This is a genomic window from Nocardia macrotermitis (assembly GCF_009604405.1).
Classification (GTDB): domain Bacteria; phylum Actinomycetota; class Actinomycetes; order Mycobacteriales; family Mycobacteriaceae; genus Nocardia; species Nocardia macrotermitis.
Window position 1 is genome coordinate 1 of record NZ_WEGK01000019.1, and the last position, 57,671, is coordinate 57,671.

Annotated in this window: 41 protein-coding genes and 1 pseudogene (1 of these 42 running past the window's edge); 23 read left to right on the forward strand and 19 right to left on the reverse strand. The window is 68.0% G+C overall.

Features of this window, described 5'->3' with window-relative positions:
- A pseudogene (locus NRB20_RS38600) lies at positions 1 to 128 on the forward strand (peptide chain release factor N(5)-glutamine methyltransferase); the annotation flags it as partial.
- On the opposite strand, the gene NRB20_RS31765 reads toward NRB20_RS38600, so the two are convergent.
- Positions 98 to 1,264, reverse strand: a complete 1,167-nt coding sequence (locus NRB20_RS31765; protein ID WP_153415111.1) for a D-alanyl-D-alanine carboxypeptidase family protein — start codon at positions 1,262 to 1,264, stop codon at positions 98 to 100. The pseudogene NRB20_RS38600 and the gene NRB20_RS31765 sit on opposite strands and share 31 nt — an antisense overlap.
- Positions 1,265 to 1,543: 279 nt before the next feature.
- On the opposite strand from NRB20_RS31765, the gene NRB20_RS31770 reads away from it, so the two are divergent.
- Both NRB20_RS31770 and NRB20_RS31775 read left to right on the forward strand, forming a co-directional pair.
- Entirely contained in the window at positions 1,544 to 3,004 is a 1,461-nt protein-coding gene (locus tag NRB20_RS31770) for an MFS transporter (protein WP_153415219.1), read from the forward strand.
- A 49-nt stretch (positions 3,005 to 3,053) separates the two neighbouring features.
- Positions 3,054 to 3,623 (forward strand): acyl-CoA-like ligand-binding transcription factor, encoded by a 570-nt coding sequence (locus NRB20_RS31775; RefSeq protein WP_153415220.1) that lies wholly within the window; start codon positions 3,054 to 3,056, stop codon positions 3,621 to 3,623.
- On the opposite strand, the gene NRB20_RS31780 is transcribed toward NRB20_RS31775, so the two are convergent.
- The 5 genes from NRB20_RS31780 to sdhC form a co-directional block, all read right to left on the reverse strand.
- Entirely contained in the window at positions 3,580 to 4,488 is a 909-nt protein-coding gene (locus tag NRB20_RS31780; protein ID WP_153415112.1) for a phenylalanine 4-monooxygenase, read from the reverse strand. The two genes, NRB20_RS31775 and NRB20_RS31780, sit on opposite strands and share 44 nt — an antisense overlap.
- Positions 4,489 to 4,872: 384 nt before the next feature.
- Positions 4,873 to 5,646, reverse strand: a complete 774-nt coding sequence (locus NRB20_RS31785; protein WP_153415113.1) for a succinate dehydrogenase iron-sulfur subunit — start codon at positions 5,644 to 5,646, stop codon at positions 4,873 to 4,875.
- A complete protein-coding gene (sdhA, locus tag NRB20_RS31790; RefSeq protein ID WP_153415114.1) occupies positions 5,646 to 7,427 on the reverse strand; it encodes a succinate dehydrogenase flavoprotein subunit in 1,782 nt (593 codons plus the stop codon). Before sdhA ends, NRB20_RS31785 begins: the two co-directional genes overlap by 1 nt.
- A 91-nt stretch (positions 7,428 to 7,518) precedes the next feature.
- A complete protein-coding gene (locus tag NRB20_RS31795; RefSeq protein WP_153415115.1) occupies positions 7,519 to 7,950 on the reverse strand; it encodes a succinate dehydrogenase hydrophobic membrane anchor subunit in 432 nt (143 codons plus the stop codon).
- A 1-nt stretch (position 7,951) separates the two neighbouring features.
- Positions 7,952 to 8,356, reverse strand: coding sequence for a succinate dehydrogenase, cytochrome b556 subunit (sdhC, locus tag NRB20_RS31800; protein ID WP_153415116.1), 405 nt, complete (start codon positions 8,354 to 8,356; stop codon positions 7,952 to 7,954).
- 335 nt (positions 8,357 to 8,691) lie between these two features.
- Between sdhC and NRB20_RS31805 the strand changes: the two genes are divergently transcribed.
- From NRB20_RS31805 to NRB20_RS31815, 3 genes are all read left to right on the forward strand, one after another.
- Positions 8,692 to 9,093 carry a cytidine deaminase gene (locus tag NRB20_RS31805; RefSeq protein ID WP_153415117.1) on the forward strand — a complete coding sequence of 134 codons (402 nt, stop codon included), beginning with the start codon at positions 8,692 to 8,694 and terminating at the stop codon, positions 9,091 to 9,093.
- A 450-nt stretch (positions 9,094 to 9,543) separates the two neighbouring features.
- Positions 9,544 to 10,926 carry a thymidine phosphorylase gene (locus tag NRB20_RS31810; protein ID WP_406603904.1) on the forward strand — a complete coding sequence of 461 codons (1,383 nt, stop codon included), beginning with the start codon at positions 9,544 to 9,546 and terminating at the stop codon, positions 10,924 to 10,926.
- Between the two features lie 385 nt (positions 10,927 to 11,311).
- Positions 11,312 to 12,403 carry an adenosine deaminase gene (locus tag NRB20_RS31815; RefSeq protein WP_153415119.1) on the forward strand — a complete coding sequence of 364 codons (1,092 nt, stop codon included), beginning with the start codon at positions 11,312 to 11,314 and terminating at the stop codon, positions 12,401 to 12,403.
- 12 nt (positions 12,404 to 12,415) lie between these two features.
- Here NRB20_RS31815 and NRB20_RS31820 read toward each other — a convergent pair whose 3' ends face one another.
- From NRB20_RS31820 to NRB20_RS31845, 6 genes are all read right to left on the reverse strand, one after another.
- Positions 12,416 to 21,937: a non-ribosomal peptide synthetase gene (locus tag NRB20_RS31820; RefSeq protein ID WP_194290085.1), complete on the reverse strand. Its 9,522-nt coding sequence runs from the start codon at positions 21,935 to 21,937 to the stop codon at positions 12,416 to 12,418.
- A 427-nt stretch (positions 21,938 to 22,364) separates the two neighbouring features.
- A complete protein-coding gene (locus NRB20_RS31825) occupies positions 22,365 to 23,618 on the reverse strand; it encodes a primosomal protein (RefSeq protein ID WP_153415121.1) in 1,254 nt (417 codons plus the stop codon).
- Between the two features lie 33 nt (positions 23,619 to 23,651).
- Positions 23,652 to 23,984, reverse strand: a complete 333-nt coding sequence (locus tag NRB20_RS31830; RefSeq protein WP_153415122.1) for a YbaB/EbfC family nucleoid-associated protein — start codon at positions 23,982 to 23,984, stop codon at positions 23,652 to 23,654.
- Between the two features lie 4 nt (positions 23,985 to 23,988).
- The gene (locus NRB20_RS31835) at positions 23,989 to 24,336 is read right to left on the reverse strand and encodes a hypothetical protein (protein WP_153415123.1); all 348 of its coding nucleotides are present in this window, start codon (positions 24,334 to 24,336) and stop codon (positions 23,989 to 23,991) included.
- Entirely contained in the window at positions 24,333 to 25,448 is a 1,116-nt protein-coding gene (locus NRB20_RS31840; protein WP_153415124.1) for an NlpC/P60 family protein, read from the reverse strand. The genes NRB20_RS31835 and NRB20_RS31840 overlap by 4 nt, the downstream gene beginning before the upstream one ends.
- Positions 25,445 to 25,768 (reverse strand): type VII secretion target, encoded by a 324-nt coding sequence (locus NRB20_RS31845; RefSeq protein WP_153415125.1) that lies wholly within the window; start codon positions 25,766 to 25,768, stop codon positions 25,445 to 25,447. Before NRB20_RS31845 ends, NRB20_RS31840 begins: the two co-directional genes overlap by 4 nt.
- A gap of 148 nt (positions 25,769 to 25,916) precedes the next feature.
- Between NRB20_RS31845 and upp the strand changes: the two genes are divergently transcribed.
- The gene (upp, locus tag NRB20_RS31850; protein ID WP_153415126.1) at positions 25,917 to 26,540 is read left to right on the forward strand and encodes a uracil phosphoribosyltransferase; all 624 of its coding nucleotides are present in this window, start codon (positions 25,917 to 25,919) and stop codon (positions 26,538 to 26,540) included.
- A 250-nt stretch (positions 26,541 to 26,790) separates the two neighbouring features.
- Here upp and NRB20_RS38605 read toward each other — a convergent pair whose 3' ends face one another.
- Both NRB20_RS38605 and NRB20_RS31865 read right to left on the reverse strand, forming a co-directional pair.
- A complete protein-coding gene (locus tag NRB20_RS38605) occupies positions 26,791 to 28,773 on the reverse strand; it encodes a hypothetical protein (protein WP_227834079.1) in 1,983 nt (660 codons plus the stop codon).
- Between the two features lie 102 nt (positions 28,774 to 28,875).
- Complete coding sequence (locus NRB20_RS31865; RefSeq protein ID WP_153415127.1) at positions 28,876 to 29,655, reverse strand: purine-nucleoside phosphorylase; 780 nt, start codon at positions 29,653 to 29,655, stop codon at positions 28,876 to 28,878.
- Positions 29,656 to 29,796: 141 nt separating this feature from the next.
- On the opposite strand from NRB20_RS31865, the gene NRB20_RS31870 reads away from it, so the two are divergent.
- The 4 genes from NRB20_RS31870 to NRB20_RS31885 all read left to right on the forward strand — a co-directional run bounded on the left by NRB20_RS31870 (position 29,797) and on the right by NRB20_RS31885 (position 34,030).
- The gene (locus NRB20_RS31870) at positions 29,797 to 30,711 is read left to right on the forward strand and encodes a ribonuclease Z (protein WP_319945656.1); all 915 of its coding nucleotides are present in this window, start codon (positions 29,797 to 29,799) and stop codon (positions 30,709 to 30,711) included.
- Positions 30,712 to 30,742: 31 nt separating this feature from the next.
- Positions 30,743 to 31,465: an enoyl-CoA hydratase-related protein gene (locus NRB20_RS31875; protein ID WP_153415129.1), complete on the forward strand. Its 723-nt coding sequence runs from the start codon at positions 30,743 to 30,745 to the stop codon at positions 31,463 to 31,465.
- 76 nt (positions 31,466 to 31,541) lie between these two features.
- Entirely contained in the window at positions 31,542 to 32,798 is a 1,257-nt protein-coding gene (locus tag NRB20_RS31880; RefSeq protein ID WP_153415130.1) for a M20 family metallopeptidase, read from the forward strand.
- Between the two features lie 86 nt (positions 32,799 to 32,884).
- A complete protein-coding gene (locus NRB20_RS31885; protein WP_319945679.1) occupies positions 32,885 to 34,030 on the forward strand; it encodes a M20 family metallopeptidase in 1,146 nt (381 codons plus the stop codon).
- A gap of 246 nt (positions 34,031 to 34,276) precedes the next feature.
- On the opposite strand, the gene NRB20_RS31890 is transcribed toward NRB20_RS31885, so the two are convergent.
- Positions 34,277 to 34,750: a gamma-glutamylcyclotransferase gene (locus tag NRB20_RS31890; protein ID WP_319945657.1), complete on the reverse strand. Its 474-nt coding sequence runs from the start codon at positions 34,748 to 34,750 to the stop codon at positions 34,277 to 34,279.
- Positions 34,751 to 34,923: 173 nt separating this feature from the next.
- On the opposite strand from NRB20_RS31890, the gene NRB20_RS31895 reads away from it, so the two are divergent.
- The 5 genes from NRB20_RS31895 to NRB20_RS31915 all read left to right on the forward strand — a co-directional run bounded on the left by NRB20_RS31895 (position 34,924) and on the right by NRB20_RS31915 (position 42,332).
- Positions 34,924 to 36,327 carry an NAD(P)H-quinone dehydrogenase gene (locus NRB20_RS31895; RefSeq protein ID WP_153415131.1) on the forward strand — a complete coding sequence of 468 codons (1,404 nt, stop codon included), beginning with the start codon at positions 34,924 to 34,926 and terminating at the stop codon, positions 36,325 to 36,327.
- 369 nt (positions 36,328 to 36,696) lie between these two features.
- Complete coding sequence (locus NRB20_RS31900) at positions 36,697 to 37,776, forward strand: hypothetical protein (RefSeq protein ID WP_319945658.1); 1,080 nt, start codon at positions 36,697 to 36,699, stop codon at positions 37,774 to 37,776.
- A gap of 100 nt (positions 37,777 to 37,876) precedes the next feature.
- Entirely contained in the window at positions 37,877 to 39,163 is a 1,287-nt protein-coding gene (locus NRB20_RS31905; protein ID WP_153415132.1) for a hypothetical protein, read from the forward strand.
- Positions 39,164 to 39,250: 87 nt separating this feature from the next.
- On the forward strand, positions 39,251 to 40,441 hold the full coding sequence (locus NRB20_RS31910) for an aminotransferase-like domain-containing protein (RefSeq protein ID WP_153415133.1): 1,191 nt from the start codon (positions 39,251 to 39,253) through the stop codon (positions 40,439 to 40,441).
- Positions 40,442 to 40,580: 139 nt separating this feature from the next.
- Positions 40,581 to 42,332, forward strand: a complete 1,752-nt coding sequence (locus tag NRB20_RS31915; RefSeq protein ID WP_153415134.1) for a glycerol-3-phosphate dehydrogenase/oxidase — start codon at positions 40,581 to 40,583, stop codon at positions 42,330 to 42,332.
- A 262-nt stretch (positions 42,333 to 42,594) separates the two neighbouring features.
- Here the strand turns inward: NRB20_RS31915 and NRB20_RS31920 are convergent, their stop codons facing one another.
- The 3 genes from NRB20_RS31920 to amaB form a co-directional block, all read right to left on the reverse strand.
- Positions 42,595 to 43,344: a DNA-formamidopyrimidine glycosylase family protein gene (locus tag NRB20_RS31920; protein WP_319945659.1), complete on the reverse strand. Its 750-nt coding sequence runs from the start codon at positions 43,342 to 43,344 to the stop codon at positions 42,595 to 42,597.
- Positions 43,345 to 43,404: 60 nt separating this feature from the next.
- Positions 43,405 to 48,240, reverse strand: coding sequence for an ATP-dependent helicase (locus NRB20_RS31925; protein ID WP_153415136.1), 4,836 nt, complete (start codon positions 48,238 to 48,240; stop codon positions 43,405 to 43,407).
- Positions 48,241 to 48,810: 570 nt separating this feature from the next.
- A complete protein-coding gene (gene amaB / locus NRB20_RS31930) occupies positions 48,811 to 50,346 on the reverse strand; it encodes an L-piperidine-6-carboxylate dehydrogenase (protein ID WP_153415137.1) in 1,536 nt (511 codons plus the stop codon).
- Between the two features lie 71 nt (positions 50,347 to 50,417).
- Here amaB and NRB20_RS31935 point away from each other — a divergent pair, with 71 nt between their 5' ends.
- The 5 genes from NRB20_RS31935 to NRB20_RS31955 all read left to right on the forward strand — a co-directional run bounded on the left by NRB20_RS31935 (position 50,418) and on the right by NRB20_RS31955 (position 55,486).
- On the forward strand, positions 50,418 to 50,870 hold the full coding sequence (locus NRB20_RS31935; RefSeq protein WP_153415138.1) for an Lrp/AsnC family transcriptional regulator: 453 nt from the start codon (positions 50,418 to 50,420) through the stop codon (positions 50,868 to 50,870).
- Positions 50,871 to 50,958: 88 nt separating this feature from the next.
- Positions 50,959 to 52,272 (forward strand): L-lysine 6-transaminase, encoded by a 1,314-nt coding sequence (gene lat, locus NRB20_RS31940; protein ID WP_406603905.1) that lies wholly within the window; start codon positions 50,959 to 50,961, stop codon positions 52,270 to 52,272.
- A gap of 318 nt (positions 52,273 to 52,590) precedes the next feature.
- Positions 52,591 to 54,231: an acyl-CoA carboxylase subunit beta gene (locus tag NRB20_RS31945; RefSeq protein ID WP_153415139.1), complete on the forward strand. Its 1,641-nt coding sequence runs from the start codon at positions 52,591 to 52,593 to the stop codon at positions 54,229 to 54,231.
- 211 nt (positions 54,232 to 54,442) lie between these two features.
- Positions 54,443 to 54,766, forward strand: a complete 324-nt coding sequence (locus NRB20_RS38610; RefSeq protein WP_319945662.1) for an acyl-CoA carboxylase subunit epsilon — start codon at positions 54,443 to 54,445, stop codon at positions 54,764 to 54,766.
- On the forward strand, positions 54,767 to 55,486 hold the full coding sequence (locus NRB20_RS31955; protein ID WP_153415141.1) for a Maf family protein: 720 nt from the start codon (positions 54,767 to 54,769) through the stop codon (positions 55,484 to 55,486).
- Here the strand turns inward: NRB20_RS31955 and NRB20_RS31960 are convergent.
- Complete coding sequence (locus NRB20_RS31960) at positions 55,391 to 56,203, reverse strand: helix-turn-helix transcriptional regulator (protein ID WP_153415142.1); 813 nt, start codon at positions 56,201 to 56,203, stop codon at positions 55,391 to 55,393. The two genes, NRB20_RS31955 and NRB20_RS31960, sit on opposite strands and share 96 nt — an antisense overlap.
- A 162-nt stretch (positions 56,204 to 56,365) precedes the next feature.
- Between NRB20_RS31960 and NRB20_RS31965 the strand changes: the two genes are divergently transcribed.
- Positions 56,366 to 57,286 carry a sulfurtransferase gene (locus NRB20_RS31965; protein WP_319945663.1) on the forward strand — a complete coding sequence of 307 codons (921 nt, stop codon included), beginning with the start codon at positions 56,366 to 56,368 and terminating at the stop codon, positions 57,284 to 57,286.
- A gap of 97 nt (positions 57,287 to 57,383) precedes the next feature.
- Positions 57,384 to 57,671 carry the 5' portion of an acetyl/propionyl/methylcrotonyl-CoA carboxylase subunit alpha gene (locus tag NRB20_RS31970; protein ID WP_319945664.1) on the forward strand. 1,512 nt of this gene lie beyond the right edge of the window, so the window shows 288 of its 1,800 coding nt (coding positions 1–288); the start codon lies at positions 57,384 to 57,386; its stop codon lies off the right edge, out of view.

The window sequence follows — 57,671 nt, forward strand, 5'->3', positions numbered from 1 at the left end:
GCGACACCCCGATCCATCTACACGCCGGTGACGTCACCGACCGGAATGTGTTGTCCCCCTTGAACGGTCGCGTCGACGTCCTGGTAGCCAACCCCCCTTACATCCCCGAGGACGCCGTCCTCGACCCATTGGCGCCGGCGGGGAGGGCGAAGCCGTAGTCGAGGAGGCGGGCGGCCTGTTCGGGTGGGCGGATGGGGAGGACGTCGGCTTTGAGCATGGTGACTACCAGGCGGTGGCCGTTGCGTTCGGCGGCGGTGACGAAGGTTTGGCGGGCGTCGTCGGTGTAGCCGGTCTTGCCGCCGAGGTCGCCGGGGTAGTCGTAGAGCAGGCGGTTGTCGTTGGCGATGGGGAAACCGGGGTGGTCCTTGTCGCCGGGGATCTTCGGGTTGGCTGGGAAGCCGGGGAAGTCGTATTGCTCGGTGTGCACGATGTCGGCGAACGCCGGAATCGTCATGTCGTGCCGGAAGATGGTGGCCAGATCGTAGGCCGACATGCTCATGCCGGGGCCGTCCAGCCCGGACGGGGTCGCGGCCCGGGTGTCCAGGGCGTGCAGTTCCTTCGCCTTCGCATTCATCTGTGCCACAGTGCTTTCCACGCCGCCCAGCTGGATGGCGATGGCGTGCGCGGCGTCGTTGCCCGAACACATCAGCAGGGCGTGGAAGATCTGGTCGTTGGTGTAGCGGCCGCCGGGGCCGATGCCGACGCGGGTGCCGTCGGCGTTCGCGTCGTCCTGGGTGCCGATGACGACCTTGTTCAGCTCGAGCTGCGGTAGCGCGACCGCGGCCAGCAGCGTCTTCATTGTCGAGGCGGGCCGGTAGCGGCCGTGCGGATCCTTCGCGGCCAGCACCTTGCCGGTGTCCAGATCGGCGATCGCCCAGGCCGTCGCGGAGATGTCCTTGGGCACCGCGGGCGCGCCGTCGGGCAGCAGCACACCGCAGCCGCCGAGCTTGCCGCCGCCGACCGGTGTCGCGGGGACGGGCAGCGGCTTGGGCACGGTCTGTCCCGGTTCGGGCACCTCGGACTCGTCGATCGCGGGCGGCGGGGAGGTGCGGTCCGGGCAGCTGTCGGTGTTCGGCGTGCTGAACGGAACCGAGGTGCCGGTCGGCTGCGCGCTCGCCGCGCCGGACAACGCGACGTCCACGCCGGTCAGCGCGGTCGCGGCGGCGAGCCCGGCGGTCAGGGCGACGGCGAGGGCGGCGAGCGGTCGTCGGCTCGCACGCGTGGTGCTGATCCGGCCGTGCGGCCGCGGTTCTCGAGTGCGCATCGCCGTCGAGCTTATGCCGAGCCGATCCCGGTACGACTGTGAGCCGACCCGGTATCGGGCCGCGCGGGTGGCGTACTCGGGACATCCCCGGCCGATCAGGTATTGACATCGACTAGAAAATGAGAGCTACTATCAAAATAAAGCAACATCCAAACGATTGGATCTGTCATGAAGGCAATGGATGTGCGCGACAGCGGCCTGGTCACCGGGTCGGCGGGGGTCGCGGCGCAGACGTCCGGCAGGACGCGCTGGCTGGCGCTGGGCGCGCTCGCGACCGCCATGCTCGCCATCGGTCTGGACACCACGGTGCTGGTGGTGGCGCTGCCCACCATCTCGGTGGATCTGCACGCCGGAACCTCCGCGTTGCAGTGGTTCACCACGGCGTACACGCTCGTGCTCGCCGCGCTCATGATGCCCGCGGGCGCACTCGGAGATCGCTACGGCCGCAAGCGATTCCTGCTCGCGGCGCTGGTGCTGTTCGGCGCGGCCTCGCTGTGGTGCGCGCTGGCGGCCTCGTCCGGTGAGCTGATCGCCGCGCGGGCGCTGCTGGGGCTGGCCGCCGCCGCGATGATGCCGCTGTCGATGTCGGTACTCCCGACCCTGTTCCCCGAGAAGGCCGATCTGCAACGGGCACTGACGGTTTGGGTCACCTCCACCGCGATCGGCATGCCGCTGGGGCCGATCGTCGGCGGTTGGTTGCTCCAGCACTTCTGGTGGGGCTCGGTCTTCCTGATCAACGTTCCGATGGTGCTGATCGGCCTGATCGCGGTGGCGCTACTGGTCCCGGAGTCGCGCAGCGAGCAGATCTTCCGCATCGATCTGCCCGGTGTCGCGCTGTCCGCCGCCGGAATGCTCGGTCTCACTTACGGTTTCATCCGCCTGGGCGGCCAGGGCTGGGGTGACACGCTGGGCTGGAGTGCGGTCGCCGCCGGTGTGGCGCTGCTGGGGCTGTTCATCGGATGGCAGCGTCGCACCCGGCATCCGCTGGTCGATGTCGGACTCTTCCGGATCGACGGATTTCGCTGGAGCACAATATATTCCATCGTCATCAACTTCGCGATGTTCGGCCTGTTCTTCACCGTGCCGCAGTACTTCCAGGCGGTGCTCGGCGTCGATTCGCTCGGCAGCGGATTGCGGCTGCTGCCCCTGATCGGCGGCCTGCTGATCGGTACCCGGCTGGTGGACCGACTGCTGCCCCGGGCCGGTCTGCGCGTGGTGCTGGTCGCCGGATTCCTTTTGCTGGCAGGCGGTTTGGTGATCGGCGCGCTCACCACGGTGGGCAGCGGATACGCGTACACCGCGCTGTGGATCACGCTGCTGGGGGCCGGTATGGGCTTCGTGATGCCCGCCGCGATGGGAATGGCGATGGGCGAGTTGGACGCCGAACGCTCCGGTTCGGGTTCCGCGCTGATCCAGGCGTTGCGGCAGGCCGGTGGCGCCATCGGCGTCGCGGTGCTGGGTACCGTGCTGGCCACTCGATACCGCGCGCAACTGGGCGGTTACGACCACGCGCCGATCTCCGACGGCGTCAGCGGGGGAGTCGCGGTCGCGCACCGGCTCGGCGACGGCGTGATGCTCGCGAAGGTGCAGACCGCGTTCGTCGGCGGTATGGGCGCGATGCTGTGGGTGTGCGCGGGACTCTGCCTGGTCGCGGCCGTCCTCGCGGGTATTCGCACCCGTAGCCGGGCATCGTCCACGCGGACCGCGGACGATGCGGGAGAATCGCTGCATGTCGGCTGATTCGAAGGCACCGCCAGCGCAGGCCCATACCGGGGTCGCCATACCCCGGATGGGCCTGCGCGAGCGCAAGAAGGAACGCACCCGGCGCACCATCCGGACCGAGGCCATGCGATTGTTCCTGCAGCAGGGCTACGCCGAGACGACCGTCGAGCAGATCGCGGCGGCCGCGGACGTCTCACCCAGTACGTTCTTTCGCTACTTCCCGTCCAAGGAACAGGTCGCCATCGCCGACGATCTGGATCCGGTGATGATCCGGGCCGTCGAGGCGCAGCCCGCGGATCTGTCGCCGCTGCGCGCGTTCGTGCGCGCCACCGTCGAGGTCTTCGATTCGCTCGAGCCGGACGATCTGGAATTCGAGCAGCAGCGGATGAAACTGATCTACACCGTGCCGGAGCTGGCCAGCGTCATCGCCCGCGAGACCGAGCGCAATGTGCGCATGGTGGCGCAGCTGATCGCCGACCGCACCGGACGTGCGGCGGACGAACTGGAGGTCCGCGCCTTCGCGGGCGCGTTGATCGGCGCGATGAGCACCACGTTCGACGCCACCTCCGGGATCGGGCTGGATATGGAGAAGATCAAGCAGGTCGCCGACTTCCTGGAGTCGGGGATGCGGTTGTAGCGGCGACGACGTCGTCGGTCGCCGTGGCGAAGAAGCCGCCCACCACCTCCTCGATCTCGGAAATCGAAGCTGCGCAATACAATACGGGCTGATAATGGGTGATGTCGTAGACCGCCGTGCCCATCTCCCGCACGTCCAGCGGCCGCAGCCGCGCGCCGCGGAACTCCTCGATCTCACCGTACGAGGACAGCAGACCCGCACCGTAACAACGGATCTCGCCGCGCTCGCGGACCACCCCGAACTCCATCGAGAACCAGAACACATCCGCCAGGAACTTCAGTGCCGCATCGGTTTCCAGCCGCGCCACCGCCGCACCGACCTCGGCGTAGATCGCGGCGAACCGCGGACTGGCCAATTGATTGGCGTGGCCGATGATCTCGTGGATCGCATCGGGTTCGGGCGTGTACAGCGGGGCCGAATGATGCCGAATGTACTGGGTGGAGTGGAAGATCCGGTCCGCGAAGGAGCCGAAGAACTCTCGCAGCGGCACCAGCCCCGCCGCGGGCACATAGCGAAATCCGCTGAGCGGCACCAGTTGTGCGGACACCTCGTCGAGTTGCGGGATGTGATCGTGTGCCAGCCCCAGCCGCCGCGCACCCGCCAGCACCTCCGCCGACGCGTACCGCTCGTGCTTACGCGACAGCTCCGCCGCCGCGATCCGCCACACCCGCTGCTCGTCCTCGGTGTACTCGATCCGCGGCGTCGCCTCACCCGGCCGGTAGGCCAGCGCCCGCGCGGCAATCGCATTGCGCCGCTCCCGATAGCCGGAATCGTGCACGCCGGGATGCTCCTCGCTCAGGTGCACCGTCACATCCCCGTCGGTCCCCGTGGTCACCGGCGAGTACAGCTGCGCTTCGCTGAACATGCCTCGATGCAATCACTACTACGCTCATCCGACAACAAAAGGACGATAACCTTGACAAATTGACTAGTTGATTCGATGTCGGTCCATGCTCGAGGCCAGCAGAAGAAGTCATTTGTCCTGTCGTTCATCGGCGTACTCACGGTCGGCGAACTCCGTTCGAGTCCTGGCCGTCGTCGAGGAGCATCTCCCCGAGCAACACACTGCCGACCGCCCGCGCCGACCATCGCTGGAACTCGACCAGCCGGGCCGCACCCACTGCGGCTGCCGCATCGCCCGTGTGGTTGCCCGGAGGTGCGGACACGACGAAGGCCGCCCACATCGGATGATGTGAACGGCCTTCGGGGCCTTACCTTTTCGATCTCCCGGGCGACCCCGGAACGAGACCTACCGCGCGAACAGCAGGGCCCGCTTGACCTCCTGGATGGCCTTGGTGACCTCGATGCCGCGGGGGCAGGCGTCGGTGCAGTTGAACGTGGTGCGGCAGCGCCACACGCCCTCGACGTCGTTGAGGATGTCGAGGCGTTCGCGGGCGCCCTCGTCGCGGCTGTCGAAGATGAAGCGGTGCGCGTTCACGATCGCGGCCGGGCCGAAGTAGCTGCCGTCGTTCCAGTACACCGGGCACGAGGTGGTGCAGCAGGCGCACAGGATGCACTTGGTGGTGTCGTCGAAACGGTGGCGGTCGGTCTGCGACTGGATGCGCTCGCGGGTGGGCTCGTTACCCGAGGTGATCAGGTACGGCTTCACCGCGCGGAACGCGTCGAAGAACGGCTCCATGTTCACCACGAGGTCCTTCTCCACGGGCAGGCCGCGGATCGGCTCGACGGTGACCGTCAATGCCTTGTCGCCCTTGGGCAGCATGTCCTTCATCAGGATCTTGCAGGCCAGCCGGTTGACGCCGTTGATGCGCATGGCGTCCGAACCGCACACGCCGTGGGCGCACGAGCGCCGGAAGGTGAGCGTGCCGTCCAGGTACGACTTGATGTAGATCAGGACGTTCAGGAACCGGTCGGTCGGCAGCACGGGCACCTGGAACGAATCCCAGTGCGCGCCCTGCTCGTCCTCCGGGTTGAACCGCGCCACCTTGACGGTGATCATGGTCGACCCGTCCGGAACGGGTGCCGGTTTCCGTCCTGCGGGAGCTTCGGCTACAGCAGTCATCAGTACTTACGCTCCATCGGCTCGTAACGGGTCTGCACGACCGGCTTGAAGTCCAGCGTGATGTCGGCGATCAGCTCCGCCGGCGCGCCGGGCTCGACCTGCTTGTACGCCATGGTGTGGCGCATGAAGTTGGTGTCGTCACGGTTGGGGTAGTCCTCGCGGGCGTGGCCGCCGCGCGACTCCTTGCGGTTCAGCGCGCCCACCACGGTGACCTCGGCCAGTTCCAGCAGGAAGCCGAGTTCGACGGCCTCGAGCAGATCGCTGTTGTAGCGCTTGCCCTTGTCCTGCACCGTGATTCGCTGGTAGCGCTCCTTGAATCCGTGGATGTCGGTGAGCACCTTCTTCAACGTGTCCTCGGTGCGGAACACACCGGCGTTGGCGTCCATGGTCGCCTGCAACTCGGTGCGGATGTCCGCGACGCGCTCGTCGCCGTGCTCCGAGAGCAGGTTGGCCAGCCAGTTCTCCACCATCGTCGCGGGGTTCTCCGGCAGTTCCACGAAGTCGTGGCGCTGCGCGTACTCCGCGGCGGCGATACCCGAGCGACGCCCGAACACGTTGATGTCCAGCAGCGAGTTGGTGCCCAGGCGGTTCGAGCCGTGCACCGAGACGCACGCGCACTCACCGGCGGCGTACAGGCCCGGCACCACGTCGGTGTTGTTGCGCAGCACCTCACCGCGGATCCGGGTGGGGATGCCGCCCATCACGTAGTGGCAGGTCGGCATGACCGGCACCGGCTCCTTGACCGGGTCGACGCCCAGGTAGGTGCGGGAGAACTCGGTGATGTCGGGCAGCTTCTCCTCGAGCACGTCCTCGCCGAGGTGGGTCACGTCGATGAAGACGTAATCCTTGTTCGGACCGCCGCCGCGCCCCTCGGCCACCTCGAGCACCATCGACCGGGCGACGATGTCGCGGGGCGCGAGGTCCTTGATGGTCGGGGCGTAACGCTCCATGAACCGTTCACCCGACGCGTTGCGCAGGATGCCGCCCTCACCGCGGACCGCCTCGGAGATGAGGATGCCCAGACCGGCCAGCCCTGTCGGGTGGAACTGGTGGAATTCCATGTCCTCCAAGGGAAGTCCCTTGCGGAACACGATCGCCATACCGTCGCCGGTCAGCGTGTGCGCGTTGGAGGTGGTCTTGTACATGCGGCCCGAACCACCCGTGGCGAAGATGATCGCCTTGGCGTGGAACACGTGCAGTCGGCCGGTGGCCAGCTCGTAGGCCACGACGCCGGTCGCGACCGGGCCGCGGTCGGTGTCGGTGAGCAGCAGGTCCAGCACGTAGAACTCGTTGTAGAACTCGACGTCGTGCTTGACGCAGTTCTGGTACAGCGTCTGCAGGATCATGTGGCCGGTGCGGTCGGCGGCGTAGCACGCGCGACGCACCGGAGCCTTGCCGTGATCGCGGGTGTGCCCGCCGAAGCGACGCTGGTCGATCCGGCCCTCGGGGGTCCGGTTGAACGGCAGGCCCATCTTCTCCAGGTCCAGCACCGCGTCGATGGCCTCCTTGGCCATGATCTCCGCGGCGTCCTGGTCGACCAGGTAGTCACCACCCTTGACGGTGTCGAAGGTGTGCCACTCCCAGTTGTCTTCCTCCACGTTCGCCAGCGCGGCGCACATGCCGCCCTGGGCCGCGCCGGTGTGGCTGCGGGTGGGGTAGAGCTTGGTCAGCACGGCGGTGCGGACTCGGGGCCCGGCCTCGATCGCCGCACGCATCCCCGCGCCACCGGCACCGACGATCACCACGTCGTAGCGGTGTTCCTCAATCGGATTCTCGGTCATACTGTTCCTTTTCTTCGCATGATCGGGCGGCCTCCGTGGTTACGCACGCTGCCGCCTCCAGCCGTTGACCGCTCATGCGGGGGTGGCGTTCCTAACTGATGTTGGGGTCGAAGGTGAAGATGACGTAGGTGCCCACGCCCATGATCAGGATCATGGCGACCACCAGCAGCGTCTTGAGCCAGAACCGGGTGGAGTCCTTGCGCGAGTAGTCGTCGATGACGGTGCGCAGGCCGTTGCCGCCGTGCAGCTGGGCCAGCCAGAGCATGGTCAGGTCCCAGATCTGCCAGAACGGGCTGGCCCAGCGACCGGCCACGAAGGCGAAGTTGAGGCGTTTCACGCCGCCGTCGAGCATCAGCATGATCGTCATGTGGCCCAGGACCAGCACGATCAGCAGGATGCCGGAGAAGCGCATGAACAGCCACGCGTACTTCTCGAAGTTGTTGCCCGAGGCGCGGCGCGGGGTGCGCGGCGAGTCCAGGCTGGCGGGGCGGTCGTAGGACTTACCGAGGACAGGTGCAGTCATCTCAGAGCTCCGTCGTGATCATGTAGAACAGCTGGCGTCCTACGCCCATACCGGCGACGATCACCCAGATCGCGAGCACGATCCAGAGCATCAGCCGCTGGTACTTGGGGCCCTTGGACCAGAAGTCGACCAGGATGACCCGGACGCCGTTGAGTGCGTGGAACAGCACGCACACGACCAGGCCCATCTCCATCAGTGCGACGAGCGGGTTCTTGTAGGTCTCGATCGCCCGGTTGTAGGTGTCCGGGCTGACCCGCACCAGAGCGGTGTCGAGCACGTGGACGAAGAGGAAGAAGAAGATCGTCACACCGGTGATCCGGTGCAGCGCCCAGGACCACATGCCAGGGTCGCCGCGGTACAGGGTCTTCCGCTTCGGCTGAGCCGGAGCTTCCAGCGTGGTGGTCATGAGAGTGCGGTGCCTCCAACGTCGTTGTGGACCCGTCGGGCGGGGCCGGCAGTTGCGATCCGGTCGCGGTTTCGGCGCGCGAATCACAGAGCCGTTGGATCTGAATACACCAGCTCTGTGCCCGGAGCCGACACCCCGAAGGCGGTGGCCGGCCGCGCGCCGGGAACCTGAACCGATCTTCTGGAACTGTAATCCCCGGACATTCGCGGAACTAATTCGGCGTGCCGCGCGTTGAGCCCGAAAATCATGAGTTAGGTTTGCCTTGCCTGATATGCCGAAGTGCTCGGGGTAGCTTTTCCTGGACCGTCAACAACCAGCTCGAGCGGAGCGTCGGAATGTCGCAAATCGATTGGGATATATTGCGCCACAATGCATTCGGAGTTATGCGGAATGCGTATGCACCGTACTCGAACTATCCGGTGGGAGCCGCCGCGCGCACCGTCGACGGCCGAATGGTGCTCGGGTGCAATGTGGAAAATGTCTCATACGGTTTGGGGCTGTGTGCCGAATGTGTACTGGTCGGTAACCTCTGCGCGTCCGGTGGGGGGAGGTTGCTGGCGATTGCTGTGTGCGATTCGCGCGGGGCGGTTCTGATGCCCTGCGGGCGTTGTCGGCAGCTGCTCTACGAGCACGGAGGCGATGATCTGCTCGTGGATCACGTCGATGGTCCGGTCCCGCTGAAACGTTTGCTGCCGTTTGCCTTCGGGCCTGATGATCTTGCGGCTGGGCAGAAATGATGTGAGCTTTCGCACGGCTTTTCCGTGATGCTCGTTGTTCGCTCGGCGAGCTCTCCGGTGGCTCGGGGGTGTCGTGAGGTTTGTGTACTGCTGCTGGGTTGCGGAAAGTCTTGTGATACAAGGGATTTCGGTGTTCCCTCGAATGGCGGCAAGGGCGGATGTGAGCTGCGTTACGTCTGAGTGCGGCCGTAAGCGGGACCGTAACGGGACCGTGCGGGCCGGATAACGGGACCGTGCGGGCCGACGCGGATCGGATAACGGGACTGCGCGGGACGGTGCGGGCCGGATGACGGGACTGCGCGGGCCGGGGCGGCGTCTTCGGAAAGCGGGCTGTGCGTTGTCCGGTGGGTGCACAGACCTGTTTGTCGATCGCAGGCGAGTCCTTCCCACACACGCCGGGAGGCCGTGCGCGGCGGGGAATCCTCTGGAAGCCTGGCGGACATGGTGAGCGTGCATTCGGCGGTGTCGGTGATCACGGCCAAACGTGACGGCGGGGAGTTGTCGGACGAGCAGATCGATTGGGTGGTCGATGGATTCACGCGGGGGGAGGTGGCCGATGAGCAGATGTCGGCATTGGCGATGGCGATTCTGCTGCGCGGGATGAATCGGCGGGAGATCGCGCGGTGGACGCGCGCGATGATCTCCTCGGGGCAGCGGATGAGTTTCGCCGAGCTGCCGCGGCCGACCGTGGACAAACATTCGACCGGCGGTGTGGGGGACAAGATCACGCTGCCGCTGGCGCCGCTGGTCGCCGCGTGCGGTGCGGCTGTGCCGCAGCTGTCCGGGCGCGGGCTCGGGCATACCGGCGGGACCCTGGACAAGTTGGAGTCGATACCGGGGTGGCGGGCCGAGGTGCCGGTTCCGGATATGCGGCGGATGCTGGCCGATCCGGCGATCGGCGCGGTGATCTGTGCCGCGGGAGCCGATCTGGCGCCGGCCGACAAGCGGCTCTACGCGTTGCGGGATGTGACCGGGACGGTGGAATCCATTCCGCTGATCGCCAGTTCGATCATGAGCAAGAAGATCGCCGAGGGCACCGCGGCGCTGGTGCTGGATGTGAAGGTCGGGGCGGGCGCGTTCATGAAGACGCTCGATTCGGCCCGCGAATTGGCAACGGCCATGGTCGAACTGGGCACCGACGCGGGCGTGCGCACGGTGGCGCTGCTGACCGGGATGCACACCCCGCTCGGCCGCACCGCCGGTAACGCGCTCGAGGTCGCCGAATCGCTCGAGGTGCTCGCCGGTGGCGGCCCCGCCGACGTGGTCGAACTGACTCTCGCCCTGGCCCGGGAAATGTTGGCGCAGGCCGGAATCGGTGACATCGACCCGGCCGACGCCCTCGCCGACGGCCGCGCGATGGACCACTGGAAGGCGATGATCCGTGCCCAGGGCGGCGATCCGGACGCCGCCCTGCCCACGGCCGCGCACACCGAGATCGTTACCGCGCCCCGATCCGGCATCCTGACCCGCTTGGACGCGATGGGCGTCGGCCTGGCCGCGTGGCGGCTCGGGGCCGGGCGGGCGCGTCAGGGAGATCCGGTCCAATTCGGTGCAGGCGTCGAGATGCATGCCAAACCTGGGGATTCGGTTGTCGCGGGACAGCCCCTGCTCACCCTGCACACCGACACCCCTGAAGCGTTTTCCACAGCTCTCGAAGCCCTGCGCGACGCCTACATGATCGACGCCGCCCCGTCTTCCGCGGCTGCGTCTACTGCTGCTGTGTCTACCGCGGCTGTGCCTTCCGCCGCTGCGGCTACCGGCGATGCACTTGCCCCGGCTGTATCGAACTTGGCTGGACCCGACTCGATCGTGCTCGACCGTATAGCCCCCTGAGGGGTTCGCTCGGATTCCTCCGGCTTGCCTGTAACCGAGCGGTCAGGTCAGCCGGATCCGGTGTGCCGACTCCCCGAGGGGTCTGGCACCATGCGTCCGCATCGATGGCACACCGAGTCGGCTCGGATGCGGCTGCCCTTGCCGACGCCGCGCGCGACCAGGCCGCGAGCCCGGGCATCGGTCACCACGTCGAGTTCGGCCCACATCTCGACGTGATCGCGGATGGCCTTGGCTGCCTGCGATGTTGTCCTTCGGCTGGGGGAATGGTCTGTCCGGAATCCGCCAGGCGACCTGTGGGCAACCGGAAGGGGACGATTCGTCTACGTCGTCGCCGACATGGGGAAGGTTCGCTGCGGAACTCGGCGGATGCGGCTAGCGTCGATACATGACTGGACCGATGCCTTTGAATCTCGCCTCGATCCGCCAGGCCCCGAAGGCCGTGCTGCACGACCATCTCGACGGTGGCCTGCGGCCCGCGACCGTGCTGGAGCTCGCGGCACAATGCGGTTACGACCAGCTACCCGCCCAGGACGCGGCGGCGCTGGGCAACTGGTTCCGCGACGCCGCGGACAGCGGATCACTCGAGCGCTACCTGGAAACCTTCGCGCACACCACCGCGGTCATGCAGACCGCCGATGGGTTGCGCCGGGTAGCTCGCGAATGTGCCCTGGACCTGGCCGAGGACGGCGTGGTGTACGCCGAGGTGCGTTTCGCGCCCGAACAACACCTGCAACGCGGCCTGTCCCTGGACGAGGTCGTCGAACACACCCTGGCGGGTTTCCGTGAGGGTGAACAGCTCGCCGCCGACGCGGGCACACCCATCCGAGTGGTGTGCCTGCTCACCGCGATGCGGCACGCGGCGCGCTCACTCGAGATCGCCGAGCTGACCGTGCGGTGGCGCGATCGCGGCGTTGGCGGATTCGATATCGCCGGCGCCGAGGCGGGCTATCCGCCCAGCCGGCATCTGGACGCGTTCGAATATCTGCGGGCCAACTGCGCGCACTTCACCATCCACGCCGGTGAGGCGTTCGGCCTGCCGTCCATTCACGAGGCCGTCGCGTTCTGCGGCTGTGAGCGACTCGGGCACGGGGTGCGTATCACCGACGACATCACCGATTCCGAATCCGGTCCGGTTCTCGGGCTGGTCGCGAATTACGTTCGGGACCAACGGATTCCGCTGGAGTTGTGCCCGTCGTCGAATGTGCAGACCGGTGCGGTGCCCTCGCTGGAGAAGCATCCGTTCGATCTGCTGGCGCGGCTGCGTTTCCGGGTCACGGTGAACACCGACAACCGGCTGATGAGCGACACCAGCATGAGCCGCGAAATGCTCAAGCTGGTCGACACCTTCGGTTACGGCTGGAGCGATCTGGAGCGTTTCACCATCAACGCCATGAAATCCGCCTTCATCCCGTTCCCGGAACGCCTCCGCATCATCGATGAGCTGATCAAACCGGGCTACGCGGTACTGCTCGGGTAGCCCGGGTCCGTATCAGGCCGTGGCCGGGCCGTATCCGCGGTGGATCTCGCGGGTACGGCCGCCCGCGATCGGAATCGCCCAGCGCCGCACGAGATCCGGTGCACCGGTTGGGTCTTCGGTGATCACCACGCGGAGCCTGCCGAGCCCGTCCGGGTCGATCGCGGCCAGGTCGGCGGCGGTGAGGACCGCGTGCGAGACCCGCTGGCGACGCAGCAGTGTGGCCAGTTCCTTCTCGTTGTCGACGGTGGGAGCCGCGACCACCAGGGTCGCGCCACCGCCGACGGCCAGCAGCAGTTCCAGCATCGACACCTCGGACGCCAGCGGTGCGAAAAGCAGTGTGCGAGAACTGCTCGTCACCCGGAAACGCCCTGGCAGCTCCGCGCAGAAACCGGCCAGTGCCGCCTGCCTGACGGTGACGACCTCGGACGATCCCGAGGTACGCACGACACAGGCCGGATCATCGGGCCGCAGCGTTCGCGGACGATCGGCATCGGTGATCGGTGCCGACGACCGGTCGGCGAGCTGTCGCGCGAACTCATCGGTATCGATCGTCAGCCAGGGCAGGCCGTCGGGCAGTTCGACACCCGAAACAGTCAGTCCCAGCGTCGCCGCAGCGGAGAGATCGGCGTTAGGACCAGTCCGTCCGAGTGCTGTGTCGGTGGGGAGGTTGGTGCTGGGGGCGGTCGGTCCGAGTGCTCTATCGGTGGGGAGGTCGGTGCTGGAAGCAGTCTGTCTCAGCGCTGCGTTGACGGGGAGGTCGGTGCTGGAAGCAGTCTGTCTCAGCGCTGCGTTGACGGGGAGGTCGGTGCTGGAAGCAGTCTGTCTCAGCGCTGCGTCGATAGGGAGGCCGGTGCTGGAAGCGGTCAGTCCCTGCGTCGTGTTGGTGGGCACGTCGGCGCTCGGATCTGTCAGGGATTCCAGATCCATGGGTACGACGGCCGCGCCGGTCTTGAGCGCGGCCCAGATCGCGAGGACCGTGCTCACCGAGCGTGGCATGCCGATCGCCACGAGATCCCCTGGCCCGACACCGCGTTCGAGCAATAGATGCGCGAGCCGGTTCGACTGTTCGTCCAGTTCGAGGTAGTCGAGTCGGTCCAACTCGCGCGTGGAATCGTCGACGATCACTGCGACGCCGTCCGGATTGTGGTCGGCGGCCGCGGTGAGCAGATCCGGCAGCAGTTCGATTTCTTCCGGCTCGGCCGGGAGCGGCTCGGCGGCCACCAGCGCCCGGTCGCGTTCGTCCGCGTCGAGCACATCGATATCGCCGACGAGCAACTGCGGATCAGTGGCGACCCCGGTCAGGATCCGTTCGAACCGGCGGCCGAGACTATGCACGGTCGGCTCGTCGAAAAGATCTGTGGCATAGGTTAATACGATGAGCAGCTGATCCCGGACGCCGTCCTCGCGATGCTGTGGATCGACGATCACCTCCAGATCGAATTTGGCCGTCACCTCGCCGGTGTCCAGGCCTGAGACCGTCAGCCCCGGCAGTTCGAAGATCGGCGATTCGGTGTTCTGGAACGACAGCATCACCTGGAACAGCGGATTCGCCCCGCCCACCCGGCCGGGCAGGACCGCGTCGACCACGCGCTCGAACGGAATGTCCGCATGGGCGAAACCGGTCAGGTCGACCTCGCGTACGGTGTCGACGAGTGCGGCGAAGGGGGCCGACCGATCCACGGTGGTGCGCAAGGCCAGGGTGTTGACGAACATGCCGACCAGATCGTCCAGTGCGGCGGCTCCGCGACCCGCGATCGGCGTCCCGATCGCGATATCCGATCCGCCGGACAGCCGGGCGAGCAGTACGGCCAGCGCGGCGTGCACGACCATGAACAGCGACGAATTGTGTTCCTGCGCAAGCTGTGTCAGTCGCGTGTGCACGTCCGCTGGTACCGAGAACGCGAGGGACGCGCCACGCTGGGATGCCCGCGCCGGACGCGGATGATCCAGCGGGAGCAGCGCCGCGCCGGAGATGCCCGCGAGCACGCGCTGCCAGTAGGCCAGCTGGCGGGCGGCGACGGAATCCGGATCGTCCTCGACGCCGACGGCCGCGTGCTGCCAGATCGCGAAATCCGCGACTTGCACGGCCAGCGGTGCCCATCCCGGCGCGTCACCCGCGACGCGCGCCAGATAGGCGGTCGTCAGATCCCGCGCCAGCGGTGCCATCGACGCACCGTCCGCGCAGATGTGATGGGCCACGACGACCAGCACGTGCTCGTCGCGATCGCTGAACAGCCGGATCCGCACCGGAGGTTCGGCGGTGACGTCGAAGCCGGTGGTCGCGAGTTCGGCGATGCGATGCAGGACATCGACGGTGGCGTGCTCGATCGGCAGACCGTGCGGCAGCGCCTCGGCCACCGACAGGATCTGCTGGAACGGTTGTCCGTCGGGGCCTTCGGGATATCTGGTGCGCAGCGCCTCGTGCCGTTCCAACACGTCGTGGACGGCCTGTGCCAGCGCGGGCGTATCCAGCGCGCCGCGCAGGTGCAGCGCGAAAGGAATGTTGTAGGCGGGGGATTCGGGCTCGATCCGGTTCAGCACCCACATCCGCAGCTGAGCCAGCGACAGCGGTATGAACTCACCGCGCTCGACCGCCCGCAGCTCCGGCCGCTCGGTCGTATCGCCGCCGGGCACGATGCCCGCGGCCAGATCCGCGACGACCGGGCGGTCGAACAGGGCCCGCACCGGCACCCGTGTCCCGAGCGCCGCGCTCAAGCGGGCCACCGCGCGGGTGGCGACCAGCGAATTACCGCCGAGTGCGAAGAAGTCGTCGGCCGCGCCTACCTGTTCCACGCCGAGCACCTCGGCGAAGATCCCGGCCACGATCTCCTCGGCCGGGGTGCCCGGTGCTCGGAACTCCCGCCCTCCGAACTCCGGGTGCGGCAGCATCCGGCGATCCACCTTGCCGCTGGTGTTGCGCGGGAATTCGGCGAGTTCGACGATCGTGGCCGGAATCATGTAGGCGGGCAGCGTGCGGGCCAGCGCCGCCAGCGTGTCGGCGGTGTCGTATGGGACATCCGGCGTCGGCACGACGTAGCCGACCAGCTGATCGCCCAACTGTGAGGGCAGCACCGCGACCACGGCCTGCCGCACCGACGGCAACGCCACCAACGCGGATTCGATCTCACCCAACTCGATGCGCTGACCCCGGAACTTCACCTGAAAGTCGGTGCGCCCCAGATATTCCAGGACACCATCCGCGCGCCACGTCACCAGATCGCCTGTCCGGTACATGCGTTCGCCATCCCCGAACGGAGTGGCCACGAACCGTTCCGCCGTCAGCGCCGCCCGGCTCACATACCCGCGCGCCAGCTGATCACCTGCCAGATACAGCTCACCCCGCACCCCGACCGGAACCGGCCGCAGCCGCGAATCCAACACGTATACACGGCAATTCCACCCGGGCGTACCGATCGGTACGGCGGTGCGCTCCTCCCCCGAGGCAGTGTGGGAGGTGATCGAGACAGCGGTCTCGGTCGGCCCATAGAGGTTGTGCACCCGCGCATCACAGAGCGCATGCACCGCGGCAACGGTCTCCGCGGTCAGCACCTCCCCGCCGTTGATCACATGCCGCAGCGATGCGATCGAGCCCGCATCCACCTGCCCCGCGAACTCTGCCAGCATCGAGGGAACGAAGTCAGTAGCCGTAACTCCTTGTGCAGTAATGATTTCCGCCAGATACGCTGGATCGCGATGCCCGTCGGGCGTGGAAACCACCAGCTTCGCCCCCACCCGCAACGGCAGAAAACAAGCCCACACCGACATATCGAAGGTAGTAGGCGCCTTCAACAGATACACATCATCAGGCCCCAACGGATGCCGATCACCCATCCACGCAAGATGATTGCCAACCGCACGATGCGTTGCCGCAACCCCCTTCGGCCGCCCGGTAGAACCCGAGGTGAACAGGACATACGCCAGATCATCCACCCGAACCGGCCGCAACAACTCCGCAGCCCGCACCGGCGCGCCGTCGTACCCGCCCAGATCATCGGAATCGATGCGCAGCACCGGGATTCCCTCAGGAACCGGCACGGAGTCCGCGACGCCTTTCGGTTGCCCGGTGGGACCCGAGGTGGACGCGATGTCTTCCGGATCGTCAGTGCGAGCCGGATGCGACAGTTCCGAGACTTGCGCCGTGGTGCCGTCGAACCCGATCTGATCATCGAAGTCATTGCGCGGCAGCAAGATTCCTTCGGGAGGCGGCGTAGGGCCCGTGATCACAGTGCCCTTCGGCCTACCAGTGGCACCAGAGGCGGACAGCCCGCCTGCCGGGTTGACGGTGTGAGCTGGATGCGACAGTTCCGAGGCTTGCGCCGGTTTGTCCTCGAGTTCCTCGAGATCGTCGGAGTCGTTGCGCTGCACCGGGATTCCTTGTGGTACCGGCGTGGAGTCTGTGGTGAGTATGCAGACTGGTTGGGTGGTGTGGAGGATGTAGGTGATTCGGTCGGTGGGGTGGTCTGGGTCTATCGGGACGTAGGCGCCGCCTGCGGTGAGGATGGCGTACATGCCGATCAGTAGTTCTGGTGATCGGTGTATTGCCAAGGCGACCAAGGTGTTCGGGCCGACGCCTTGGGAGATCAGGTGGCGTGCTAGGCGATTTGCTCGTTCGTCGAATTGCTGGTAGGTCAGTTCCGAGTTCTCGTAGGATATTGCGATTCGATTCGGATACGTTGCCACTGCTCGGCGGTAGCCGTCGAGCAGGAGTTCCGGTTCGAGTGGGTGGCGGGTGTTGTTCCAGTCCAGCAGGATTCGGTTTCGTTCGGCGTCGTCCAGCAGGATGTCGATGTCGCCGAGTGTGGGTACGGTGGCGCCCGACAGTGCGTCCAGGACTCGGGCCAGTCGTGCGGCTGTGGTTTCCACTTCGTCGGCGGTGAATCGGGTTTGCAGGTAACGCCAGGTGATTTCGATTGTCGAGCCGGCTGTGACGACCAGTGTCAGGGGGTAGTGGGTGTCGTCCGCCAGGTGTACGCCGGTGACCGACATGCCGTCGATGGAGCTGGTGGCGGCGATAGCCTCGCGGTCCACCGGGTACGACTCGAAGACCAGCAGGGTGTCGAATTGTGCTGCGGCACCGGCGATTCGCTGGATTTCGCTGAGGCCGATCTGGTGGTGGTCCAGTAGTGACGCCTGGTCGCGCTGCACATCGCGCAGGAACTCGTCGAGCGGGTGCTGTGCGTGGGCCCGGACTCGTACGGGCAGCGTGTTGATGAACAGGCCGACCATGGATTCCACGCCGGGGAGCTCGGCTGGTCTGCCGGAGACCGTTGCGCCGAATACCACGTCGTCACGGCCGGTCAGCCGCCCGAGCAGCAGGCCCCATGCCGCCTGGAGGACGGTGTTCACCGTGACGCCGAGTGCTGCGGCGCGCTCGGTGATACGGCGGGTGCGGGCGGGATCGATCTCGGTGTGCAGCCTGTTGATCAGTGTGCGTTCGCCGGGGCGCGGCGGCGTCGCCAGCAGGGTCGGCTCGTCCAGGCCCGCGAGCGCGTTCGCCCAGGTCCGTAGCGATGCCTCGTGGTCGCGACCGGCCAGCCATTGCAGGTAGCCGCGATATGGCGCTACGCGCGGCAGCCCGCTCTGATCGCCACGCGTGGCGTACAACAGCAGCAGGTCGCGCAGCAGCAGCGGCATCGACCAACCGTCCAACAGGATGTGGTGCGAGGTGATGACCAGACGCCACTGCTGTTGTGCCGCAATGTCTTCGGTTCCGGCGCCGAGGCGATACAGGGTGAATCGCAGCAGCGGCGCGACCGCCAGGTCGAAGTGGTGACCGCGATCCTCGTCGACCGACCGTTGCAGCTCCGCGCGCCGATCGGATACGGGCAGCCCGGTCAGATCCACCTCCCGCCACTGTGCCTCGCTCCGGCTCATGACGAGTTGTACGGCAGTGCCGTTCGAATCGGTGACGAACGCCGTCCGCAGATTCGGGTAGCGGTCCAACATGGCCTGTGCCGCGATCCGCAGCCGTGCGGGGTCGAGTTCGCCGGTCAGATCCACGGTCGACTGGGTGGTGTAGACATCGACGTCCGACTCCGCCAGCAGCGCGTGGAAGAGCAGCCCGGACTGCAACGGCGCCAACGGCCACACCTCGGCCAGCGCCGGATGATCCCGCTCCCACACCTCGATATCCGATTGACGCACCCGTACCAGCGGGAGGTCGGACGGTGTGCGTCCGCCCGCGTCCGGGCGTTGCGCATGTCGCGAAAGCGCGGTGAGTGCGTCCGTCCACAGCTGTGCGAGCTCCCGCACCCGGTCGCGGGAGATCACCCCGGTCGCGAATGCGAACGACGCGGTCAGCTCGGGCCCGGCCGCACCGTCGGCCACGATCGCGTTGATATCGATCACGCCGTTCGCGGGCATAGCCGAATCCATCTCGGCGGTCAGCTCGCCGAGATCGTCGACCGGTGCCCAGCCCAGTTCGGCGAGTTCGGCGGGGATCTCGCCCGCGGTGACACGGCCCAGGTAATTGAAACCGATCTGCCCGGCTTCGGAGATCCGCGCGGCGTCCGGATCGCGATATCGGAGCAGGCCGTAGCCGATGCCGTTGTCCGGCACGGCAAGTAGCTGTTCCTTGACCGACTTCACGACCGTCCCCAGGGCGGGTCCGCCCGCGAACGCGTCGTTGAGATCCACCCCACCCAGCTCCAACCGCACCGGGTACGCACTGGTGAACCAGCCGATCGTGCGAGAAAGGTCCGCCCCCGGCACGACTTGCTCTGCGCGGCCGTGACTTTCGAGCTTGATCACTGCCGAACCGCCCTGGTCCAGCCCACGCCATCGACTCAGTGCCAACGCCAGCGCCGACAGCAGCCCATCGCCGACACCGCCGTGATAGTGGCTCGGGATCGCGGTCAGCACGGACTCGGTCACCTCGGTCGGCACCGTCACCCGCACGTGGTCGACGGTGGCGAGCGTATCGATCGCCGGATCGAGGGCCCGGGCGCCCAGCGGCGGGTCCTCGGTCTCGCAAACCCGTTGCCAGAACTCGAGTTCCGCGGCGCGGGCCGTCTCGGTCAGCGCATGTGCCCACCGTCGCATCGATGTGCCGTTGGCGGGCAGGGAAACCGGTTGACCCGCGATCAGCTGCGACCACGCCAGTGCCAGATCCGGGATGAGAATGCGCCACGAGACGCCGTCGACCACGAAATGGTGTGCGATCACGAGCAATACGTCACGACGTCCCGTGGCAGAGCCGGATTCCGACGCCGCGAAAGTGAACCAGACGAACTGCAACATCACCGCATTCGCCGGATCGAGCCGACCCAGCGCGTCGTCGTAGGCGGCGCTCGCTCGCCGGGACAACTCCGCGTCATCGATGTCCCCGGGCAACTCGACCCGGTGCACCAGCGCGTCGACATCGACCGCCCCACGCTCGAGCGCCTCGAAAGCCCAACTCGCCGTATCCGATTCGCCCTCAGTCCCGGAATCCGCTTCGCTCTCGGGTCCGGGGGCTGCTTCGTTCTCGGGTCGGGGGACTGTTTCGTTCTCGGGTCGGGGGACTGCTTTGCTCTCGGGTCCGGGGGCTGTTTCGCCCTCGGACCCGGGAGACATCCGCAGCCGCGACCGCAACACATCGTGATGCGCGATCACCGCATCGAGCGTCGCCACCAGCGTCTCACGATCGATCCCCGTCGGCAGCCGCAACGTCATCGACTGCGAAAACCGCTGCCACGAAGAACCATTGGCCAACGTAGCGGCCATGATCGGCATCAGCGGCATCTCCCCGACACCACCACCGGGCATTTCATCCAGCCGAATCTGCTCCGAATCCGAAGCGGCCGTGGCGATCTCGGCCAATGCGGCCACGGTTCGATGGTCGAACACATCGCGCGGCGTGAACACCACCCCGTGCCGCCGCGCCCGAACCGCCATCTGAATGGACAGAATCGAATCGCCACCCAGCGCGAAGAAGGAATCGTCGATCCCGACCCGCTCCACACCGAGCACCGCGGCGAACGCCTCCGCGATCACCGACTCGACTTCGCTACCGGGAGCACGGAATTCGGCCGTCGCGAAGGTCGGCTCCGGCAGCGCCGCCCGATCCACCTTGCCGACCGGCGTGAGCGGGATCTCGTCGAGCACCGTGATCGCGGTCGGCACCATGTACTCCGGCAGCCGCTCCGCGACGAACGCCGTGAGCTCGTCGACATCGGGAATCTCGCCTTCGCGCGGCACCACATACGAGACCAGCGCGGTGGCGCCCGACGGCAGCGTCCTGCCGACGGTGACAGCGAAGTCGATGCCCGGATGCGCGGTCAGCGCGGTGTCGATCTCGCCCAGTTCGATCCGGAAGCCACGGATCTTGATCTGGAAATCCGACCGGCCCAGATGTTCCAGAGTTCCGTCGATCTCGTTGCGCCGCACCAGATCCCCGGTTCGATACAGCCGCATCTCCGGCGTGTCGACCGCGCCGAACGGGTTGGCCACGAACCGTTCCGCGGTCAGCCCGGGACGCCCCAGATACCCCTGCGCCAGCGCCGGGCCCGACAGATACAGCTCCCCGACACTGCCGTCCGGCGTCGGCCGCAACCGCGAATCCAGCACGATCGCCGCCACACCCGCGAGCGCGCTACCGATCGTCACCGGCCCCTCGGGCGGGATCGGGTCACTCAGCGTCGCCAGCACCGTCGCCTCGGTCGGGCCGTATCCGTTGACGAACCGTCGTCCGTCGCGCGCCCACCGCGCCACCAACTCCGGACCACAGCGGTCCCCGCCCACCTCGACCACCTCGAGATCGTCGAGCCCGTCCGGCTCCAACGAGGCGAGCGCACCCGGGGTCATCGACAGATGGGTGACCCGCTCGCGGCGCAGCAGCTCGGCCAGCTCCGGGCCGCCGAACACGTCCGGAGGTACCACCACCAGCGTCGCGCCCACGGAGAAGGCCACCAGCAACTCCTCGACCGAAGCGTCGAAGCTGGGTGACGATGCGTGCAGCACCCGCGAATTCCGGCTCACCCGCAACGTTTCCCGCGTCGCGGCCACCAGACCACCGAGGCCGGTATGGGTGACCACGACCCCCTTCGGAGTTCCGGTCGACCCCGAGGTGTAGATGACGTACGCCGGATGCCGCGGATCGATGGGTCGGATGCGATCGAGGTAGGAGATCGGATGGTCCGGGTGGGCGGCGATGCGCGCGGCCTGCGCGGGATCGTCCAGTGCGATCCACTCCACCGCATCGCCCAGCGCCGCCCGATGCGCCGACGAGGTCAACCCCAGTGCCGCTCCCGAATCCGCGACCATGTGCGCGATGCGTTCGGGCGGGTACGTCGGATCCACCGGTACGAACGCGGCACCCGCCTTGGCCGTCGCCCAGACCGCCACCACCGACTCGACGCCGCGTCGAAGCCCCAGGGCCACCGCGTCACCGGCGCCGATGCCGCGCTCGATCAGTGCCCGCGCCAGTCGCGAGGACGCGGCGTCCAGCTCCCGATAGGTCAGTTGCCGTTGGTCGGCCGGATCGCCCGAAGGATTGAAACGGATTGCGATGTCATCGGGTTCGGATTCCGCCGCGGCCGTGAGGAGATTCGCCAACAGCGGAATATGTGACCGACGATTGCGAGAATGTGGCGACCGACCACGTCGTGCCATGCCCAGGCCCCTTTCGTACATCCCCGACCTGGTGCACCACCTTCAAGCTGATTGTGGCGAAGCCATTACAACATGAAAAAGTGGTATTTCGGAAGATGGTACTTCCGGTGGCACACAGCTTTGTTCCCACGGCTGGAGCAGGTCACAAGCAGGGCACTACCGGCGCGCGGCCCGATAACAGGCGCGCACGACGGCACGGGAACAACGCGAGTCCGGCGGTAAATCCGTGTTCGGAAACCACGGTTGAATAAACGGCGAACAAGCCCCCGGGTTCGGGGGCAATACCCATCGCCGCAAATGACTCGACAGAATATCGAGTCAGCGGCAATGCGTGGCCGACTTCCACCGCAGTGGAAGTCGCGGCCGCTGCCTAATCCTTGTGCAGCCGGGTTTCGAAGGCACGCTCCAGCACCCGCCACGCCTCGGCCTCGGCGGCGAAGGGAGCGCTGGGAGCCAACCGGCCCGGGTCCGGCTCGAGCAGGTACGAGACGTACGAGCCGAGCGAGGTGGACTTGGCCAGCGCCTGTTCCACGGCGTCGTCGCCGGCGTAATCGGCTGCGTCGGTGAACAATTCGACCGCGAGATCGAGCTGATCGAGATCGACCGACTCGGGCCCCTCGGCCAGATCGTCGGCCAGGCCGGGCAGCACGTAGACGTTCTCGTCGGAGACCTCCACCTCCAGCGACCCGTCGATCGCCGCGGTGTGTACCTCCGCGTACGTGCTCACCGCGGCCAGATCGTGATCGTGGTCGTCGGCCAGGTAGCGGGCCAGGGCGCGTTCGGAACCGAACACCGTGATCTGGCCGTTGCTGCCGAGGAACACCGGCTCGTCGTCGAGATAACAGCGCAGCGTGAAGAGCTGGCCCTCGGAGGTGACGATCCGGACCGGGTCGATGCCGACGCCGTGCCAGAAGGTCTCCTCCTCGTCTTCGGCGTCCTCGTCCTCCGCGTCGAGGTCGACCTGCTCGATCTCGTCGTCCTCGTCGTTCTCGGCCGCGTCCTCGGCGTCGACGATGTTCTGTTCCGCCGCAAGCAGTTCGGCCTCGGCGACGGCCACCGCGTCGGCGTCCACCTCCGGCGATTTCACCACCGCGTCGATGGCGTCCACGACCTCGTCCCAATCCTTGACGATGGCCGCGCCGATCCGGCCCCACAGCTCCTCGCCCTCGCGACCGTAGAAGGCCGTCATGCCCGAGGACAGCGTGCCGATCTCGGTGTGCGAGTCGAAGAACTTGGTCACCACCTCGAGCTCGCACACGTCACCGATGGTGCGGGCCATGTCGAGCGTCGCGTCGAGCTCGGCGATGGCCTCCGGATCGGGATCGCCCGCGGCCAGCTCCGGCACCGCGACCAGATCGAAGACGTGATCGTCCTCGGGCTCCAGTTCGGCCGCCGACAATCCGGCGATGACCTTCCAGGACGGATGGTCGACCAGATCGTTGTCGTCGTTGGTCCGGATGAACGCGACCAGCTCCGCGACCGAGTCGAAACCGTACAGTGCCTCCTCGTGTCCGAGGAATGCCTCCCACTCGTCCTCACCGTCGCGCCAGCGCGGTGCCCATAGGGTGACGAGATCGCCGTCGGTCAGGCCGAGCTCGATCGGGACGATGTCTCCAGAAGCCATGACCGTGAGCCTATCGACCCTGCGCCTGTGGCACTATTCGGCCCGCCCCCCAACATTTCCCGGCTGCTGTGTGGTGAAGCTCGAGTTGAGCGTCGCCACGACCTTGGAGCGCTGTTCGCCCGCATCCTGGGCCGCCTGGGTGCACGCCTGGATGATGGCCTGCCCCACCTCGGCGGGCGGGCGCGAGGTGATCGACTCGGCCAGGCGCAGGCCGACCAGGGCGCCGTCGCTGTTCACCTCGACGCTGACCAGTCCGTCCTCGCTGGTGTGCTTGCCGCGCACCTGTCCGAGGCCCTGCAGTGCGGCCTCCAGGGCCTCGAGCTTGTCGGTCGCCGCGGCGACCAGCGCGTCCATCTCGGCACTCATCTGCTCAGACCTGCCTCATCCAGCTCGTCGGTCCGGTGTCCTCGTCGTCCATCCGATCCAGCTCGTCCACTGCGGTGCGGCGGGTGGGCAGGCCGAGCTTGTCGAGGATCTCCTCGGGCATCCCCGACTCGGCCAGCAACTCCCGGCGACGCGCCTTGGCCACGATCGCCGACCGCTTGGTCAGGCGCAGGATCTCGGCGGCCAGAGCCTGTGCGCCGTAACGGTATTCGCTGCGCTCGAACTTGATCTCCACCGGCATGCCCTGATCGGTCGCCCGCACGGTGATGGTGCCCGAACGATTGGTGCTCGAGGCGACCGTGACGTTCGGGATGTCCTGCTGCGGCGCGCTCATGACGTGGGCCTGTAGAAGCCGTGGAACGCCATTCCCATGTTCTCCGTTCGAATCGCGTCGATCTGCACCGGATCTCCGGCCTCGACCATCTTTCCGTTACCCACCACCATCGCGACGTGACCATCCCAGATGGCCAGATCGCCCGGCTCCACATCGCCGGGGCTGACCTGCGTCGCGCCCTGGCTCTGATCGGCCGCCAGCCGCGGCAGGTCGACCCCCGCCTCGCCGTACGCGTACTTGGTCAGACCACTGCAATCCAGGCCCTGGCCGGGGGTGTTACCACCCCAGACGTACGGGGTGCCGCAGCATTTGATCGCCGCGTTCACCGCCGTGGCGGCCTTCTGGTTGGGCGCCTCGACCTTGGTGCCGTCGGGCAGCGTGATCATCACGCCGCCGTTCTTGGTGGTCTTGTTGTCGGTGCTGCTGTTGGACGCGGTGGAGGTCTTCGAATCCTTGGAGGCGTTCTTGGTCAGCGAGCTGACCGTCGAGCCGCCGCTGGACAATACGCCGCTGAGCAGCGAGGACGCCGTCTCCGCACCGCTGCTGGCCTGCGAGATCAGCGAGGCGGTGTTGACCGGGGTGCCGACCGTGGAGGGGCTGGACGGGGCCGGGGTCAGCTGCGTCATCGACGCGGTGTGCGTATCGAGATCCGACCGCACCTGGCCGACCACGCCGACCGCCTGGCCGAAATGATCGATCGCCGAGGTGACCACCGTGGTCAGGCCGACGGGCGTGGTGGCCGCGGGGCCGAGCACGTTCACCTGGTGCACGAAATCCTGCAGGATGCCGGCGAGTTTCTGCTGCCCGGTCTGCACCGTGGACGCGGCCTGGCTGACCACATCGGCCATGTTGGTGCCGCGATCGGAGATGTTCGCCGCCGAGGTCTGCACCTGCATGGCCTTGTCCATGGCGGCGTCACCGGCGCGGCTGTTCCACGCGTTGGTCATCTGGTTGATGCTGGTGCTGCCGGCCTTGTGGATGCCGTCCAACGTGGTGGAGGTCTGCCGCAGCGCGTCGGCGGGGCCGCCGTTGGGCATGACCCCGGTGCCGAAACTGGCGACCAGATCCACCAGCGGCTTGGCCAGCGCGTCGAGGTCGATCCCGGCGATCATGCCTGGAGCTCTTCCTGTACGGCGTGCATGGCGGTGACGCGCTCGGCGTCGTTCTGCGCGTAGCTGACCGATGCGCCCGCCGCGGCGGTGCCCATGGTGCCGAGCACCGCGGACAGCTGGCCGATCGAGGCCACGTGTCCGGCGTGCGCCGCGGAGTACGCGGTCAGGAAATCGCCCCCGACGAGCCCGAATATCGGGCCGAGCAGGGTCGGATCGGCAGTCGCCGCAACGGTTGCGGCCGAGGCCATTTCACCGGCCAATCCACCGGCTGTCGCACCGTAGGCGGCCAGGCCTTCGGTGTCGACCGAGATCTTGGGCATCACAATCCCCCATCGTGCTGGTCTGGTGGCAGATTACGTCATCCGAGTAGTTTGACGCAGGCTCCACGAGAACGGTTCCACTCCCGAACAAGAATTTTTCCCGGACGGAGTGCGGGCCAGGCCCCGGCACAAACCTTATCGTTCCCTCATGCGAACGCACATCGTGGATCACCCGCTCGCCTCCGCCCTGCTGACCATCATGCGCGACGAGCGCACGCCGAACCCGGCTTTCCGTGGCGCACTGCGGGATCTGACCGGAATCCTCATCTACGAGGCGTTGCGCGCGGCCCCCGTGACGACGTTCGAGGTCGCCACGCCGGTCGCGGTCACCGAGGGGGTGCGGCTGGCGCATCCGCCGCTGCTGGTGCCGGTGCTGCGCGCGGGTCTGGGCATGGTCGAGGCCGCCAGCGAGCTGATTCCGGAATCGCGGGTCGGCTTCGTCGGCATCGCCCGCGACGAACGCACCCATCAGCCCGTGCCGTACCTGGAATCGCTGCCCGAGAGCCTGGCCGGGGTGCCGGTCTTCGTGCTGGATCCGATGCTGGCGACCGGCGGTTCGATGCGGCACACCCTGGAACTGCTGGTCGCGCGCGAGGCCACCGACATCACCGCGGTGTGCGTCGTCGCGGCACCCGAAGGTGTTGCGGCACTGGAGGAATCCGGGCTGCCCGTCCGGTTGGTCACCGCGACGATCGATACCGGGCTCAACGAGAACGCGTACATCGTGCCGGGTCTGGGGGATGCGGGCGATCGTCAGTTCGGGCCGCGCTAGCCGAAGCGTCCACGGAGGGTCCGGACAGTTTCGAGAGTGCGTCCGGATCGCCTCGGGCTCCGGTGATTCCGGGTTCGGCGGCGTGAGTTCGTCCGATACGGAACAGCTTCCGGCCGAACGTCCGGCGATTCCGGGTTCGGCGGCGTGAGTTCGTCCGATACGGAACAGCTTCCGGCCGAACGTCCGGCGATTCCGGGTTCGGCGGCGTGAGTTCGTCCGAGACAGAACAGGTTCTGGCCGAACCCCCGCGCTACAGATTCTCGAAATACTTGCGCAGCTCCGACAAGCGTTGCGCGGCAGCCTGTTTCGCCGCCGGTAGCGCCGCGCGGTCCGGCACCGGTTCGAACACTTCGAGATAGCACTTGAGCTTGGGTTCGGTACCCGAGGGGCGAACCACGACGCGGAACGTATCGGCCTCGAAGATCAGCGCGTCGGTGCGCATCGGGCCGCGCACCTGCGCCGAATCGGTGCAGGTGACCGGGGTTCCGGCGATGACGTCCGGCGGGTTCTCCCGCAACCGCGCGAGCACCTGTGCGGCAGCGGCTTGATCGGCCAATCGCAGCGAGACCTGATCCCCCGCGTGCAGCCCGAATTCGAGCGCGTAATCGTCGAGTAGATCGAGCAGGCCGCGATCCTCCGCACGCAGCCGGGCCACGAGTTCGGCGACCGCGACCGCCGCCGAGATCCCGTCCTTGTCCCGCACCGCGGCCGGATCCACGCAGTGCCCGATCGCCTCCTCGTACGCGTAGACCAGGCGCGGTTGCCGGGGCACGATCGGGAGGCCTGCGTGGTGACGCTCCGCTGCCGCCTCCGGCCCCAGCCCGATCGTGCCGCTACCGGCGCGCGCCAGCCACTTGAAACCGGTCAGCGTCTCGGCGTACCGCGCGCCCCGCGCCGGGGCCAGCTTGCCGAGTAGCCGCGAGGACACGATGGTGGTCGCGACCAGTGCGTCCGCGGGCGCGCTGCGCAGCACGAAATCGCCCAGCAGCACACCGGTTTCGTCCCCGCGCAGCATCCGGAAACCGTCCGGCCCGCGCACCCCGACCGCACACCGATCGGCATCGGGATCCAGCGCGATCGCCACGTCCGCATCGACTCGATCGGCCAGTGCCAGCAGCAGATCCGAGGCCCCGGGCTCTTCGGGGTTCGGGAAACTCACCGTCGGAAAATCCGGGTCCGGCGCGAACTGCTCGTCCACCACGCGCACATCGGTGAACCCGGCCGCACGCAGCGCCGCCACGGCCGTTTCCCCGCCCACCCCGTGCATCGGCGTCAGCGCGATCCGGAGTTCGTTGCGCCGCACGGGAAGCGGCATCACATCCGGGAAAGCCTCCGATGATCGGCCCGGGTCGCCGACGGTCTCGGAGTCCGTCTCGGTGCCCGATCCGCCCGGCCTCGCGGCGGCTTGTTCGCGCGTTGCTTCGGCTCGGCCGGGTTGTGCGTCGTCGTCGGGTTGTGTGTCGAGTCGGGCGGGCGGGGTGGTGGTGTGGTCGGGTTGTGTGTCGAGTCGGGCGTGCAGGGTGTCGGCGTGGTCGGGTTGTGTGTCGAGCTGGGCGGGCGGGGTGGTGGCGTCGTCGGGTTGTGTGTCGAGTCGGGCGGGCGGGGTGGTGGTGTGGTCGGGTTGTGTGTCGAGTCGGGCGGGCGGGGTGGTGGTGTGGTCGGGTTGTGCGTCGAGCCTGGTGGGCAGGGTGGCGACGCGGTCGAGGTACCGGCGGACGATCTCCTCGCCCAGTTCGGCGATGGGAGTGCCGGACGGGAGGTTAAGCAGGTGCGGGTCGGGGGAGGTCGGGAGGGGATCGGCGCGGGGGATCGGGTCGCGGACGGCCTCGATGCAACGTTCGATCTCGGTGTCGGCGGGCGGGATCAGCTGGGAGCCGCCGCTGAGGTAGAGCTTGTAGCCGTTGTCGGTGGCCGGATTGTGTGACGCGGTGATCTGCACTCCGGCAACGGCTTTCAGCTCCCGCACGGCGAAGGCCAGCACCGGGGTGGGCAGCGGGCGCGGCAGCGGCAGCACCGCGAATCCGGCCGCGGCGAGGACTTCCGCGGTGGCCGTGGCGAATTCGGCCGAACCGTGCCGGGCGTCGCGGCCGACGATCACCACACCGCCGCCCAGGCAGCGCTCGCGCAACCAGGCGGCGAGTCCGGCGGTGGTGCGTGAGACCGTCTCGACGTTCATCCCGTCCGGCCCGTCCCGCAGCGGACCCCGCAGACCGGCCGTCCCGAACCGCAACATCAGCACAATCCCTTCCGGCACATCAGGTTTCCTCGAATTCGAAACGCGCGGCCGGGTCTCGCCGCGCCCGCGAATCCGGCGACCCGGAGCGTTCGAGCGGACTCAGAGGCGTTCGAGCACACCGCGCAGCAGTTTGCCCAGACGCGGTGCGGCGGCGCGGCCCTCGGCGAGCACTTCGGCATGCGAGAGGTGCTGACCCGTCACCCCGGCGGCCAGATTGGTGACCAGCGAAATTCCCAGCACCCGCGCCCCCAGCGCGCGACACGCGATGGCCTCCAGCACCGTGGACATGCCGACCAGATCCGCGCCCAGCGCGCCGAACATGCGGATCTCCGCGGGCGTCTCGTACTGCGGTCCGGTCAGCCCCGCGTAGACGCCCTCGGTCAGATCCGGATCGACTTCCCTTGCCAGGGCCCGCAATCCGGGATCCCACGCGTCGACCAGATCGACGAACGTGGCGCCGGTCAGCGGCGTGCGCCCGGTCAGATTCAGATGATCGGAGATCAGCACGGGCTCGCCCACCCGCAGTCCGGGACGGATGCCCCCGGCCGCGTTGGTGAGCAGAATGGTGTCCGCACCGGCGGCGACGGCCGTGCGCACCCCGTGCACGACTTGCGCGGGTTCGTGGCCCTCGTAGAGATGCTGACGGCCCATCATCAGCAGCACCGGCGAATCGTTCACCGTCACCGAATGCACGGTGCCCTGGTGGCCCTGGGCGGTGGGCGCGTCGAATCCGGGCAGCTCGGTCATGGGCACCGACGCGGTCGGTGCGCCGATCTCGGCGGCGGCGTCCTGCCAGCCCGAGCCGAGTACGACGGCGATACGATGGTGCGGAACTCCAGTGCGTTCGGCGATCGCCGCGGCGGCCTGTTCGGCAAGCATGTGGTTCACGATAGTGCGATACCTCACGGCGTGCGGTTTCCGGGTGACCTGCCGTGGCCCGGGGTGCCTGGTAGCGTCGCGCAGGCCGGACCCGCGGTGCGCGGGTGGACGTCGTGTCGAAAATGTGGTGGGAACAGAGTTGTGACTGCGCGTGAGCTCGTCGTGCTGGGGACGGCCAGCCAGGTGCCGACCCGCCAGCGTAACCACAACGGGTATCTACTGCGCTGGGACGGCGAGGGGCTGCTGTTCGATCCCGGTGAGGGCACCCAGCGTCAGATGTCCTTCGCGGGCGTGTCCGCCGCCTCGATCACGCGAATCTGCCTGACCCACTTCCACGGTGACCACTGCCTCGGCCTGCCCGGCGTGCTCGCGCGCCTGAACCTGGATCAGGTGACGCATCCGGTGGACATCTGCTTCCCGGCCGCGGGACGCGAATTCTATTGCCGCCTGCGCGATGTGGTGCCGTACTTCGCCGGGGTGCGGGAGCAACCGGTCGCGGCGGCGGGTCCGATTCCGTTGCCGGACACCGCATTCGAGTTCGAGGCGATCCGGCTGGACCATCGCGTCGAAACCTTCGGCTACCGGTTGATCGAGCCGGACGGGCGGCGCATCCTGCCCGATCGGCTGGCCGCGTTCGGTATCTCCGGACCCGATGTCGGGCGTCTGCAACGCGAGGGTTCGCTGCGGCTGCCCGACGACCGGGTCGTCACCCTGGACGAGGTCTCCACGGTGCGGCACGGGCAGCGGTTCGCGTTCGTCATGGACACCCGGATGTGTTCGGGCGTGGAGGAATTGGCGCAGCACGCCGACATGCTCGTCATCGAGGCCACCTTCCTGGACACCGACGCGGGCCTGGCGCACGAATACGGTCACCTCACCGCGGCCCAGGCCGCGCAGGTGGCGCAGGCGGCCGGGGTGCGCACGCTGGTGCTGACCCATTTCTCGCAGCGTTACGCCGACCTCGAGGACCATCGGCTCGAGGCCGCGAAGTACTTCGACGGCGAACTGGTGGTGGCCGAGGATCTGATGCGGGTGCCGGTACCGACTCGCCGGTAACTTGTCCGACGGCGTCGTTATGCTGCTGCGTATGCCGCATTTGGAACGTGACGGAGACGTGTTCGTGCTCTACCTCGGCGACGAGGGGCAGACCGACAACGAGAACCGCTTCCATCCCGACTGGATCGATGCCTTCCACGGTCTGCTGGACGAGGTCGAGCAGACCGGGGTCACCGCCGAGCAGCCGCATCCGCCGGCCGCGCTGGTCACCGTCGCGACCGGCAAGTTCTACTCCAACGGCCTGGACACCGACTGGCTGTTCGGCAATTTCGATCGCAGCGGCTGGTATCTGGACCGGGTGCACAGCCTCTACACCCGTCTGCTGACCTTCCCGATGGCCACCGTGGCCGCGGTGAACGGGCACGCCTTCGGCGCGGGCGCGATGCTGGCCACCTCGCACGACTTCCGGGTGATGCGCTCCGATCGCGGCTACTGGTGCCTGCCCGAGGTGCATCTGGGCATGCCGTTCACCGTCGCGATGAACGCGCTGGTCACCGAGCGGTTGACCAATCAGGTCGCGGTCGAGGCGATGACCACCGGCCGCCGCTACGGCGCGGAGGCCGCGATCGCCGCCGGAATCGTCGACGCCGCGGCCGACGCTGACGCGGTGTTGGCCAGCGCCGTCGAACGGGCCGCCGCACTGGCCGGTAACCGCAAGCCGAATCTGCCGGTCATCAAGCGGGCCCTGCACGGCCGCGCCCTCGCGGGCCTCGCGGTGCCGACCACCCAGGAGAACCTGGCCTTCCAACCCTGATCGACGCCCGCGGGTCACCGCCGCCGAACCCGCGGCCAACACTCCGCAACCTCGCGGTCGGTGCGAGACTGATGCCATGGCACATCGTGGCGCGGACCGACAGCCCGAGCCCGCGGATCCGTCGCCCGATCCCGTTCTCGCCGCGGCCGATCCGACGCTCACCGCTGCCGCCGACGCCGGGATCGCCCGCGCCGCCGCCGAACTCGTCGCGCTGTCGCACTCCATCCACGCCGAACCGGAACTCGCGTTCGCCGAGGTCCGCAGCGCCGCGAAGACCCTCGAGCCGCTGCACGAACGCGGATTCGCGGTCGAGACCGGGGTTGCCGGGCTGGACACCGCGTTCACCGCGACCTATGGCCACGGCCCGCTCGTGGTGGGAATCTGCGCCGAATACGACGCGTTGCCAGAGATGGGCCACGCCTGCGGGCACAACATCATCGCCGCGTCGGCGGTGGGTGCGGCGCTCGGGCTGGCCGAGGTGGCCGATGCGTGCGCGATCACGGTGAAGGTGTTCGGCACACCGGCCGAGGAGAGCGGCGGTGGCAAGGTGCTGATGCTCGAACGCGGTGTGTTCGACGACGTGGCGATGGCGATGATGGTCCATCCCGGGCCGTTCGACATCGTCGGCGCGCGTTCGCTGGCCCTGTCGGATCTGTCCGTCCGGTATCGCGGCCGGGCCGCACACGCCAGCGCGGCCCCCGAACTGGGCCGCAACGCCGGGGACGCGGTCACCGTCGCGCAGGTTGCGCTGGGGTTGCTGCGTCAACATCTCGCGCCCGGGCAGCAACTGCACGGTATAGTCGAGTCCGGCGGCGTTGCCCCCAATATCGTGCCCGAGCACGCGGAACTGCTGTATTACCTACGGGCAGCCGACTCCGCATCCCTCGATGATCTGATGCGACGCGCATCGGCCTGCTTCGAGGCGGGAGCGCTGGCGACCGGAACCACCCACGACATCCGGTTGCTCGCGCCCACGTACACCGAGCTCACCCCCGACGCGGCAGTACTGTGTGCCTACCGCGAGCAGATCACCGGAATCGGACGCGTACCACTGGCGCCGGAACTCGAGGCGGCACGCCCGCTGGGCAGCACCGACATGGGCAACGTCACCAATGTCATCCCGGGCATCCATCCGGTCATCGGCATCGACGCCGCGGGATCGGTGACGCATCAGCCGGAGTTCGCGGCCGCGTGCGTCACCGGTTCCGCGGATCTGGCGGTGATCGACGGGGCCACGGCGTTGGCGCGTACCGCGATACAGGTCGCGGGCGATCAATTCCATAGAGAACGGTTGTTGGAACACAGCGTTCAGCGACAGGAGGATTTTCGGTGAGTACGGACGGCCGAACCGCGGCGGCGGCAGGCCCGGATACGACGGCCTCGGCGGACGAACCAAGCAGTCCGGGCGCGGGTCGCGCGATCGTCGACGCGTGGCTCCGCGACAACGCGGACGACCTGGTCGGCTGGCGACGTCATCTGCACACCAACCCGGAGTTGTCCCGGACCGAATTCGCGACCACCGAATTCGTGGAGTCCTGGCTGGTCAAGGCCGGATTGGAACCGCAGAAGCTGCCCACCGGGACCGGTCTGCTGTGTGATATCGGTCCCGACGGCCCGCGGATCGGCCTGCGCGCGGATATGGACGCGCTGCCGTTGCAGGAGTACACCGGACTGCCGTTCGCCTCGACGGTGCCGGGCGTGTCGCACGCCTGCGGGCACGACGCCCACACCGCGATCCTGCTGGGTGCGGCCTCGGCGCTGGCCCAGGTGCCGGATCTGCCGGTCGGGGTGCGGCTGGTGTTCCAGCACGCGGAGGAGGTCATGCCCGGCGGGGCCATCGATATGGTCGCCGCGGGTGCGATGGAGGACGTGTCGCGGACGTTCGCGCTGCACTGCGATCCCCGGCTCGAGGCCGGGCGTGTCGGGGTGCGGGTCGGGGCGATCACCTCGGCCGCGGACACCGTGGAACTGGTGCTGGACTCACCCGGCGGGCACACCTCGCGTCCGCATCTGACCAGCGATCTGGTGTACGCGATCGGCACGGTCATCACCGGTCTGCCGGGGCTGCTGAGCCGCCGGATCGATCCGCGCACCAGCACCGTGATGGTGTGGGGCGCGGTCTCGGCGGGCAAGGCCCCCAACGCGATTCCGCAGACGGGCATGCTCACCGGCACCGTGCGCACCGGCGATCACGCGACGTGGTCGCTGCTCGAGCCGATGGTGCGGGAGATCGTCGAGGGCCTACTCGCGCCGACCGGCGTGCGGTATCAGCTGAACTACAAGCGCGGCGTCCCGCCGGTGGTCAACGACGAACAGGCCACCCGGATGTTCGAGGACGCGATCCGCGCCGTGGGTCCCGACGCGCTGGCCGACACTCCGCAGTCCGGCGGCGGCGAGGACTTCTCCTGGTATCTCGAGGAAGTCCCCGGCGCGATGGCCCGGCTGGGCGTCTGGTCCGGCCACGGCGATCAACTCGACCTGCACCAGCCCACGTTCGACCTGGACGAACGCGCCCTCGCCGTCGGTGTGCGCGTGCTGACCAACCTGGTCCTGAACGCGAGTTAGGCCGAATCACTCAGCCGTGCGGCCGCATCCACATCGGGTGCGGCCGCTCTGCTGTCACCTGTGTACCGCTCAGCTATCACCTGTGCGTTGGTGAGGTGTGGGCTACCGCGGTGATCCGCACGGAGCCGAGCCTTCGAGCGGGGAGTTCGCGGTCGGCTTGTCGTTCAGCGCTCGAAGCGCATGAGCGAAGCCCGAGTGTTGAACGGTAAGCCTTGCCGGCCGCGAACACGCCGGAGCAGCGGCCGATCACACAGCGCCGGGGCCGACGTTTCGGGAGTTGCGGGTGCGTAGCGCGTGGACGTATTCGGCTGGGGCTCCGGCCTTTTCGGCCGCGTCGGCGATGACGCCGATGTAGCGGGCCGAGGGTAGGCCGCCCTCGTAGGCGTCCAGGACGTACAGCCAGGCCAGGACGGGCTGTGAACCGGTGCCCGAACTGGGGCTGACGCGCAGCCGGATCTTCTTGTGTATGCCGAAATCCGAACCCTCCCAGCGGTCCAGGCTCACCTCGTCCTCGTCGGGCACGTCGTAGAGCACGACGAACACGCGGGATCCGGGCTCCTCGACCACCGTCGCCAGCGGTCCCTCCCAGCCGATGTCGTCTCCGGCGAAGGTCAGGCGCCAGCCCTCCAACCAGCCGGTTCCGTACACGGGGGAGTGCGGACAGCGCTTGAGCATCTGCTCGGGATCCATATTGGATCCATACGCGGCGTATATCGGCACCAGGCAAGAGTATCGAATGACCGCGAGGACGGCGAAGGAGCACGTACCTCGGCTCCGTCCGGCCGCCCACCGGGACCCGCAAACGCGCGGCGCGCGCGCCCTCGTGAACGCGCACAGATACGCTTTGCCGGTATCGGAGATCCCGGTCGAACAGCACGAAGGCGGAGGTATCCATGACCCGCATAGCAATCATCGGCGGCGGTCCGGCCGGTTACGAGGCCGCACTGGTTGCGGCCGCGCACGGCGCGGAGGTCACGGTGATCGACTGCGACGGCGTCGGTGGCGCGTGCGTGCTGTGGGATTGTGTGCCCTCCAAGACCTTCATCGCCTCCACCGGTGTGCGCACCGATCTGCGCCGCGCGCGGGATCTGGGCATCACGCTGCATCCGGCGCAGGCCCAGGTGCGGTTGTCCGAGGTGAATTCCCGGGTGAAGGCGTTGGCGCAGGCGCAGTCCGCCGATATCCGCACCAAACTCCAGGCCGCTGGGGTGACCATCCTCAACGGCGGCGGCGAGCTGATCGATCAGATTCCGGGCCTGGCCACCCATCTGGTGCGCGCGAATCTGGCCGGCGGCGGTGAGCGGGTGCTCGAGGCCGAGGTGGTGCTGATCGCCACCGGCGCGAGCCCGCGTGTGCTGCCCGGCGCGGAACCGGACGGCGAGCGGATCCTGAACTGGCGGCAGCTGTACGACCTGCAGGAGATGCCCAAGACGCTGGTGGTCGTCGGATCCGGTGTCACCGGTGCGGAATTCGTCAACGCCTACACCGAGATGGGCGTCAAGGTGAAGCTGGTCTCCAGCCGCGACCGGATGATGCCCGGTGAGGACGCCGACGCCGCGCTCGTGCTCGAGGACGCCCTGGCCGAACGCGGTGTGGAACTGGTCAAGCAGGCGCGCGCGGACGCGGTCGAGCGCACCGACGACGGCATCGTGGTGAAACTCTCCGACGGCCGCGAGGTCACCGGTTCGCACGCGCTGATGACGGTCGGCTCCACCCCGAACACCGCCAACCTCGGTCTGGAGCGGATCGGTATCGAACTGGACCGCGGCGGCTATCTGCGGGTGGACCGCGTCTCGCGTACCACGGTGCCGGGTGTGTACGCCGCGGGCGACTGCACCGGACTGCTCCCGCTGGCCTCGGTGGCCGCGATGCAGGGCCGGATCGCGATGTATCACGCACTCGGCGAGGGGGTGCAGCCGATCCGGCTCAAGACGGTGGCCTCGGCGGTGTTCACCCGGCCCGAGATCGCCACGGTCGGGGTGAGCCAGAACGCGATCGACGACGGTCAGGTTCCGGCGCGCACGGTGATGCTGCCGTTGAACACCAATCCGCGGGCCAAGATGTCCGGGCTGCGACGCGGTTTCGTGAAGATCTTCTGTCGTCCGGCGACCGGTGTGGTGATCGGCGGCGTGGTGGTGGCGCCGATCGCCTCGGAGCTGATCCTGCCGATCGCGATGGCGGTGCAGAACAATCTCACCGTGAACGATCTGGCGCAGACGTTCTCGGTGTATCCGTCGCTGTCGGGATCGATCACCGAGGCCGCGCGTCAGTTGATGCGGCACGACGATCTGGGGTAGTCCGGACCGGACACCTTCCGATCGCTCGGCGCCGCACGGCTTTCGGGCATCGTTCATGTTCCGGCGGGCCGTCGTTCACGCCCGATCAGTCCCCTGGACAACACCTCTCGCGGGAGCGAGTGCGTTTGCGGCACTGGGAATTCGATACATGTTGCCGGAAACCTGTTCGTGTGATTCACTTCCCGCAGAGATGTGAGTGGTGGGTTGGTTGGCAGATTTCGTGACGGGGGATTGTGCCTTTCCCGACCGGAGTTCGCGAGCGGCCCCCGGGGTCGTGTCAGCGGTCCGGCATCTGATGAGGGATAACGGGAGTGCGGTGTGCTTTGCCCGACATGACGGCGGCCGTGCTCGGGAAAGGGACTGCGAGCAGTGAAACATCAGCGTAGTAAGCCGAATCGGGTGCAGCGCGTGGTGGCCACGTCGTTGCCGTTGGCCACCGCGGCCGCCGTGGTCACTCTGCTGGCCACACCGGCTGGTGCGGACCCAGTGAGTCCGACCCCGGTGCCCACCACGCCCGCGCAGCCGGGCGACACCCAGGCGGGTACCCCCTCGACGCAGAATCAGGCTCCCGCGCAGCCGGGCGTCACCAAGCCGGGGCAGTCGAACGACAAGAACACCCCGCAGCCCGGAGTGACCGCGCCGGGTGGCGCCCAGCCGGGTGTCACCCCGTCGCAGCCGGGCGTCACGCAGCCCAATCCCAATGGGACGCAACCGGATCAGAGCCTGGCCGGTCCGGTGCAGCCGGGTGTCACCACCCCGCGCGTCGCGCCGCTGCCGGTGCCCGGACAGAGCACCGACACCGGCCCGGCGCAGCCGGCCGTGATGCCCAACCCGGGTACCGCGCAGCCGAATCAGCAGCCGAGCCAGCCGCAGCCCGGCCAGGGCACCATGGATTCGCTCGCCGGTAACGGCGCCGCCCAGCAGGGCACCGTGCAGGGCCCGCCGCGCTGGAGCTCGCCGAGCCTGCATTCCGCCCCGGCCGCGCCGGTGGTGCAGATGAACGGCCCGCACACCGAGGTCGGCGCGAACATCGACGGCGGTGGGCTGGCCCCCGGCTACGTGGCCAACACGCACCACTTCAACAACGCCAACGGTTACGTCGGCACGGTCGGCTACCGAACCCCGAACGGGACCGGTGACGCGGGCGTCTCGATCGAGTACGTCGAGGCCAACAAGATCAAGGTCACCACGTACACCCACACCACGGGTATCGATGACCTCAAGGCCCGCACCGGTTTCAACGACGTCAAGAACACCACCTACGTCGACTCCACCCAGGCCAACGCGGCCAAGGCCGCGGTCGAGGGGTGGATCCGGATGCAGCCGGGTGGGGTCGCCGCACTCGACGCGGCCGCTCACGTTGGTAGGCTGCCGGAGGGGAATTACGCCCCGCAGACGGTGAATGTCGCCGGTGTCAGCACGCAGTGGAGTGGTTCGGTCCAGAACTGAGACTCGGTGCTGGCCCGGGGGACATCGGTGCAAGCTGGTTCGGCGTGGGGCGGTCGTTGGTAGACCGCCCCACGCGGGTGTCCTGGGGAAGGAACGGGTGATGGCCTCCAAGGACGATTCGGAACACGACGAATCGGGTGAGTCGGGTTTCGGACCGCCCACGTCCGGGTTCGGTCCGCCGGTCGGTGAATTCGGGCCGCCGATGGATGCGTTCGGTCCGCCGACCGGTGGGGGTGCGGTGGGCTGGCAGCCCGCCGACGCTCCGGAACGTCCGGCCGTGGGGTGGCAGCCCGCCGATGGGGGTGAGCGCCCCAGCCTCGGCTGGCAGCCGGTCGATCAGCAGCCCGCCCCGCCGGTGCAGCCGACGGTGCCCGCGCCGCCGCAGCAGTACCGTGCGCCGGACTCGACGGGGTCGCGCGAGATCGTACAGCCGCCGCAGCAGTACCGCGCACCCGATTCGACGGGGTCGCGCGAGATCGTGCAGCCGCCGCAGCAGTACCGTGCGCCGGACTCGACCGGTTCGCGGGAAATCGTTCAGCCGCAACAGTATTCGACCGGCTCGCAGGAGACGGTGCGGTATTCGGATCAGGCCGGTGGTCAGGGTGGGCCCGATACCGGAACGTGGCAGGCCGTGCCGCCGCGCCCGCCCACCCGGCCCGAGCAGTCGCAGTCCGGACAGCCGCGTTCGCTGTGGGACGACGACGATCTGGCCAAGAAGCTCGCCGCGCCGCGCGAGCCCAGTGTCGCCGCGCGCGGATCCGCGTCGGGCAAGAGTTCGTCCTCGGGTTCGCTGTGGGACGACGACGATATGGCCCTGGACTTCGGCTCCTCCTCGGGGCGGCAGACCTCCGCGCCCACCTCGGACGGGTCGCGCCGCAATCGCGGTGTGCTGTACGGGGGGATCGCGGCCGGAGTGGTCGTGGTGCTGGCGATCGTGGGTGTGATCGTGTACGCCATGCGCGGTGGAGACCACCCGAGTCCCAACCCCACCGCGACGCCGGGCGCGCAGGCCCCGACGCAGGACGGCGGGGCGAGTTGCCAGACCTACAAGAGCGGCGGTACCACCGTCGGCAACGGTCCCGGCGACACCAACAGCGGGGTCGGCGCGATCCTCGGCTTCGAGCACGCGATCTACACCGACCGCAGTGCGGCCAAGGCGTTGACCTTCGTGAAACCGAACACGGTCAACGTGGCGCAGCAGGTCATCGATCAGTATCCGGTGGGTACCACGTACTGCCTGCGCATCAACGAGTTGACGGCGAACAGTTTCCTGGTGGTGATCACGGAGAACACTCCCGACGGTAAGACTCAGACGTATCGGGAGGCGTTCGACACGCAGCAGGTCGACGGCAAGTACCTGATCGCGAGGGCACCGCAGGGTCTCTGATCAGATCTCATTATCTGAGATACAAATTTCATATAATGAATTACCTGTGCGATGGTGGGATGACGTAACCCATTGTCGGAGGTCTCTATGTCGCCCGTCTCACCATCGCTGTCGCATCGGCTGGACGGTCTGCGGAGTTCGGCGATTCGTGATCTGCTGACGTTGACCGAACGTCCGGAGGTCATCGGCCTGGCCGGTGGGTTGCCGGACGAACAGCTCATGCCGCGCGATCGGATCGCCCGTGCCGCCGAGGCCGCGCTGGCGGATCGTTCACGATTGCAGTACACCCAGTCGGCGGGCTGGGGACCGCTGCGTGAGGTGCTTGCCGCGCGGGAGTCGGCGCGGCTGGGCCGGGCGGTGCCGATCGCGGAGGTGTTCGTCACGCACGGCTCGCAGCAGGCGTTGTCGCTGCTGGGTGAGGTGCTGTTGGATCCGGGCGCGCTGGTGGTGGTCGAGGATCCGGCGTATGTCGGTGCGTTGCAGGTGTTCCGGGCCGCCGGGGCGCGGATCGCGTCGGTTCCGCTGGATGCGGAGGGGATGCGGGTCGATCTGCTCGCCGAACTGCTCGAGCGCGGGGAGCGTCCGGCGGTCGTGCATACGGTCAGCAACTTTCACAATCCGCGCGGGGTGACGATGAGTGCGCGGCGTCGCGCGGAGCTGGCCGGGCTCGCCGACCGCTACGGATTCTGGGTCATCGAGGACGATCCGTACGGCGAACTCTGGTTCGACCGGCCCGCAGCCGAACCCGTTGCGACCTACTCGCCCAACGTGATTCGGCTGTCCAGCGCCTCGAAGATCCTCGCCCCCTCGCTGCGCGCGGGCTGGATGGTCGCGCCCGACCGGGTCTGCCGCGCGGTGGAACTGCTCAAACAGGGTGCGGACCTGTGCGGTTCGGCGCTTACCCAGCAGATCACCGCCGACCTGCTGGCCGACACGGATTGGCTTGCCGCACACGTGAACACGGTGCGCAGCAACTACGGCGAACGCGCGAAGGCACTGGTCGGCGCACTGCGCGAACGATTCGGCAACCGCATCGTGAGTACCGACGCCACCGGCGGCATGTTCGTCTGGGCATCCTTCACCGACGACACCGACACGGCCCGATCACTCTCGCGCGCAGTCGAACACGGCGTCGCCTACGTCCCGGGATCGGCATTCGCCGTCGATTCCGACTACCGCTCGGCAATGCGCTTGTGCTTCACCACGTTCGACGCACCGACGTTGCGCGAGGCCGTCGACAGGCTGGCGCGAACGTTCGGCGAAGAGCGCGACGGCTAGCCCTAGCGGCTTCTCCTCCGGCCGACGATGCCGGGCGCTCGGACGGCGGTGCACTACAGTGACGTCCAGCTACCTTGCGGCTATGTCGCGGGCAGGTGTGTCACCAACGAGCGTTCGGCATCGGCTGGAGGAGTCGAGGATGGCGGAGATATCGCAGGCGGGGTCCCGTTCGGCCGGGGAGTTGGGGCCCGGTCAGCGGGATGGTGCGTGGGAGCGGTTGGGGCGGGATCATTTCGATGTCGTTGTCATCGGGGGTGGGGTGGTCGGGGCGGGGATCGCGTTGGATGCGGCTACTCGGGGGCTCGAGGTTGCGTTGGTGGAGGCGCGGGATCTGGCTTCGGGGACCTCGAGTCGGTCGTCCAAGATGTTTCATGGTGGGTTGCGGTATCTCGAACAGCTGGATTTCGGGTTGGTGCGGGAGGCGTTGCGTGAGCGTGAGTTGAGTCTGAAAACCCTTGCGCCGCATCTGGTCAAGCCGCTGCGGTTCCTGTATCCGCTGACCCATCGGGTGTGGGAGCGGCCGTATGTCGCTTCGGGGCTGGTGCTGTACGACACCATGGGTGGGGCGAAATCTGTTCCGGGACAACATCATTTGACTCGGTCGGCGGCGTTGCGGCTGGCACCGGGGGTGCGGCGGGACGCGTTGATCGGCGGGGTCACCTATTACGACACCGTTGTCGACGACGCCCGGCACACCATGACCGTGGCCCGCACCGCCGCGCACTACGGTGCGGTCGTGCGCACCTCGACGCAGGTGGTGGGGTTCCTGCGGGAGGCCGATCGGGTGGTCGGGGTGAAGGTGCGCGACAGCGAGGACGGGCGCGCCACGCAGGTGCGCGGGCATGTGGTGATCAATGCGACCGGTGTCTGGACCGACGAGATCCAGGCGCTCTCGCGGCAGCGCGGACGTTTCCACGTGCGGGCCTCCAAAGGTGTGCACATCGTGGTGCCGCGCGATCGGATCGCCAGTGACACCGCGCTGATCCTGCGGACCCCGACCTCGGTGCTGTTCGTCATCCCGTGGGGGCCGGGTCACTGGATCATCGGGACCACCGACACCGACTGGAATCTGGACCTCGCCCATCCCGCGGCGACCAAGGCCGATATCGCGTATCTGCTCGAACGGGTGAACCAGGTGCTGGTCACGCCGCTCACGCACGAGGACATCCAGGGCGTCTACGCCGGATTGCGGCCGCTGCTGGCGGGGGAGAGCGACGAGACGTCCAAGCTCTCGCGCGAACACGCCGTCGCGCGGATCTGCCCGGGACTGGTCGCCATCGCGGGCGGCAAGTACACCACCTATCGGGTGATGGCGTACGACGCGGTGGATGCCGCGGCACCCGATATCCCGCAGCGGGTCTCGCCCTCGATCACCGAGAAGGTGCCGCTGCTGGGCGCGGACGGCTACTTCGCCCTGCTCAACCAGGCCCCGCAACTCGCGCAGACCTACGGCGTGCACCCGTACCGCATCGAACACCTGCTGGACCGCTACGGCTCCCTGGTCACCGACGTGCTCGACCTCGCCGCGGGCAAACCCGAACTGCTGCAACCGATCACCGAATCCCCGACGTATCTGCGCGTGGAGGCGGTCTATGCCGCCACCGCCGAGGGCGCACTGCACCTCGACGACATCCTGGCCCGCCGCACCCGCATCTCCATCGAATACTCGCACCGCGGCGTGGCCTGCGCCGAAGAGGTCGGCCGCCTCGTCGCCCCGGTCTTGGGCTGGGACGATCAGCGCGTCGCCCGGGAGGTCGCCACCTACAACGCCAGGGTCGACGCCGAGATCCGCTCCCAAACCCAACCCGACGACATCTCCGCCGACGCCCTGCGCGCCGCCGCACCCGAACCCCGCCCGGAGATCCTCGAACCCGTCCCGACCGACGGGTGATTCCAGCGCGCGGTTGTGTTGTCCGGGCGCATGATCGAACAGGGGGTCATCGGGTGTGGAGCAGTAGGTAGACCAGAAGCAGCGTGATGGCCGTGGCGATCAGCGCATGCACCAGTTGCAGGGTGATGCGCGCGATGCGGTGGGCGGTGGCTGCGGTCATGACGGGTATGTCGTTGCGCGCGACCGAGATATTAGCTATTGAGTGGCAAATGACACTGTGGTGTGGTGGGGGCGTTGTGGGGATGGTGTTCGGGGGTCGGGCTTATTCCTGGCAGCCGGTGCAGAAGTAGATCGTGCGTTCGGTGTCGGGGCCCTCGCCGATGAGGGTCTGGGTGAGGGTGGTGCCGCAGCGGCGGCAGGGTTGGCGGTGGCGGCGGTAGACGTAGGGCCGCCACGGGGGATCGTGGGCGGCGGAGTGCAGGACTCGGTGTGCCCTGTCGACCAGGGCGGGCAGGTCGGGTACCGATCCGGTCGGACGGCGCGGGTCGACGCGTTCGACGAAACAGATCTCGCTGCGGTAGATATTGCCGATCCCGGCCAGATTGCGCTGGTCGAGCAGGGCCAGGCCGATCGGGCGATCCGGTTCGGTCAGCAGGCGGCGAACCGCTTCGGCCGCATCCCAATTCGGGCCCAGCAGATCCGGGCCGAGCCGGTCCGTGACGGTGTGTTCCTGCTCGCGGCGCAATACCTCGACGGTTCCCAGCGCGAAGCCCACCGCCTCGGCTGCGGCGGTGGCGAGGATCAGCCGCGCGGTGAACGCCGGTTTGGTCCAGCGCTGGCCCGGTGTGAACACCCGCCACTCACCCTCCATCTTCAGGTGCGTGTGGATGCTGACCGTCGGCGTCCGCACGAACAGATGCTTGCCGTAACTGCCGACCTCCTCGACGGTCTGCCCGGACAGATCCAGCGTCGCGTATCTCGGCACCCGAAAATCGCTGCGCACCAGCGTGTTCCCGGCCAGCGCCGCCCGCAGTCGCCCGGCGGTCCGGAAGACCGTGTCACCCTCGGGCACGGGCACCTCCGAGTGCGCGAGTGACACATCGAACAAGTGGTGCGTCGGGCCGGAGCGGATTCATGGTCGGCTCCGTAGACGGAAACCGCGGGGCGTGGGGGCGAACCCTGCTTCGGTGAGGAAGGCGGCGAAAGTGTTGCCGTGCACGGATTCTCCGTTCACGCGCTCCACGACGAGGGAGTCGATGTGGTGGTCGTGGACCAGGGCGGCCAGGGTGGTGGCGGCGCGGGTGCGTTGCCGCGGGTCCTCGGTGAAGGTGAGCAGGGTTTTGCCGCCACGTTCGAGGTAGAGAGTGAGTTCGCCGTCGACCAGGACCACCAGTGCGCCCGCCTTGCGGCCGGGGCGGTGGCCTGCGGCTTCGGTCGCGCCCTTCGGCCAGGGTAGGGCCGCGCCGTAGGGGTTGGCGGGGTCGCAGGCCGCCAGGGCCAGGGTGGTATCGGAAGTACGTTGTGCGCCTTCGGATTCGGCGGATCGTTCGGTGTCGAAGGAACGCAGCCGGTCCACCACGTCGGTCGTGGAGAACTGCGCCCCGCCGAGCGAATCGATGAAATAGCCGCGGCGGCAGCGGCCGCGATCCTCGAATTCGGTGAGTACGCGGTACATCAGCGCGAATCCGCCCGGAACCTGTTCGCCCTGCACCGATCCCCGGGTCAGCACCCCGTACCGCTCCAGCAGCAGATCGGCCGTGGCATGCGCGCGAATCGTATTGTCCGACACCCGTTCCGGCAGCAGGGACCAGCGTCCTGCCATGGTCGGCGGGCCGCTGCGGGTCGGCATGTTCGCGCGCGGCAGATACATCCGGCCGCGCGGCGTGCGCCGGGGTGTGCGATGGGTGGCGGTGCTGCGCGCGCTCCCCGACAGCAGCGCCCGCACCGGTGCGAAGGTGTCGCCCGCGACATGTCCGGCCCACACCAGTTCCCACAGCGCCGCCGCGACCGCCGCGTCGTCGAGCAGACCGGTGGCGTCGGAGAGCTGCCGGAAGAAGTACGCCCCGCCGACCGAGGGCACCACCTGCGCGCGCGTCGGCGGCGTTTCCGGGATGACGGTGGCGCCGAGGGCGACCAGGAGTTGGATCTGGGTTTCGGTGAGGTCGATGTCGTCGGGTGGGGAGAGGGCGAGGGCGGCCTGGTCGGCGGGGTGCAGAGCGATCCAGCCGTCCTTGGCGGTGAGCGAGCCGTGGCCGGACCAGATGACCTCGCCGGTGGACATCAGTTCGTCGAGCATGGCGGGCGCGTAGTCGCGGACCCGGGCGGGCAGGATCAGCGATTCCCACGCGGAGGCCGGAATCGGTACGCCCGCAAGCTGTTCCACGACCGCGGCCACACCGTCCACGCCGCGCAACTGGCCGGTGCCGACCTGCTGCCAGGCGGGCAGGAACTTCGCGAACGCGGTGGTCGCGACGGGTTCGATCTCCTTGCGCGCCGCGGCCAGCGAACGCCGCCGCAACCGGCGCAGCACCTGGGTGTCACACCATTCCGTACCGGCCGCCCCGGGCGTGAATTCGCCCTCCACGACCCGTTTCTCGGCGGCGAGCCGATGCAGGGCGGTCGCCGCGACGGCCGGGCCGAGACCGAAGCGGTGCGCCAGCGCCTCCAACCCGAACGGGCCGTGCGTGCGCGCGTACCGGCCGACCAGATCGCCCAGCGGATCGGCGACGGGCTCGATGAACGCGGCCGGAACCCCGATCGGCAGCGGCACACCGAGGGCGTCGCGCAGCCGGGCCGCGTCCTCGATCGCCACCCACCACTGCTGCCCCGCATACGAAACCGACAGGGCGCGACGGGCTTCGAGGAGTTCGGCGAACCACGGTTCGGGATCGGCGGTGCAGCGCGGGACCGCTTCGGCCGGGGTCAGCGGGCCCAGCAGCCGCAGCAGATCCGCCAGCGCCTCGGCGTCGCGGGCCTGGCGTTCGGGGGTCAGGCGCTGCAATTCGCGTTCGGTGAGATCGAGGACCTCGGCGTCGAGCAGCTCCCGCAGTTCCACCCGTCCGAGCAGTTCGGCCAGCAGGCCCGAGTCCAGCGAGAGTGCCGCGGCCCGTCGTTCGGCCAGCGGGCTGTCGCCCTCGTACATGAACTGGGCGATGTAGTCGAACAGCAGGGCGTTGGCGAACGGTGAGGGCGTGGCGGTTTCGACCTCGACCAGCCGCAGCTTGCGGTGCGCGATCCCGGTCTGCACCTCGCGCAGCGAGGACAGGTCGTACACGTCCTGGAGGCACTCGCGCGCGGTCTCCAGCAGAATCGGGAAATCCGGGAACTTCCGCGCCACATCCAGCAGTTGCGCCGCGCGCTGCCGCTGCTGCCACAGCGGTGCCCGGCGGCCCGGATCGCGACGCGGCAGCAGTAGCGCCCGCGCCGCGCACTCGCGGAACCGGGAGGCGAACAGGGCCGAACCGCCGACCTGCTCGGTCACCACCTCATCGATCTCGTCCGGCTCGAACACGAACAGATCCGCACCCGGCGGTTCGTCGGTGGTGTCGGGCAGGCGCACCACGATCCCGTCGTCCGAGGCCTGCGGCGCGGCATCCACCCCGAACCGTTCCCGCAGCCGCGCCCCCACCGCCAACGCCCACGGCGCATGCACCGGCAACCCGTACGGCGAATGCAACACCACCCGCCAATCCCCGAGCTCATCGCGGAACCGCTCCACCAACAACGTCCGATCCGTCGGCAGCTGCCCCGTCGCCGCCCGCTGATCCCGCAGCAACGCAACAAGATTCGCCGTAGCGAACGCATCCAACCCCGCCGCCCGCACAATCCCCCCGAACCCATCCAACTCGCCCGTACCCGGGTTCGTCCCCCCACCGGACGCCCCCGCCCGATCCCCCTTTGCTCCGCGCTTCCTCCCTTGTGAACCCACCGACGCACCACTCCCCACCGATTGCCTCGACACCCCGGACCCGACGGAGTCCGACCCCTCGAACCGCTGCTCAGCGATAGCGCCATCGGTTCCCAGCGGCTCCGCTCGCTCGAGCCCGGGGGGAGTGCTGAGTAACGCATCGATCGTCGCGGCGGGGGCGTGTTCGATGGCCTGACCTGTGGTGCGGACGAATTCGCCGAGGGCGGAGCCCAATTCGGCGGGGCGGCCGAGGGAGTCGCCGTGCCAGAAGGGGAGGCGGCCGGGGAGGCCGAAGGCGGGGGTGACCAGGACGCGGTCGTGGGTGATCTCCTCGATGCGCCAGCTGGTGGCGCCGAGGGCGAAGACGTCGCCGACGCGGGATTCGTAGACCATCTCCTCGTCGAGTTCGCCGACGCGGGAGGCTTTCTCGCCGACCATGAACACCGGGAACAGGCCGCGGTCGGGGATCGCGCCGCCGGAGGTGACCGCGAGGCGTTGCGCCCCGGGACGTCCGGTCAGGGTGCCCGCGTCGCGGTCCCACACCACGCGCGGGCGCAGCTCGGCGAACTCGTCCGACGGGTAGCGCCCGGACAGCAGGTCCAGCACCGATTCGTAGGCCGAACGCGGCAGTGTCGCATAGCTTCCCGTGCCGCGGACGATCTCGAACCAGGTATCCACATCGATCGGATCCAGGGCACAGGCCGCGACGGTCTGCTGGGCCAGGATGTCCAGCGGATGGGTGGGAATCCGCAGCTGTTCGATCTGCCCGGCCGTCATGCGCATGGAGGCGACCGCGCAGTGGATCACGTCGGTGCGGTGTTTGGGGAAGATGACACCGCGGGAGATCTCGCCGACCTGATGCCCGGCCCGCCCGACGCGCTGTAGTCCACTGGCCACCGAGGGCGGCGCCTCCACCTGCACCACCAGATCGACCGCACCCATATCGATGCCCAGTTCGAGACTGCTGGTGGCGACCACGCAGCGCAGCCGCCCGGTCTTGAGATCGTCCTCGATGAGGGCGCGCTGCTCCTTGCTCACCGACCCGTGATGCGCGCGGGCCAGCAGCGTCGCGCTGCCGTTGTTGACCTCGGAGGTGGCACCGATAAGCGCGGGCGTGCGCAGAGGCGGCCCGGGTTCCGACGCGGATTCGGGGACCTCCGCACTCACCCCGATCCGATCGGCATACGTCTCGTTCAACCGCGCGGTGAGCCGCTCGGCCAGCCGCCGCGAATTTGCGAACACGATCGAGGACCGATGCGCCAGCACCAGATCCACGATCGCCGAATCGACATGCGGCCAGATCGACCCGGCCTGCTCGGTGTCACCCGCTGGATCCGGCTCGGTCATATCCGCCACCGGCACCCGCACCGACAGATCGAAGGTCTTCGGCGCGGGCGGGGCGACGATGGTGATCGGCGCGCGGCCCACCAGGAACCGGCCCACCTCCTCGGGCGGCCGCACGGTCGCGGACAGCCCGATCCGCTGCGCGGGCCGCTCGGTCAGCCCGTCCAGCCGGGCCAGCGAAAGTGCCAGGTGCGCACCGCGTTTGGAGCCCGCGATGGCATGCACCTCGTCCACGATGACGGTGTGCACCGCGCGCAACGTCTCCCGCGCGGCCGAGGTGAGCATCAGGAACAGCGACTCGGGCGTGGTGATCAGGATGTCCGGCGGGGTGCGCTGCAGCGATCGCCGCGCCGCCGCGGTGGTATCGCCCGACCGAACCCCGACGCTGATCTCCGGCGCGGGCAACCCCAGCCGTTTCGCGGTCTGCGTGACCCCCACCAGCGGTGCCCGCAGATTGCGCTCCACATCCACCGCCAACGCCTTGAGCGGCGAAATGTACAGCACCCCGGTACCGCGCGCCTCGTCCGTCGCCGACCTGCCCGCGAGCTGATCGATCGCCCACAGAAACGCCGACAACGTCTTGCCCGAACCGGTCGGCGCGATGACCAGCGTGTGCTCCCCGGCCGCGATCGCCCGCCACGCACCGAGTTGAGCGGCCGTCGGCGCGGGAAACGCGCCGTCGAACCACTCCTGCGTAGGCCGGGAGAACTGATCCATGCGCATCAGTCTGCACCCCACCACCGACACGAATACGTGGCCGCAGGTGGAACGGGTGCGGCTACTCCGAGGCCGCTCCGACGCAGTTCACCGGCCCGACGAACTCCTCCTCCGGCGCATTCTGCTGAGCCTGCCACGCCCCCCGCAGGATGCGAACACTCCACACGGCACCCGTGCAGGTCGTCGATCGACTTGCGCGACCACGTCGACCGACCGGAGCCGCCCGACCGGAGCCGACCGACCCGAGCTGACCGACCCGAGCTGACCGACCCGAGCCGATTGACCGGTGCCGACCGACCGGAGCTGACTGACCCGGGCCGATAGACCCGAACCGACCGAACAGAGCCGAGCCGACCGACCCGAGCTGACCGACCCGAGCCGATTGACCGGAGCTGACCGACCCGAGCCGATAGACCCGAGCCGACCGACCAGAGCCGAGCCGACCGACCAGAGCCGAGCCGACCGACCCGAGCCGACCGACCCGAGCCGACCGACCCGAGCCGACCGACCCGAGCCGATTGACTGGAGCCGATTGGCCCGAGCCCACCGACCGGAGCCGGTAGGTCTGAGTCACGAAGAGACTGGCGAGAACTCGATGCCCTGGGCCAGAGGTAGTTCGGTCGAGTAGTTGATCGTGTTGGTGGCCCGGCGCATGTACGCCTTCCAGGAGTCCGAACCCGATTCGCGCCCGCCGCCGGTCTGCTTCTCGCCGCCGAACGCGCCGCCGATCTCCGCGCCCGAGGTGCCGATGTTGACGTTGGCGATGCCGCAGTCCGAACCGTCGGCCGCGAGGAAGCGCTCGGCCTCGCGCTGATCGCGGGTGAACACCGTCGAGGACAGGCCCTGCGGGACCTGGTTGTGCAGGGCGATCGCGTCGTCGAAATCGTAGTAGGTCAGGACGTAGAGGATGGGGGCGAAGGTCTCCTCCCGCACCACCTCGGTCTGCGCGGGCATGCGCACGATCGCCGGTCGCACGTAGTAGGACTCCTCCCCGTGGACGATGACACGCTCACCGCCGCACAGCAATTCACCACCGTCGGCCAGGGCGCGGGCGAGCGCGTCCTGCATCGAGGTGTAGGCGCGGCCGTTGATCAGCGGGCCGACCAGCACCCCGTCCTCGAGCGGATCACCCACGCGCAGTTGGTGATACGCGTCGCACAGCCGATCGCCCAACGCCGCGACGACGTCCGTGTGCGCGATCACCCGCCGCAGCGTGGTGCAGCGCTGTCCGGCCGTCCCGGCGGCGGCGAAAACCACTGCGCGCGTTGTCAATTCCAGGTCCGCCGAAGCCGTCACGATCGCCGCGTTGTTCCCGCCCAACTCCAGCAGGCAGCGCCCGAACCGCGCCGCCACACGCGGGCCCACCGTGCGCCCCATCCGCACCGACCCCGTGGCACTCAGCAGCGCGACGCGCTCGTCGTCCACCAGCCGCTCCCCGACATCGGCGGCCCCCTGAACGAGCTGATGGATCTCCGGATCCGCACCCACCTCGACCGCGGCACGCCGCAGCAGCGCATGACCTGCCAGTGCGGTCAAAGGCGTTGTCTCCGAAGGCTTCCAGACCACGGTGTCACCGCACACCAGCGCGATCGCGGTATTCCACGACCACACCGCCACCGGAAAATTGAACGCCGACAGCACCCCGACCACCCCGAGCGGATGCCAGGTCTCCATGAGCCGATGCCCGGGACGTTCGGACGCCATGGTGCGCCCGTACAACTGCCGCGAGAGCCCGACCGCGAATTCGCAGACGTCGATCATCTCCTGCACCTCGCCGCGGGCCTCCGCGCCGATCTTGCCCGCCTCCAGCGTGGCCAACTCGCCCAACTCGTGCAGATGCTCCCGGAGCAACTCGCCCAGCCGTCGCACCACTGCGGCCCGCTGCGGTGCGGGCACCGTGCGCCAGTCGCGAAATGCGTTGGCGGCCTTACCGATAGCGGCATCGACATCCGCACCGGAACTCGCGGTCAGAGTGGTCAGCGCCGCCCCGGTGATCGGCGTGCGCGCCACCAGCGAACCGGGCGCGGGCATCGTGACGCCCATACTCGACAGCAGTTCGACGGCGCGGGCGGCCGGATCACCGGCGACCGATGTGGCACGTGTCATGGGTACCTCCGTAGGGGTGCGGTGGCCACGGTTCCGGCCACGAGTCCGAATCACTGCGTTAGCCTTCGCTGATGGCGGACGCACCGGCGAAATCTGTTCTGGACGAGATCGATCGACTATTGATCCGCGAGTTGACCGAGGACGGCCGCGCGACGCTGTCCAACCTCGCGGAGAAGGCGAATCTTTCGGTGTCCGCGGTGCAGTCCAGGGTGCGCCGCCTCGAGGCGCGCGGCGTCATCCAGGGATACACCGCCAAGATCGATCCGGAGGCGCTGGGGCACCTGCTGTCGGCATTCGTCGCGATCACTCCTCTCGACCCGTCCCAGCCCGATGACGCTCCCGCCCTGCTGCGGCACGTCCCCGGGATCGAGGCGTGCCATTCGGTGGCGGGCGAGGAGAGCTACATCCTGCTGGTGCGGGTGGCCTCGCCGCGGCATCTGGAGCAGTTGTTGCAGGAGATCCGCGCGACGGCCAACGTCCGGACACGAAGCACCATCATCTTGCAGACATTCTATGACAGATGATCTTCGGTCGTAACTTATACGGGAATCCGTAGAGAAAACGTAAAAATTTCCGTAGCCTGGGGGAGTGACCCTAGAACTGGAGCGCCCCGTGGTGGTTGCTGACGCGCCGCCGGTCACCCCCGCAAGGGTGCATGAGATCCTCCGCGCGAACATCCTGGCCGACGGTTTCGATCTGGTCCTGGATCCGATCCGATCGCACGGCCGCCGACTCGTCGACGCCCGCGACGGCACCACCTACCTGGATATGTTCGGTTTCTTCGCCTCCTCGGCCCTGGGCATGAACCATCCGGCCCTGGTCGAGGACGAGCGGTTCCGATCCGAACTGCTCACCGCCGCGCTGAACAAACCCAGCAACTCCGACATCTACACCGTCGAAATGGCCCGTTTCGTAGCCACTTTCGCGCGCGTCCTCGGCGATCCCGCACTGCCGCACCTGTTCTTCATCGACGGTGGCGCGCTCGCGGTGGAGAACGCGCTCAAGGCCGCCTTCGACTGGAAGAGTCGGCACAACGAAATGCACGGTCGCGCACCGGATCTCGGCACCAAGGTGCTGCATCTGACCGGCGCGTTCCACGGGCGCAGCGGCTACACGATGTCACTGACCAACACCGATCCGGTGAAGATCGCCCGCTTCCCGAAATTCTCCTGGCCGCGCATCGACACCCCGTACCTGGCGCACGATGTCGACATCGACGCCGCCGAGGCGCACGCACTCGACCAGGCGCGCACCGCCTTCACCGAGAATCCGCACGATATCGCCTGTTTCCTGGCCGAACCGATCCAGGGCGAGGGTGGCGACCGGCATATGCGGCCCCGATTCCTGCAGGCGATGCAGGCCATGTGCCGCGAGTTCGACGCGTTGTTCATCCTGGACGAGGTGCAGACCGGCGTCGCGGCGACCGGAACCCGTTGGGCCTACGAACAATTGGGCCTGACCCCCGATATCGTCGCCTTCGGGAAGAAGACGCAGGTCTGCGGCATCATGGCGGGCGGGCGCATCGATGAGATCCCCGACAACGTCTTCGCGGTGAGTTCGCGGCTGAACTCCACCTGGGGCGGCAACCTCGCCGATATGGTGCGCGCCCGCCGCATCCTCGAGGTGATCGAACGCGACGGCCTGGCCGATCGCGCGGCCCGCCTCGGCGCGCATCTGCTCGACCGGCTGGTCGCGTTGGCCGCACGTCATCCGCGCGTGCACGATCCCCACGGACGCGGCCTGCTGTGCGCGATCACGCTGGATTCGACCGAACTGCGCGACGAGGTCGTGACCCGGCTACGCGAGGACGAACACGTATTACTCCTGGGCACCGGCGACCGCGGCATCCGCTTCCGCCCGCCTCTTACCGTCACCACTGAAGAACTGGACAGCGCGGTCGACGCGCTGGATCGGGTGCTGAACTGACTCGAGCCGCCTCGGATGCGTGTCGAGCCGACTCGGTCGCGTGGTGAATCGATTCGGTCGGGTCCTGAGCCGATTCGGTCGCGTGGTGAATCGATTCGGTCGGGTCCTGAATCGACTCGGCCGGTCCTGAACCAACTCGATCGGGTCCTGAACCAACTCGGCTCGATTGTGACTTTTTCCAGTTTTCCGAGGGTGGTTTCTGATCTCCCTCACCGCATTTCATCAGCGGTTTTCAACTGGCGAGCAGCCAATAAGGGTACCCATCGGTAGCCCCTACCGGAATTCCGCGAGGCCCTGGCACTGGTTACACTCCGGGACATGACGAGTGTCCAGCAGCAGCCGACGTCGGATTCGGCGGGCGTCCCTGATATCCACACCACGGCTGGCAAGCTGGCTGATCTGCGTAATCGGCTGGAAGAGGCCAAGCACCCGATGGGTGAGGCCGCGGTCGACAAGGTACACGCCAAGGGCAAGATGACCGCCCGCGAACGCATCCTGGCCCTGCTGGACGAGGGTTCGTTCGTGGAGATGGACGCGCTGGCCCGGCACCGCAGCGTCAACTTCGGACTCGAGCACAACCGCCCGCTCGGCGACGGCGTGGTGACCGGTTACGGCAGCATCGACGGCCGCGACGTGTGCATCTTCTCGCAGGATGTCACCGTCTTCGGCGGTTCGCTCGGCGAGGTCTACGGCGAGAAGATCGTCAAGGTCATGGATCTGGCCATCAAGACCGGCCGTCCGCTGATCGGCATCAACGACGGTGCGGGCGCGCGCATCCAGGAGGGCGTCGTCTCGCTCGGCCTATACGGCGAGATCTTCCACCGCAACGTCCAGGCTTCCGGCGTCATCCCGCAGATCTCGCTGATCATGGGCGCGGCCGCGGGCGGCCACGTGTACTCCCCGGCGCTGACCGACTTCGTCGTCATGGTCGATCAGACCAGCCAGATGTTCATCACCGGCCCCGACGTGATCAAGACCGTCACCGGTGAAGAGGTCACCATGGAGGAGCTGGGTGGCGCGCACACCCACATGGCCAAGTCGGGTACCGCGCACTACGTCGCGTCGGGCGAGCAGGACGCGCTGGACTACGTCAAGGATCTGCTGAGCTACCTGCCCAGCAACAACCGCGCCGAGGCCCCGCGCTTCCCGGCCACCGACCCGGTCGACGGCGCGATCGAGGATTCGCTGACCGAGGAGGACCTCGAGCTCGACACGCTCGTCCCGGACTCCCCGAACCAGCCGTACGACATGCACGAGGTGATCCGCCGCCTGGTCGACGACGACGAATTCCTCGAGGTGCAGGCCGAGCGCGCGCAGAACGTCATCATCGGGTTCGCCCGGATCGACGGCCGCAGCGTCGGTTTCGTGGCCAATCAGCCCACCTACTTCGCGGGCTGCCTGGACATCGACGCCTCGGAGAAGGCCGCGCGGTTCGTGCGCACCTGCGACGCGTTCAACATTCCGATCATCACCCTGGTCGACGTCCCGGGCTTCCTGCCGGGCACCGATCAGGAGTACAACGGCATCATCCGGCGCGGCGCGAAGCTGCTGTACGCGTACGGCGAGGCGACGGTCGGCAAGATCACCGTCATCACCCGCAAGGCGTACGGCGGCGCGTACGACGTGATGGGCTCCAAGCACATGGGCGCCGACGTCAACCTGGCGTGGCCGACCGCCCAGATCGCGGTCATGGGAGCCTCGGGCGCGGTCGGTTTCGTGTACCGCAAGAAGTTGCAGCAGGCCGCCGCCGAGGGCGCCGATGTCGACGCGCTGCGCCTGGAATTGCAGAACGAGTACGAGGACACCCTGGTCAACCCGTACGTGGCCGCCGAGCGCGGCTACGTCGACGCGGTCATTCCGCCCTCGCACACTCGCGGACAAATTGTTTCGGCGCTGCGGCTGCTGGAGCGGAAGATGGTCGCCCTGCCGCCGAAAAAGCACGGCAACATTCCGCTCTGATCGGACGATATGTCCAGTGCGGGGCGCACACTTGCTGTGAGACGTCCTACACTCGCCGCGCGAGCGGCACATCCGAGCAAAGATGGAAAGTGTCGGCCCTCACCTGTTCGAGGGCCGCAACGAATACCGTTCGAGGGCTCCGGAACCATTCCGGCCCTCGGACGCCGGGCCTCGCGGGGGCCGGGCAAGGAATACAGGAGGAGCTGGCGCTGTGACGGCTGTGGCTGATGAAGAGGTCCTTCGCGCCGCCGAATTGGCTCTGTCGGTCGACGACGTGGTCGTCGATGCGGTGGAGCCGATCGTGGCCGAGTCCGAATCGAGTGCGGGACCGGATATCCGGATCCTGAAGGGCTCACCCACCGATGCGGAACTCGCCGCCCTGGTGTGCGTCTTCGCGGCCGCCGCGAACGCTGCCGCCGCCGCGCCCGCGCAGTCCGGGCCCGTGGATCTGTGGGGTCGGCCCACGATGATGCACCGCGGCTCGACGCCGTTCTCGCCGTACGCTTTTCCGTTCCTGTCGCATCTGCGCGACTGAATGACAGCATCGCGGAGCGATTCCGTGGGGGGTGGTGGTCGGGCGACGGGTGGGCCGGCATTCGTCCTGGGGTCGGCGTCGCCTGCCCGTTTGCAGGTGTTGCGGTCGGCGGGACTGGATCCGGTGGTACGGGTCTCGCAGGTGGACGAGGACGCCGTCGCCGACGCCCTGCCCGCCGGTACCGCTCCCGAGGGCGTGGTCTGTGCGCTCGCGCGGGCCAAGGCCGAGGCGGTGGCCACCGCGCTTATCGCCGAGCACGCCGATGTCGTCGCCGATTGTGTTGTCGTCGGCTGTGATTCGATGCTGCTGGTCGACGGGGAACTGCAGGGCAAACCGCTGACGCCCGAGGTCGCGCGCAAGCGCTGGGCCGTGATGGCCGGGCGCAGCGCGGATCTGCTGACCGGACACTGCGTGCTGCGGGTGCGGGATTCGCGGATCGTCGCCGAGGCGTCGGACTGCACTGGCACCACTGTGCATTTCACCACCCCGACCGCCGCCGAGCTGGACGCCTACATCGCCACCGCGGAGCCGTTGCAGGTCGCGGGCGCGTTCACCCTGGACGGGCGGGGCGGCTGGTTCGTGGATCGCATCGACGGCGATCCGTCCAGCGTCATCGGGATCGGTCTACCGCTGGTTCGTCGACTGCTTGGCGACGTGGGTGTCGTCGTAACGCAGCTGTGGGTCGGCGGGACGCAACTGGGGTCCGACGCGACTCGCTGAGCGGTCCGCCGGCGCGATCCGCGGTTCGGACGCGGTGCCGACCGGCGCGTCGGGCATGGTGGCCGGATCGGGCACCAGCGAATCCCGCACCGCTTCCAGCCGCGCCACACACAATTCCGGCCCCACGAAGGGGTGCAGCCGCACGTTCACGGTGTCGTGCGCGCCGTTGCGGTCCAACGCCTCGCGCAGCAGGCCCATGTGCACACCGCACACCACCTCCGAATGCGTGCGCGCCAGTTCCCGCAGCGGGCAGCCGGTCATCCGGATCAGCGCCTGCTCGTCGGGCTCGGGGCCGGTCTCGCGTTCGGGCGCGAACCCGAGTTCGGACATCGCGGTGATGATCAGGCTGCGTGCGTCCTCCAGGTTCTCGATCGGCTCCTCGAGCGTCTCCAACTTGGCGCCCCAGGCCCGTCCGGCGGCCATGGCGGCCTCGGTGCGGCTGCGCGGATCACTGCCGAGCTGATCGGCCAGCACCTGGGCCAGATCCTGATAGCCGACCGATCGCTGCACGGCGCTGTAGCCGATCCGCGGCCGACCGCGCCCGCGCGGCGGCTGCTGGAACTGCCGAACCAGCGACTCGCGGGTGAGCACATCGAGGTGGAATCGGACCGTGGTGACGTGCTGCCCGGTGACACGGGCCAGTTGTTGGGCATCGAGAGGCTCGCTTGCGCCGCGTAGGATCGCGAGCAGGCGTCGTCGCGGCCAAGAATCGGACATAGCTCACCCCTCCTCCCGGGAGACTTTATCGGATGAGGCTGCGACTTATTCGCTCATTCATCCGATTCGCGACTGGGAGACCAGTTGTTGTAAGGCTTCGCGCTTACCATCGGAACGGAACCGCTCGACCACCGTCTAATCACGCCTGAAGGACCAACCACCGTGCCCGTCGCCTCGGACCCTCATCCTTCGTTCGGCTCCTACGCGCACCCTCACCGACTGGTAACCACACAGTGGCTGTCGGCAAACATCGGCACGCCGGGGCTCAAGATAGTCGAGTCCGACGACGATGTTCTGCTCTATGACATCGGGCATGTGCCAGGTGCCATCAAGATCGACTGGCGCGCCGAGCTTACCGATCCACTGACCCGGGACGTCGTGGACGGTGTGCGTTTTGCCGAACTGATGCGGGCGAAGGGTATTTTGCGTGAAGATACCGTGGTTGTCTACGGAGACAAGGGCAATGGCACCGCAGCGGCCACCGCGTGGGTCTTCGCGCTGTTCGGTCACGCCGATGTGCGACTGCTGGACGGCGGGCGCGACGCCTGGATCTCCGAGGCCCGCGACACCACCTTCGAGGTGCCCGCGGTGGGTCTCGAGGAGTATCCGATCATCGAGCGGGACGACAGCGGGGCGCGGGCCTTCCTGGACGATGTGCGCGGGCAATTGGGCCGCCCGCTGATCGATGTGCGCACGGCGCAGGAGTACTCCGGTGAACTCGACCGGATCCGCGACCGCCCGGACGAACAGACCCTGCGCGCCGGACACATTCCGGCGGCGGTGAACATTCCGTGGAATTCGGCGATCGGCGCGGACGGGCGGTTCCGCTCGCGCGCGGAACTGGATCGGATCTACGCGGAGCTCCCGGCCGATCAGGACGCGATCGTCTACTGCCGGATCGGCGAGCGGGCCGCGCACAGCTGGTTCGTGCTCACCTTCCTGCTCGGGCTGGCGCAGGTGCGAAACTACGACGGTTCGTGGACCGAATGGGCGAATTCGGTTCGTACGCCCATCGTCAAGGGGAATGAACCGGGCCTGCTGCTATCGGTGCCGGACACGGCGGTACCGTCCGGGATCCGGTGACCCGCCTACCGTTCGGTAGTGCCTCCCGGGTTCGGGTTCTATTGGCAGAGTGCCTACACTCGCCCGAGACGAAAGTATTCAGAGCACAGGAGGCTCAGTGCCCAACCATGCCAACGCGCAGATCACCAAAGTCCTTGTAGCCAATCGGGGCGAGATTGCCGTGCGCGTGATCCGGGCCGCCAAGGATGCCGGGATCGCCAGTGTCGCGGTGTACGCGGAGCCGGATGCGGACGCGCCGTTCGTGAAACTGGCCGATGAGGCGTTCGCCCTGGGTGGGCAGACCTCGGCCGAGTCGTACCTGGTGTTCGACAAGATCCTCGACGCGGCGGCCCGTTCGGGCGCCGACGCGATCCACCCGGGCTACGGGTTCCTGTCCGAGAACGCG

Bases quoted from the DNA above. Each gene is read 5' to 3' on its own strand.
- NRB20_RS31765 (WP_153415111.1), bottom strand. From the start codon at position 1,264: ATGCGCACTCGAGAACCGCGGCCGCACGGCCGGATCAGCACCACGCGT.
- NRB20_RS31770 (WP_153415219.1), top strand. From the start codon at position 1,544: ATGCTCGCCATCGGTCTGGACACCACGGTGCTGGTGGTGGCGCTGCCC.
- NRB20_RS31775 (WP_153415220.1), top strand. From the start codon at position 3,054: ATGGGCCTGCGCGAGCGCAAGAAGGAACGCACCCGGCGCACCATCCGG.
- NRB20_RS31780 (WP_153415112.1), bottom strand. From the start codon at position 4,488: ATGTTCAGCGAAGCGCAGCTGTACTCGCCGGTGACCACGGGGACCGAC.
- NRB20_RS31785 (WP_153415113.1), bottom strand. From the start codon at position 5,646: ATGACTGCTGTAGCCGAAGCTCCCGCAGGACGGAAACCGGCACCCGTT.
- sdhA (WP_153415114.1), bottom strand. From the start codon at position 7,427: ATGACCGAGAATCCGATTGAGGAACACCGCTACGACGTGGTGATCGTC.
- NRB20_RS31795 (WP_153415115.1), bottom strand. From the start codon at position 7,950: ATGACTGCACCTGTCCTCGGTAAGTCCTACGACCGCCCCGCCAGCCTG.
- sdhC (WP_153415116.1), bottom strand. From the start codon at position 8,356: ATGACCACCACGCTGGAAGCTCCGGCTCAGCCGAAGCGGAAGACCCTG.
- NRB20_RS31805 (WP_153415117.1), top strand. From the start codon at position 8,692: ATGTCGCAAATCGATTGGGATATATTGCGCCACAATGCATTCGGAGTT.
- NRB20_RS31815 (WP_153415119.1), top strand. From the start codon at position 11,312: ATGACTGGACCGATGCCTTTGAATCTCGCCTCGATCCGCCAGGCCCCG.
- NRB20_RS31825 (WP_153415121.1), bottom strand. From the start codon at position 23,618: ATGGCTTCTGGAGACATCGTCCCGATCGAGCTCGGCCTGACCGACGGC.
- NRB20_RS31830 (WP_153415122.1), bottom strand. From the start codon at position 23,984: ATGAGTGCCGAGATGGACGCGCTGGTCGCCGCGGCGACCGACAAGCTC.
- NRB20_RS31835 (WP_153415123.1), bottom strand. From the start codon at position 24,336: ATGAGCGCGCCGCAGCAGGACATCCCGAACGTCACGGTCGCCTCGAGC.
- NRB20_RS31840 (WP_153415124.1), bottom strand. From the start codon at position 25,448: ATGATCGCCGGGATCGACCTCGACGCGCTGGCCAAGCCGCTGGTGGAT.
- NRB20_RS31845 (WP_153415125.1), bottom strand. From the start codon at position 25,768: ATGCCCAAGATCTCGGTCGACACCGAAGGCCTGGCCGCCTACGGTGCG.
- upp (WP_153415126.1), top strand. From the start codon at position 25,917: ATGCGAACGCACATCGTGGATCACCCGCTCGCCTCCGCCCTGCTGACC.
- NRB20_RS38605 (WP_227834079.1), bottom strand. From the start codon at position 28,773: ATGTTGCGGTTCGGGACGGCCGGTCTGCGGGGTCCGCTGCGGGACGGG.
- NRB20_RS31865 (WP_153415127.1), bottom strand. From the start codon at position 29,655: ATGCTTGCCGAACAGGCCGCCGCGGCGATCGCCGAACGCACTGGAGTT.
- NRB20_RS31875 (WP_153415129.1), top strand. From the start codon at position 30,743: ATGCCGCATTTGGAACGTGACGGAGACGTGTTCGTGCTCTACCTCGGC.
- NRB20_RS31880 (WP_153415130.1), top strand. From the start codon at position 31,542: ATGGCACATCGTGGCGCGGACCGACAGCCCGAGCCCGCGGATCCGTCG.
- NRB20_RS31895 (WP_153415131.1), top strand. From the start codon at position 34,924: ATGACCCGCATAGCAATCATCGGCGGCGGTCCGGCCGGTTACGAGGCC.
- NRB20_RS31905 (WP_153415132.1), top strand. From the start codon at position 37,877: ATGGCCTCCAAGGACGATTCGGAACACGACGAATCGGGTGAGTCGGGT.
- NRB20_RS31910 (WP_153415133.1), top strand. From the start codon at position 39,251: ATGTCGCCCGTCTCACCATCGCTGTCGCATCGGCTGGACGGTCTGCGG.
- NRB20_RS31915 (WP_153415134.1), top strand. From the start codon at position 40,581: ATGGCGGAGATATCGCAGGCGGGGTCCCGTTCGGCCGGGGAGTTGGGG.
- NRB20_RS31925 (WP_153415136.1), bottom strand. From the start codon at position 48,240: ATGGATCAGTTCTCCCGGCCTACGCAGGAGTGGTTCGACGGCGCGTTT.
- amaB (WP_153415137.1), bottom strand. From the start codon at position 50,346: ATGACACGTGCCACATCGGTCGCCGGTGATCCGGCCGCCCGCGCCGTC.
- NRB20_RS31935 (WP_153415138.1), top strand. From the start codon at position 50,418: ATGGCGGACGCACCGGCGAAATCTGTTCTGGACGAGATCGATCGACTA.
- NRB20_RS31945 (WP_153415139.1), top strand. From the start codon at position 52,591: ATGACGAGTGTCCAGCAGCAGCCGACGTCGGATTCGGCGGGCGTCCCT.
- NRB20_RS31955 (WP_153415141.1), top strand. From the start codon at position 54,767: ATGACAGCATCGCGGAGCGATTCCGTGGGGGGTGGTGGTCGGGCGACG.
- NRB20_RS31960 (WP_153415142.1), bottom strand. From the start codon at position 56,203: ATGTCCGATTCTTGGCCGCGACGACGCCTGCTCGCGATCCTACGCGGC.